A 56,873-nucleotide genomic window follows, 5' to 3' on the forward strand; every position below is an offset into this window, starting at 1 on the left:
CGCCGAACCGGGGAGCCCAAAGCGCGCCCAGACGGTCGTTTCCACTCCCGACTTCCACAAGGGTTCCGAACCGGGGAGCCCAAAGCGCGCCCAGACGGTCGTTTCCACTCCCGACTTCGGTTGGGTGGGTGGGTGGGTGGGTGCGTGCGTGCGTGCGTGTGCGGCCCGGCTCAGGTGGTCTTGCGGATCAGCTCGACGACCGCCTCGGAGTCATTGGCGTCGTCGCCCCGTTCGCCCAGGTTGCGGGCCCGGTCCTCGGCCGCTGCCTTCTTGGCCTCCGACTTGGTGCTGCGGGCCCGATCGAGGGCCGCTTCGGTGCCGTGCTCGACGATGTAATCGGCCCACTCGACCAGGGTGTCGACCATCTCGTCCTCGGGCACGACCGCCACGTTCTCGCCTTTGACGAACAGGTGGCCCCGCTTGTTGCCGGCGGCGATGCCCAAGTCGGCGTCGCGGGCTTCGCCCGGCCCGTTGACCACGCAGCCCATCACAGCTACCTGCAACGGGATCTGGCGTTCGCCGAATGCCTTCTGGGCCCGCTCGGCCACGCCGATCACATCCACCTCGGCCCGACCACACGACGGACACGCGATCAGGTCAACGCCTTTGCGCTCGCGTAGGCCCATCGCCTCGAGCAGCTGACGGCCGGCGCGCACCTCCTCCACCGGATCGGCGGTGAGCGAATAGCGGATCGTGTCGCCGATGCCCTCGGCGAGCAGCGTGGCGATGCCGGCGGTGGCCTTGATGTAGCCACCGGGCAGCGGACCGGCCTCGGTGACCCCCAGGTGCAGCGGGTGGTCGGTGACGTCGGCCAGCTGGCGGTAGGCCTCGATCATCAGGGGCACGTTGGAGGCCTTGACCGAGATCTTGATGTCCTCGAAGCCCACCTCGTCGAAGTAGGCCATCTCCATCTGTGCCGATTCGACCATCGCCTCGGGGGTGACCTTGCCGCCATAACGCTCGTACAGCTTGGGATCGAGCGAGCCGCCGTTGACGCCGATACGGATCGGCACCCCCCGGTCCTTGGCTTCCATGGCGACGGTCTTGATGTGCTCGGGGCGGCGGATGTTGCCCGGGTTGAGCCGCAGGCATGCCACCCCCGCCTCTAAGGCGGCGAGCGCCATCTTGTACTGATGGTGGATGTCGGCGACGATCGGCACCGGGCTGCGGGGCACAATTCTCGCCAGACCCTCGGCGGCCTCGGCGTCGTTGCAGGTACAGCGCACGATGTCGGCCCCGGCAGCGGCCAGGGCGTAGATCTGGGCCAGGGTCCCATCGACGTCGGCGGTCTTGGTGATCGTCATCGACTGGACGCTGACGGGGGCGCCGTCGCCGACGGGCACGTCGCCCACCATGATCCTGCGGGTCGGCCGACGTTTGATGGTGCTGGAAGCTCCTGGGTCCATGCCGTCCTTTGTCTGGGACCGCCCGATAGCTGGACCGTCCTCGTGCTTGGTCGTTCCGGGTCTGCCGGGATCAGAGTTTGATCGGGCTCACCACGTCCATATACACCGTACTGAGGAAGAGCAGCCCCAACACGCCGACCACGATCACCGCCACCGGGTACATCTTGGCGGGGTCGATGAAGTAGCGACGGCCGTCGCCCTTCAACTTCTCGCGAATGCGCTCGTAGAAGGCGATGGCGATGTGCCCCCCGTCGAACGGCAACAGGGGCACCAAGTTGAACAACCCGATGAAGATGTTGAGCACGGCGAGCAGCAGCAGCAGTTGCCCCCAGTCCACCTCGGCAAGCCCGGTGGCGATCGAGGTGGCGCCGATCAGGCTCATCGGACGGGTTGCGTCCTGCTCCATGCTCGCCTGGCGGGCGGTCGCAGCCGGGGTCGGCTCGTCCGACACGTTGCCGCCGGAGGGCCCGGTGGTGGCCGCCCGACCGAAGAAGTCGACCAGGTTGGCCGGGTTCAACACGGTCACCAGGCCGGTGACCGAGTCCCGCGACAGCTGCCAGAAGGTGGTCACCGAGGCGCCGGCCGCCTCGACCGGGTTTTTGCCAACCTCGGCGTATCCCGATGTCGTGCCGATCATGCCTTCGGGCTCGGTGGCGGCGACCGCCTTGCCGAGCTTCAGGTAGGTGCTCTGGGTGCGTGTTTCGCCATCGGCCACGTAGTCGATCTCCAGCACCCCGCCTGCCGCTGCCTTGGTGGCGGCCTTCAGGTCGACCGCCGAGTTGATCGGCACGTCGTTGATCTCGGTGATGACGGCGTCCTCGCTGAGGCCCGCCTTGTCGCCGCGCTCGCCGTAGCCCTTGACGACCGCCTGGTCGCCGATGAAGAACAGGCTGAGGTCCTCCCCCACCGTGCCGATGACCGACGCCCGGGTACCGAGGGTGGCCGTCAGGTCCAGGGTCTTGCCGTCCCGTTCGACGACGATCGGTACCGTCTCGCCCGGACGGGCGCGTACCTCGTCGCTGAGGTCCTCCTGGCCACCGACCTTGGCGCCGTCGACCGAGAGCACCCGGTCGCCCGATGCCATGCCGGCCTCGGCGGCGGCCGAACCCGGCACGACCGACTCGACCGACCACACGTCCGGATCGGCCTGGTCGAAGAAGGCGAAGTGGGCGAACAACAAGATGAAGGCCATCAAAAAGTGCATGGCCGAACCGGCCGATGCCATCGCCACCCGATCCTTGAAGGAGGCCTGGCGGTAGGAGCGGGCCTCGTCCGAGGCCGACACCTCCTCGTCGCGCAGCATGCCTGGCACCTTGACGAAAGCACCGGCGGGGATGGCTCGGATGCCGTACTCGGTCTCGCCTCGTTGGGTCGACCAGATCCGGGGCCCGAAGCCGATGAAGAACTGCGTGACCTTCATGCCGGCCCGCTTGGCCATGAGGTAGTGGCCCAGCTCGTGCATGGTGATCATGAACAGCAGGGCCAGGATCACGACGACGAGGGCCCATCCCTGCCACCACCACAGGGCGACCAGCGCAGCGACGACCAGCGCCAGGCGCCAGACCCCGGCCCGTTCCATGTCCGGCTCGTCCAGCGTTCCGTCCGGCACCGTGTTGGTGCTCGTCACGGTCGTTCCGGCCTTGGACTTCCGCTCGTTCGTCGGTTGATCAGCGCCCTCGGCCGGAGGCTCGTCGGGCAGCGTGCTGCGGGTATCGCTCACGTCGGTCATCAGGCGGAAGTCTCCTCAACGGCGGCGGGCGATGATGCGGTCGGTCACCTGGCGTGCCTGCCGGTCGGCATGCAGCACGGCATCAACGCTGTCGGCCAGTGTGCCATCCCACTGGCCCAGTGCCTCGTCGGTCAGCTCGGCGATCTGTGTCCACCGGAGCCCCCCGCTGAGAAAGGCCTCAACAACCACCTCGTTGGCCGCCGACAACCAGGCCGGGGCCGTCTCGCCCAAACGCCCGGCGGCGTAGGCCAGGTCGAGGCAGCGGAACGTGTGCCGGTCGGGCGGCTCGAAGTCGAGCGTGACCGCCTGCGTCCAGTCCATGCCGCCGAAGGCGGTGCCGAGGCGGTCGGGGTAGGCCAGCGCATACCCGATCGGCAAGCGCATGTCGGGCATCGACACCTGGGCCATCGTCGTGCCGTCGGAGAACGCTGCCATCGAGTGCACGATGGACTGCGGGTGCACGACCACGTCGATGTGGTCGTATCCAACACCGAACAGCTCGTGGGCCTCGATCACCTCCAGCCCCTTGTTCATCAGGGTGGACGAGTCGATCGTGATCTTGGGCCCCATCGACCACGTCGGGTGGGCGAGGGCCTCCTCGACGGTCACGTCGGCCAGGTCCTCAATGCTGCGACCGCGGAACGGCCCGCCCGACGCAGTCAACACCACCCGGGCCAGCCGCTCCGGGATGTCGTTGGCCCGCAGGCACTGATGAATGGCGCAGTGTTCGGAGTCGACCGGCACCAGCTCGGCGCCCGGGGTGGCCCGAGCCCGCTGCACGACCGGGCCGCCGGCGATCAGGCTTTCCTTGTTGGCCAGTCCCAGGCGCTTGCCGGCGTTGAGAGTGGCCAGCGTGACCCCCAAGCCGGCGAAGCCGACCACTCCGTTGATCACCACGTCGGCGACGGCGGCGGCGGCCTCCAACGCTTCGGGGCCCACTTCGAGGTCGACGCCGACGGGAAGCAGCCCTGCCAGCTCGCCAGCGCGGCTGGCGTCGGTCAGCACCACGACGTCGGGCCGGACCGCCGCCGCCTGGGCGGCCACCGCCTCGACCGATCCATGGGCGCTCAGCGAAGCGACACGAAACCGCTCGGGCTCGGTGGCGATGACGTCGAGGGTCTGGGTGCCGATCGAGCCGGTCGAACCCAGCACCGCAACGTTGATCATGCGGGCTCTGCCCGAGCTCGATCGATCATGTGGGCTCTGCCCTTACCAGCCGGTGACGGTGACGAAGTACGCAACCGGCAGCACGAACAGCAGTGCGTCGAAGCGATCGAGCACGCCGCCGTGGGACGGCAGCACCGTGCCCATGTCCTTGACCTGAAGATCGCGCTTGAGCATCGACTCGGCCAGGTCGCCCAACGGGGCAGCCAGGGGACACAACACCGCGAACAGGGCCGTGCGGGTGGAGAAGCTCTCGCTGCCGAGCAGCCCCGGCGAGGTGACCGTCAGGTAGATGAACGTGACGAGGATCGACACGACCACTCCACCGAGCAGGCCTTCCTGGGTTTTGTTGGGGCTAACGGCGCGCAGGGCACCGCCGAGCGGTGACGCCCCCAGCGTCTTACCGATGAAGTAGCCGGCGGTGTCGTAGGTGACCGCTGCGACGACCGCACCGAAGAGCAACCAGGCGCCGCCCTTGCCATCGGGGGAGGCGCGACCGAGGCCGATCAGCAGGGCAGCGAAGCTGCCGAGGCCACCGACGTAGAGCATGCCGAGCATCGTTGCGCCGAGGTTTTGAACCGGTTGGTCCCCCGGGGAGACGAACAGGTACCACATCATGCCGGACATGGCCGCCAGGCCCAGCACGATCGGATAGGCCGCGGAACCCACCTGGTAGGCACCGATGACCAGGCCGACGATGCCGGCGAGGCCGACCAGTCCGGCCGGGGTATAGCCACCGCGGTGCAGCGCACCCATCATCTCGGTGCCCGACACCCCGAGTACGACGACGATGAGGATCATCGCCGGAATTTGGCCGAGCCAGAACGCCAAGATGCCGACGGCCACCAGACCGACGCCGACCATGATCGCCTGGGGAAGGTTCCGATCCCCGCTGCTCTCGTCCTCGGGCCGACGGGCTCGAGGGGTCGGCGAGGGACGGCCGCCGTCGTCAGGGGCGGGCGCCGGACGACGCTGCCGTCCGGAGGGCGGACCGTTGCCCTGGTCGGGGGATGGACGGCGGGATGGGCGTGGACCCCCGGGTGCCTGGGGTGGAGCGGAGGACGAGGAGGTGCGCGGCCCTGCGGGGCCTGCCGGGGCGCGCCGGGGCCCATCGGGAACGGGAGCGGGACGGCGGGGAGCCGGCTCCTCTCGTGCGCGGGGAGCGCTCCGTCCGGGCGGCGGTGGCACCAGCGAGGCGGACACCTCGGTCGAGGGGCCGTCGCCCTCCGGGTCGCTCACCCGAGGCTGCTGACCGGGGTCGATCGAGTAGTTGTCCGACAGATACGGGTTGTCCTCGGGATCCTGCCCCTCGTCGTCGAGGGCGCCCACGCGAAGGTGGGTATCGGCAAGATCATCGAAGGCCATCGGCACATCATCGCCCCGGGTTTGGCTCTCGCCCCGATACACCGGTCCGGTCGCCGGCTCGTTCTGGCCGGTGCTCACCACAGAGGGCACCTGCCCGGTCGGGGGCGCCGACCAGTCGGGCAACTCGAAGCCGTCGTCCGGCCCGGCTGCATCCTCCGGTCGCACGAGCGAACCGGTGTCGCTCTCATCGAACCACGATGCAAACGGATCGTCGTCGTCTGGTCCTGCCATGGCGCTACTCCCCTGCCTCGTCTGGCCGTGCCGCACGAAGCGGCCGGAGGGTCCAGCGTGGTTGCCCACCCACCATCGTCATCAGACCTCCATCAAATCGGTGGTCTTGGCGTCGATCGCCTGGTCCACCTGGATCTCGAACGCCTTCGCCACCTTGTCGATGCGCTCGATGGCGCGGTGCAGTTCGTCCTCGGAGATGTCGCCGGCCTTCTCAAGCGATTCGACCTCCTTGCGGGCGTCTCGCCTGGTGCCGCGCAGCGAGTTCTTGCCGTCCTCTGCCTTCTGACGAGCGAGACGCACGAACTCCTTGCGCCGCTCCTCGGTGAGCTGCGGAAAGGCGAGGCGGATGTTGACGCCGTCGTTGCTCGGGTTCAACCCCAGGTTGGATTCCTGGATCGCCCGCTCGACCGCCCCCATCGAACCCTTGTCGAAGGGGGTGACGACCAGCATGCGAGCGTCGGGGACCGAGAAGGACGCCAGCTGTTGCAGCGGCACTATCGAGCCGTAGTAGTCGACCGGCAGCTTCTCGACCAGCGCCGGGCTGGCCCGACCGGTTCGAATCGACGCCAGGTCGGACCGGGTGTGGGCCACGGCGCGCTCCATGCGCTCCGAGGCATCATCGCAAATGAGGGTCACCAGTTCTTCGCTCATGTCTCAGCCCACACTACCGAGGCCGAACGCACAGAGCGGGGACGGGTGCCACATCGGCACGGACGCCCGCCGCCAAGCGGCAGCCCAGCTAGCTGACGAGCGTGCCGATATCCTCGCCGGCCAGCAGCCCGGTCAGGTTGCCGGCGCCCATCAGGTCGAACACGACGATCGGCAGTTCGTTGTCCATGCACAGGCTGGTGGCGGTGGAGTCCATCACGTTGAGGCCCTTCGACAGCACGTCGAGGTAGCTGACCTCCCGCAGCAGCTCTGCGTCCGGATCCAGCTTGGGGTCCGCCGTATAGACGCCCTCGGTGCCGGAGTGGGTGCCCTTCAGCATCACCTCGGCGTCGATCTCGACCGCCCGCAGCGCAGCGGCGGTGTCGGTGGTGAAGAACGGGTTGCCGGTGCCGGCGGCGAAGATGACCACGCGGTCCTTCTCCAGGTGCCGCATGGCCCGCCGCCGGATGTAGGGCTCGGCCACCTGCTGCATGTGGATCGCCGACTGGACCCGGGTCTCCTGGCCCAGGCGCTCCAGCGTCTCCTGGAGCGCCAGCGCGTTGATCGCGGTCGCCAGCATGCCCATGTAGTCGGCCTGGGCCCGATCCATGCCGGCGCCTGCGCCGGTCAGGCCCCGCCAGATGTTGCCGCCACCGACGACGACGGCCAGGGCCACGTCGAAGCGCGCCTTGACGTTGACGATGTCGGTGGCCAGGCGGGTGACCACGTCGCCGTCGATGCCGTTGCCGGCCTCGCCGGCGAATGCCTCACCCGAAAGCTTCAGCAGTACCCGGGACCAGCGTGGCTTCTCCATCACGTCTCCATCCTTGCGCGGTTGGGCCCGGACGACCAGTGCGCCGGACCCGACATCGTCAACCGGCGTTAGGACTCGCCGATGATCGCCTGAGCGAAGCGAACGACGCTGGCCTCACCGAGGCGCTCGTCGACGGTCTGCTTCTCGCCGAACATTCCTTGTTCCGGAAGCACCCGCTCGGCGTACCAGGAGGACATACGGCCTTGAACGATCTTGGGCACGGCCTGTTCGGGCTTGCCCTCCTTGCGCGTCAGCTCCTCGAAGCTCTGCAAGGCCTTGGCGGCCAGATCGGAGGAGACCTCATCGCGGGTCATCGCCGTCGGCTTGGCAAAGGCGACGTGCAGGGCCACTTCGTGGGCCAGTTCGGCGTCGTCGGTGCCGGTGACCTCCAACAGCACGCCGTTGACGCCGCGGCCGTCCTGGACGTGCAGGTAGGCGTCCAGCAGGTTGCCGTCGGCGGCCTCGAAACGCACCGCCGAGCCGATCTCGATGTTCTCGCGCTTGGCCAGCTTCAGGCTGTCGAGCTCGTCGTTGAGCTCGGAGACGGCCTCGGGCCCGCGTGCCAGGACGGCATCCGCCATCTTCTGAGCCAGTTCGATGAAGTCATCGGCCTTCGCCGAGAAGTCGGTCTCGGATTTCAGCTGCACCATCGCAGCGGAGTTGCCTTCGGTCGCCATGGCGACGGCGCCCTCATTGTTCTCTCGGTCCTCGAGCGCCGCGACCTTGGTCAGGCCCTTTTCCCGCAGGATCCGGGCGGCCTTGTCACGGTCGCCGTCGGCGGCCACCAGGGCGCGCTTGGCATCCATCATCCCGGCGCCGGTGGCATCGCGCAGCGACTTGACGTCCTTGGCGGTGACCTCGCTCATGCTTCCTCCGCCTGCTTGGCTTCCTCGGTGTTCTTTTCGTCTTCGGCAGCCACTGCGGCGACGTCGGCCGGTGAGGCCTCGGGCGCAACCTTGACCTCGGCCTCCTCCACCGGCGCAGGCTCGGCCACGGTCTCGGAGCTCTGATCCTCGGAGGCCTTCGCAGCCCCTGCATCCTTCGCCGGCGACTCGAGGGGCTCGTTGAGACGGCGCTCGCGCTCGGCGGCCTGGGCAGCAGCCTCGTTCCGGGCCTGATCCTGGGCGGCCTGGTGCGCGGCCTGCTCTTCGGGCGTGCGCTCGACGGGCTTGGGGGCCTCGGGGGCGCCACCTGCATCCTTGGGTTCGCCGTGGCCGCGCTTGTTGCGGATCTGGCGACCCTCGTTGACCGCGTCGGAGATCACGCGGCTCATCAGGGCGCCCGAGCGGATGGCGTCGTCGTTGCCCGGAATCACGTAGCTGATGATGTCCGGGTCGCAGTTGGTATCGACCACCGCAACGATCGGCAGGCCCAGCTTGTTGGCCTCGGTCACCGCGATGTCTTCCTTCTTGGTGTCCAGGATGAACACCGCGTCCGGCAGCGACTCCAGGTCGCGGATGCCATACAGGTAACGCTCCAGCTTGGCCAGCTCGCGGGTGAGCAGCAGCGCTTCCTTCTTAGGCATGGCCTCAAACTCACCGGAGTCGCGCATGCGCTGGTACTCCTTCATCTTTGAGATCCGCTTGGAGATGGTCTCAAAGTTGGTCAGCATGCCGCCCAGCCAGCGCTGGTTGACATAGGGCATGCCGCACCGCTCGGCGTAGCTCTGCACCGAGTCCTGGGCCTGCTTCTTGGTACCGATGAACATCACCGAACCACCGTCGGCCACCAGGTCCCGCACGAAGATGTACGAGTCACGGACCCGCTCGAGGGTCTGGCGAAGGTCGATGAGGTAGATGCCGTTGCGCTCCCCGTAAATGAAGCGCTGCATCTTCGGGTTCCAACGGCGGGTCTGGTGTCCGAAGTGGACGCCCGCATCGAGGAGTTCCTTCATGGTGACTACTGGGGCCATGGTGGTGGTTCCTTCCTTCGGTTCGACGAATCCCGGGGGCGATGCGCGCAAGGCGACCGAAGGTGCGCCCGGGTGGTGATGGGTTGGGTGATCGACCCGTTTGGGCCGACCGGAGATGCTAACCCTTGGGCACAGGGGCCACCCACTCGACGGCGAGGCCCCGTCTATTCGACCAGGACCGCCCGGGCGCCGCCGAAGAAGGCGGCCGGGTCGAGGTAGCGCCGCCCGTCGCGCAACCCGAGGTGCAGGTGCGTCGCGGTGCGCCCCACCAAGTCGCGCTGGGCAACCGGAGCCCCGACGACAACGGTGATCTGGGCGAGGCCGGAGTAGGTGCTGCGCAACCCGGACGGGTGATCGATCGAGACCACACCGCGTCCAGCCACCGATCCGGCGAAGGCGACGACGCCCGACCCGATCGCCCGCACCGCAGTTCCCGGTGCCGTTGCGTACTCGATGCCGCGGTTGCCGGGCCCATAGGGCCCCTCCGGCGCCCGAAACGGGTCGGCCACCGGCGCGTCCACCGGCGGGACGAAACGGGGTCGAGATCCATCCCAGCGGGGACCGCTGTCCACCTGGCGATCTTGGGGCTGCGACGGCTGGTCGAATGACCTGGGGGCGTCAGCGGCAATGCTGGCGTTGCGCATCGGCCGGACGTCGCTCTCCGACCGGAACGACACGGCCGACGGCAACGGCGTCGTCGACAGCGCCAGCACCACCAAGGCTGCGCGCAGCACGGCGCCTCACCCGCTCAGCGTCGCGGGTGAGGGCACCGCAACGCTTCGATCAGGCTCTGGGGTGTGCGGAGTGCACGGCGGCCCGCATGCGTTCCCGGCTGACGTGCGTATAGATCTGGGTCGTCTCCAGGTCGGCATGGCCCAGCAGCTCTTGTACCGAACGCAGATCGGCCCCACCGTCGAGCAGGTGGGTGGCGAAACTGTGACGGAGCGCATGGGGATGGGTGAGAACGGGCGAGCGGCGATCGACGATGCGCCGAACGTCGCGGGGGGCCAACCGCTTGCCACGGGCGTTGCGGAACAGCTCCGGCCCGCAGCCGGCGGCCAGGTGGGCCGGACCGTCGCCGACGAGCTGGGCCTCGGCGCTTGCGACGTGTGCCCTGAGTGCCGCCACCGCAGCGTCCCCGACCGGCACCAGGCGCTCCTTGGAGCCCTTGCCCAGGACGCGGACCAGGCCGCGCTCAAGGTCGAGATCGCCCAGGTCGATGCCGCACAGCTCAGACACCCGCAGCCCGGAGCCGTACAACAGCTCGAGGATGGCGTCGTCGCGGGCCGCGGTCGGGCGTTCGGGGTTGGCGTCCTCGTCGAGCAATTGGCCAAGCTCGTCGGCGCGCAGCACGCGGGGTAGGCGCTGGGCGCCCCGAGGAGCGCTGAGCCCGGCGGTGGGGTCGCCCTCGAGCGTTCCCTCCCGGCGGTGCCATCGAACCAGATGCCGCACCGAGGCCAGCGATCGAGCCAGGGTGGCCGGGGCCAGCCCATCGTCGGCGCGTCTTCGCAGCCAGGCCCGCACGTCGTCGCGCCCCAGCTGGTCGGGCCGGGTGATGCCCGATGCGCCGCAGTGGTCGATGAACCCCTCGAGGTCACGTCGGTATGCCGCCCGGGTGGACGGAGCGAGCGAGGCGCCGCCGACCACCTCGTCGAGGCGCCACGATGCGTCGGGACTGACGTGAGCGGCGATGGGGCACAGGGTACCGACCTCGGGGGTGGCTTCGGTGGTCTCTCGGCGCGCCGGCCAGGTTCGTGGCCGGGCTTCTCGATTGGGGCACCATCGGCGTTCACGAACCCCGCCCCGTCGCCTCGAACCAACCCTCTCGCTCGACCAGCGCGCCCCGGTGGCACAAGCGACCAACCGCTGCGGCGACGTCGACCAGGCTGACGTCGACCTGCACCGAATCCAGGGCATCGGCGATGCGCTCCAGGCTGACGCGCTGCCACCCCGCAGCATCCAACACCGCCGTTTCGATCGGGTCGAACCCCTCGCCGGTGGGGTGCGAGCCATCGTCGGCGGGCACGGACCCGTGGCCAGCGACGCTGCCGGGGTCATTATCCGGCTCGCCGTCCGTCCGAGGGCCGGGTTTGTCGCCGATCTCGGCCGTCAGGTCGAACAACGGGGTTTGAGACGGCGGGCGCTGGCGGCGAGGAACGGGTGGGCAACTGCTCGCCTGACGGGACAACGCCGTCAGCACGTCGAGCACGTCGACGCACGGGTCGCAGCCTTCGGAGATCAACATGTTGGTGCCCTCCGAGGCTCGGGAGCGCACCGATCCGGGCACCGCCAGCACGGGCCGGGAACGATCGATCGCCTCCCGTACCGTGTGCATCGATCCGCCCGAGCGGGCCGACTCGACGACGACGACCACGTCGGCGAGGGCGGCCAGTAGCCGGTTACGGGCAGGAAAGCGCCACGCGTTGGGGGGAATGCCAGGCGGCCACTCCCCCAGCAGCCCACCTCCCGCCGCCACCTCCTCCCACAGGCGTCGATGTTCGGGCGGATAGATCACGTCGGGGCCGCAGCCGATGACGCCGATCGCCGCGGTGGCCTCGACAGCAAGGGCGCCCCGATGGGCGGCTGCGTCGATCCCGCGCGCCAAGCCGGACAGCACGGTGATCGAGCGACCGGCAAGCTCGGCCCCAAGCTCGGCCGCCACCTCCCGGCCCACCTGCGATGCGCGCCTGGTACCGATGATTGCGACGGTTGCGTCGTGTTCGTCCGGACCGGCGCCGCGCCCCCGCCGGAGGAGAACGGCGGGGGCGCGGGGATCGTCGGACAGTCGGGTCGGGTAGCCCTCCTCCCCGGGCATCACAGCCCGGGCATCGGCTGCGGCCAAACGCTCAGCCGTGCGGGCCACCGCGTCGCATGAGGCCACCTGTCCCTGCCAGGTTCGCCAGCGTTCGGGCTCGACCTCATCACACACCGGCGAGCGCAGACGGCGAAGGCGGTCGATGGCTTCGTGTGGTCCCGGGTCGGCACACCAGCGGGCCAACAGGCCCATGCCCATCCCCTCAAGGCCGGCCAGAGTGGCCGCCGCCAGCGCCGTCTCGCTTCCAACTGCCGGGTCGGTTGTCGACGGCTCGTTCGGGACGGCACCTGCATCGCCCATCACGCCACCGCCATCAGCTGGATGCCCACCTCGGCCCGCAACCCCAAGGCCACCTGCATCGTGGCCTCGTCGAGCGTGCCATCGGCGCCGCCGAGGTCGCGCAAGGTCAGGGCCACGGCCCGCAGTCGTGCCATGCCCCGCCCGCTCAACCGTCCGCTTCGCAAGGCCTGATCGAGCACCTCGCGCGCGCCGGGGGTCAGCCGGGTGTGGTGTTCGAGGGCCTCCAGGTCGAGCTCTCGGTTGGCCGCAACGCCGCGACCCCGGGCGGCTGCACGCGCCCGCGCCACCCGTTCGGCCACCTGCGCCGACGGTTCGCCCGCCGGGGCGTCGACCAGCTCCTCCGGGGCGAGCGCCTCGACCCGCACCCGCAGGTCGAACCGGTCGAGCAGGGGGCCCGAGATGCGCCGGGCGTACCGTCGCAGCGCCGGTTCGCTGCAACGGCACCGTTCGGGCGTGCCCGAGCCGCACGGGCACGGGTTCATCGCTGCCACCAACAGGCAGCGAGCGGGAAACGACACGGTGGCATGGGCCCGGCTCACCCGGATTGCGCCGTCCTCCAACGGCTGTCGCAGGGCATCCAGGGCATGGGCGGGAAACTCGGCCAACTCGTCCAGAAACAGCACACCACCGTGGGCCAGGCTGACCTCGCCCGGACGCATCTGGCCGCTGCCCCCACCGACCAGCGACACGACGGTGGCGGTGTGATGGGGGGCCCGAAACGGGGCCACGACGACCAGTTCACCTTCGGCACCGCGGCGCAACGGACCGGCGGCTGCCCCGTTGCCGGCGGACGAGGCCCGACCGAACAACAACCCGGCCGCCGAGTGCACCCGGATCACCTCGGCGCCACGGTCGGAGTCGAGGTTGGGCAAAAGCCCGATGCTGCGCTGGGCCAGCATCGTCTTGCCCGACCCCGGAGGGCCGAGCATCAGCAGGTGGTGGCCGCCGCCCGCAGCCACCTCGATCGCCAGCTTGGCCACGCGATGACCGCGCACCTCGGACAGGTCGGGCCCTGGGGTGACCTGTGGCACCGTCAGCTTGGGGGGATCGGGCCAACGCTCCTCGCCGGCCAGGGCTGCGACCACCTCAGCCAGCGTGGTGCCCACCAGGATCTGCCGGTCGGACAGCTGCGCTTCGGCGGCATTCTCCGACGGCACGACCACCCGGGGTGCAGCGGTGGCCTCGACCAACGGCAACACACCCCGCACGCCGCGCACCGTGCCGTCGAGACCCAGTTCGCCGAGCAGGCCGGTGTTCTCGACTGCGGCGGCATCGAGCTGACCGGAGGCGACCAGGTAGGCGATGGCGATCGGCAGGTCCAGCGCCGAACCGCTCTTGCGCAGGCCGGAGGGTGCCAGGTTGACCGTGACGACCTCGCTGCCGCTGAACGTGAGACCGGCGTTGAGGATCGCCGCCCTGATCCGATCGCGCGACTCCCGGCACGCCGCATCGGGCAGGCCGACCATGACGAACCGGGGAAGTCCCATCTTGGAGACGTGTACCTCGACCCATACGCCGCGTCCATCGACACCGAGCAGGGTTGCGGACGCGACGGTGGCCAGCATGATGCCTCGAGTTTCGTCAGGGAAGGTTTCGTCATGGAGTGGCGAGGTGTGGGCCACCTGCGAGCCGTGCACTGACCCTACGAACGATGGGTGACGCTGGGAACCCCCGGCGGCCGGGCCGCGCGACCCGCGTTGCGCCGCAGCGCCCGCCGAGCGGGGCGCACTGCCGGCTGGACCGCCCTTCGGGCACACTGGTGCAATGGGATTCAATCCTCATCTCAAGTCCGACAAGACGCCCGCCGACTATCTACTGGTGGCGGTGGCGCTGATCGTCTGTGCCGGCCTGGTGATCTGGGGCATCCTCGGGTGAGTGCTCGACGGCGGCGACCGGCGCCACCCGATCCGTTCGATCCCGGCGCCGTCGAGGTTCGTCGCGTCCAGCCGTATCAGGCCAACAAGGCCTACACCTGCCCATGGTGTCATCGTGAGCTGCCCCGGGGCCTGGGCCATGTGGTGGTCGTCCCCTACGGCGCTGCCGACCTGCGCCGCCACTGGCACCACGGTTGTTGGCAGAAGCGAGTGCGGGTCGGCTGATCCGCCCGGCGCTCAGCCGATGCGGTCCACCTGCACACTGTCGCCGTCCGGCTGCAGCACCATCGTGCCGTCCAGGCTGATCGAGGCCGGGCCGGTCGGGGCCTGCGGGCCCACATCGACCACCTCACCGACGGTGGTGATCACGACCAGCTTGGAAGGCGGTTGGTCCTCGTTCGGCCCTTCGACATCGGCTTCGGCATCCGTCCGGTCCAGCTCGGCGACGCTGAGCAGCGCGCGATCGTCGCCTCCGCCGTAGAGGTCGACCAACGGCGTGTCGTAGGTGACCACCGACCGCTCCTCCGCTTCGCCGGTCACGGTATCGAGTTCGGCCAGCGTCACCTCGCTGCCTCCATCCTCGCTCGGCCCGACGGCCACATTGGTCAGTCGCCCATCACCGCACATCACTGCGCCGACCAGTCGGGCGTCGAAGCTGTCGATGTCCAGCTCAAAGAGTCGGGCCACGTCGCCCGCCTTGGCCCCAGCGGGGCTGGGCATCACCTCGACCGTGCGCGACGCGGGCTCGGCCGACCCGCGATGTTCCGGCGAGGACATCACGTAGACGGCATCGTCACCGGCGCAGAACCGAAATCGAGGGGTGTCGTACTCGGCCTCCCCACCGGCGGCCTCGGCGGCGTCTCGGATGGCCGCTGCGTCATAGGGTGCCGAACGAAAGGCCTGATCGACCTCCTCGACCGTCGTGGCATCAACCCAGTAGGCGGTGACCGCCGCGTCGGTGCGCACCGAGACCAGCACCAGCGACCCACTCGAACCCACCACCTCGTAGGTGCCCGGCTCGTCCCACAGCTCCCCCGTCGCCTCCACCCGACCTTCCGGGCTCAGGACGATGCCACCGACGTCGCCGCAGACCCCTGACGTTCCCTGGCACGAGGAGTTGAGGACGAACCAGCTGCCGTCGTCCAGCTGGGTGCCACCGATCATGGCGCCGTCCTCGGGCCAGTCGAGCTGACCGTCGACACCGACTTTGACCAGGTGCGTGGGCCGCCCGGGCTTCCCGGTCGAGACCAGAAATTCGGAGCCGCGGGCCACGGTCGGCCCGTCGTTGGGCTCGACCGAGTTCGGTTTCGGCTGGGGTGTCGAGTCCTCACCGCCCCCGCCGCAACCCGCAGCCAGAAGCGTGAGCCCAACGAGCACGGCGAGCGCACGAATGCCGAGCCTCCAACGCCGTTCCATCGCAGCGACGGTAGTTCGGTGCATCCTCAGACCGCCTCGACATAGACGTCATCTGCCCGCTCGGCCAGCGCGCAGATGTCGCTGCTGTCCCCGGTGACGACGACTCCGCCCGGTTCCGCCAGAGCCACGATCAGCGCGTCGACGGCGGAGCCTCGACCAGCCGAGGTTCGGAGCCGAGCCGCCCGTCGGGCCAGTCTCTCGGAGACGACCGGCTCGATTCGACACGACTTCAAAAACTGGTTGGTCGGCGCATCGGGCCCGGGTCGTCCTTGGAGCGCCTCGACCATCGTCATCGTCGAGACGACCGGTGGCCAGTGACCACGACGCTCGAGCAGAACAGCCACAGCCAAGCTCCTCACCGACCGCGTTGCGAGCAGCGTGAGGCCACCACTGTCCAGCACTGCGATGCGGCTAGCCATCGGATTTGCTGAGGTGCAGGTCGATCCGATCGACGATCTCCTCGGCCCAGGCCCAGTCCTCGGTGGACGGCTCCCCCACCTCCGCCCGGAGTTCATCGAGGTAGACCTCGAGCGCAGCCACCTTGTCCCTCCGGTCGAGTTCCTCCCGCACCGCGTTCTGGAACAGCTTCGATGCCGGCAGGTCATACTCCTTCACTTGCTGATACAGATCGTCAGGCAGGTACAGCTGAATCCGGGGCATGCGCCTAAGTATGCGCCTACCACCAAACAAATCAACCGCCATCAGAAGGCGCTCTCGATGACCGAGACCTCGCCCGCCAGCACCGAGGCCACGTCGAAGCGCACCCGACCGAGCCCTCCGCCGTGTTCGACCAGCCAGGCCGCACCGAGACGACGTAGCCGCGCCTGCTTGGCGTAGCCCACCGCCAACGCCGGCACACCGAAGCGATCGCTGGTGCGGGTCTTCACCTCGACGATCGCCACCTCGCCCGGGCGACCGACCACCAGGTCGATCTCGCCTCGGGCGCAGCGCCAGTTGCGATCGAGCACCTCGTAGCCGCGGGCCTCGTACCAACGAGCCACCCTGGCCTCGCCCCAGGCGCCGAGCGCTTGACGCGAGCGGTCGACGGGGTCGCGGGAGGGCCGCCCTGAGGAGGGACCGCCAGGCGTTGGCTCGGCGCTTATGGTCATTCCCCCAGCATGGGCGACTCTGACCACCGGCCGACATGGTGCACGCACCCCGGGGAGTGCAGCCCGCAAACTGAAGAAGCGAGCCTCAGCGGATCGCCGAGGCCGGGTTGCCGACGTCAGGTACGAGGTATCAGTTGCGCAGTTCGCGGATCTTGGCCCGCTTACCCACCCGATCGCGCAGGTAGTACAGCTTGGCCCTGCGCACGTCGCCGCGGCTGACCACCTCGAGGTGATCGATCGTCGGGCAGTGCACCGGCCAGATGCGCTCGACGCCGACGCCGTAGGACACCTTGCGGACGGTGAAGGTCTCGTGCACCCCGCCGTGCTCACGACGAATGACCGAGCCATGGAACACCTGGATGCGCTCCTTCTGACCCTCCACCACCTTCACGTGAACCTTCACGTTGTCGCCAACGGCAAAGTCCGGCAGGTCGTCTCGGACGGTACCGGCGTCGATGAAATCGGTGGCCTTCATATTGAGCTCCGGAGGATTGCGGCGTGGCGACGGGCGAGCCACGGAGTGGCTCGGGGGTTCGCAACGAGCGCCGCGGTCAGGCGAACGGGGAACCGGGAAATGGTAGCGGTCGTCGGGCCTCCTGACCAAGCGCAGACCGGCCCGGGCTGCGTCACGGTCGGGTGGGCGGCCGGGTGGGCGGCCGGCGACCCGAGCGGTCAGGCTCGCTCGATCACCGTGGCGGCACCCATGCCACCCGCTGCGCACATCGTGGCAACCCCCCACTGCTTGTCGGTGCGGGCCAACTGGTGCGCCATCGTGACGAGCATGCGGGCACCGGTGCAGGCGACCGGGTGGCCAAGCGAACAGCCCGAGCCCACCTGGTTGGTGATCTCGTCGTCGAGGCCCAGCTCCCGGGCCGAGGCGACCGCCATCGACGAGAACGCCTCGTTGATCTCGATGGCGTCGATGTCCCCGATGCCGATGCCGGCCAGCTTGAGCGCCTTGGGTACCGCCAGCGTGGGCGCGAGACCGTTGCGCTCCACGGTGTCGGCCACCGAGGCCCACGAGCGGACGATCGCCAACGGCGTCAGGCCGTGGTTTTCGGCGAACTCCCGGCTGCACAGCACCATCGCTGCGGCGGCGTCGTTAAGGCCGGAGCTGTTGCCGGGGGTGACGATCGCCCCTTCGAGCATCGGGTTGATCACGGGAAGCGAGGCCAGCTTCTCCAGCGAGGAAGTGCGCCGGGGATGCTCGTCGACGCTGAACTCGGCGCCGTCGCCCAATGGCACCGACACCAGTTCGGCATCGAAGTAGCCGCTGTCGATGGCGGCGATCGCCCGCTGGTGGGAGTGGAACGCCCACTCGTCTGCCTGCTCGCGGGTGACGCCGGCGATGCGGGCGGTGTTCTCCCCCACGGTCATCGCCATGTTGAACGCCGGGGTGATGTCGGTCTCGGGGTGGGCGGCGGGCAGCCAGCTCTGTGGGGATCCGTCGGGACCGGGCTTCATCGTGGCGGGGGCGGGCGACATGGACTCGACGCCGCCCGCGATGCCGCACTCGACCATGCCGGCAGCGATGTTGGCCGCCAGGTAGTTCACCGCCGACATCCCCGAGGCACACCAGCGCTGGATCGCTGCACCCGGCACGTTGTCGAGCCCCAGCTCGATGGCGGTGTAGCGGGCGATGTTGCCGCCGCCCTGCATCGACTCCCCCATCACCAGGTCCTCGATCGCCTCACCGGGAACGCCCGAGCGTTCCAGGGCGGCGCCCACGGCCACCTCGGACAGCTGCTGGGCGGTTGTCGCCGCCAGAGTGCCTTTGTAGGCGGTGCCGATAGGGGTACGAACAGCGCTTGCGATTACAACATCAGCCATCGGGGCAGCCTACCCGTGGAACGAAAACGAGAACACGTTCTCGTTTTCGTTTTCTTATCCCCCATGCTCTTCGCCACGTTGTCACCGATCGGCGCAATGCAATCATCGAAGCCACCGAGCTTCGCAGAACCTTGTCGACACCCACGCCATGGACGGCATCGACCTGGCCGCCGAGAGAATGGCTGCCTGACGGCGCTGCTCGGCCCCAACGGTGCCGGCAAGACCACCCTCATCTCGGCGGTGGCCACCCTGGTGAAGCCCGACTCGGGCACGCTGATGGTCGGCGACATCGACGCCATGGCACAGCCTCAGCGCGTGAGGCCCATCCTGGCCTTGTCGGCAATCCGCGTTGGCTAGCCGAGACGCCTGCCACCGAAGGAGCAGCGGCATGACCATCGGCAGCGTTCGCCTGGGTGTTCATCGTGTTCGGCCTCGTCTCCGGCAACGCCCCGGCCGCCCAGGGCATGTCGATGCTCATCATCCCCTTCTCGTTCATCTCCAGCGCCAACGTGCCGGTGTCGTCGATGCCCGGCTGGATGCAACCCATGGCCACCCTGCGCTTCGGCCGCCGCTGAGCCCGTTGGTCAGAGGTCGGTCGGGCCGTCGGTGATGATCGGCTCGTAGGCGGCGGCGAACAGTTCGTCGACCATCGTTCCGGCGGCGTCGATGCCGAGCTCGCCAAGGCGGGCCAACACCCGGTGGGGAGGGTCGGGCGCGGGCGACACGCGAACGTGGAGCGGCCGAGCGCCGGCGTCCAATCTTCCGGGGGTGAGGGGCCACCACGACGGCAGGCCCGCGCTGCCGCTCGCACCTTCTGCGCCGGCGGCTTGGAGGAAGGCCAGCACCTCGTCACGGCCACGGCCGTGCCACTCCAACAGCTTCCACGGGTCGTCGTCGAGCTGGTCGGCGAAGACGTACAGCACCGCGGCAATGTGCTTGCACGGGTTCTCCCAGTCCGGACACGAGCAGGTGGCCCGCAGGTCGGACCAGGTGGCGGGAAACAAGGCGAACCCGGCATCGGCGCAGGCGGCTTCCAGCTCGGGCGGCACCTCACCGGCCAGCAGGCCGGCTGCGAAGCGCACCTGGGATCGCAGCGTCTGCTCCAACGCCAGCCACTGCGCGTCGGTCGGCTCGTCGCAGCGGACCGTGACCGCGTACGGGGTGCGGCGCGAACCCTGCACCTGGGCGACGATCATGCCGGGGTTCACCTCCACCGACAGCACCTGGCCGCTGCGGGCGTAGCGGCGACCCCGCTGCATGCGCCCGCCCAGCCCGTAGCTGTCCAACATGGTGACGAAGCGCCCCGACCACCACTGCTCGGCCATGGCGCCGCGCTGCTTGGACGTGGCGATGCCATCGGCGGGCAGCGGCTTGGATGCCGGATAGTTCTGCCAGCGATCGTCCCAACCCCGGCGTGCCATCAGCCGACCTCCCGGTCCCGCAGCGAGATCACGCTGCGCAACTCGGCGGTGCTCAGCTCGGTTACCCAGCCCTCGCCGGTGCCAACCACCGCTTCGGCCAGCGCCCGCTTCTCGTTGATCATGGCGTCGATGCGCTCCTCGATCGTGCCCACCGACACCAGCTTGTGCACGTCGACCGCGCTGGTTTGCCCGATGCGATAAGCGCGGTCGGTCGCCTGATCCTCCACCGCCGGATTCCACCAGCGGTCGAGGTGGATCACGTGGCTGGCGGCGGTGAGGTTCAGCCCGGTTCCACCCGCCTTGAGCGACAGGAGGAAGATCGGCGGGCCGTCGGGATCGTCGAAGGCGGTCACCATCTCGTCCCGGCGTTTGCGGGGAACGCCGCCGTGCAGCCACAGCGGTTCGATGCCGTACCGGCGGGCGAAGTGGGCCGCCAACAGGTCGCCCCACGCCGTGTACTGGGTGAAGCACAGCACCTTGTCGCCGACGTCGATGATCTCGTCGAGCAGTTCCTCGGTGCGGGCGAGCTTGCCCGACCGCCCCCGCAGCGCCGACCCATCGCCCAGGAAGTGGGCCGGATGGTTGCAGACCTGCTTCAGCTTGGCGATCGCGGCCAGCACCATCCCGCGGCGGGTGATGTCGGAGTCGTCGGGCGGTTCCTCCGGCGGCGCCGCGGCGCCGCCGGCCTTCGAGGGGCGACGCTTTTTGGGTTGTTCGGGCCGCTCCAACCGCTCGTCCATCTCGTCCATCGATTTCAGCAGGTCATCGACCACCGCCTGGTACAGCGTCGCCTGCTCGTCGGTCAGCGTGCACAGCTGGGTCCGCTCGATCTTGTCGGGCAGGTCGTCGATGATGCTGCGGTCGGACTTCAGGCGGCGCAGCACGAACGGGCCGGTGATGCGTCGCAGCAGCGCCGTGGTCTCTTCGTCGCCGTCGCGTTCGATCGGCCCAGCAAAGCGCTTGGCGAACGATGTGATCGTGCCGAGCAGGCCGGGGTTCAGCACGTTCATCAACGACCACAGCTCGGCCAGGCGGTTCTCCACCGGTGTGCCGGTGAGGGCGATGCGCCGGGAGGCGGTCAGCGCTGCGGTGGCCTTGGCAACGTGGGTTCGGGGGTTCTTGATGTGCTGGGCCTCGTCCAGCGCCAGCCGACCCCAACTCACGGCGCCGAGATGGTCGGCGTCTCGGGCGACCAGCGAATAGGTGGTGAGCACCACGTCGGTGGCCGCCGCCCGCTCGACAAAGTGGGACTCGTGGTCGTGCCGGTCGCCGCCGTGGTGCACCAGCACCGACAGCCCGGGGGCGAACCGTTCGATCTCCCGCTGCCAGTTGCCCAGCACCGACACCGGTGCGATCACCAGGGTGGGCCCGGGCGCCGGGTCGGCCAGCACGGTGGCGATGAGCTGCGCTGTCTTGCCCAGGCCCATGTCGTCGGCCAGGCATGCACCCAACCCCAGCCGTCCGAGGAAGGCCAGCCAGCCCACGCCCCGCTGCTGGTACGGGCGGAGGACGCCCTCGAACCCGGGCGGGTCAACCACCGGGGTGACCGTTCCCGACAGCGCGTCGTCGAGCAGTTGACCCAGCCACCCGGTGGCGGCCACGCCCTCGATCTCGAGCTCGTCGGGTGCGTCCAGGTCGCCGAGTCCCAAGTGGGCTCGCAACAACTCGGACACCTCGGCCTCGCCGACCGTACCCGCTGCCGCCACGAGTGCGGCCACCCGGTTGGGGTCGATCTGCACCCACTGGCCCCGAATTCGCACCAGCTGCGACTTGGCGGCTGCGGCGGCCTCAAGCCGCCTCAGATCGGCCTTGTTCAGCTTGGTGTCGCCAAGCGCGGCCTGCCAGGTGAAGGACACCAGGGTCTCCAACCCGAGGCCCGACCCGGTGACCACGCCCGGCGGGCTCACCGCCTTGGCCCGCAGCCCGAGGCGCGCCCGGTTGGTCCACCACGAGGGCAACAGCACCGATACCCCCACCTCGGCCAACGGCTCCACCCGCTCGGCGAACGTCAGCAGCCGGGGCGTGTCCAGCGTGAGCGAGTTCGGGACGGCCTCGTCAAGCACGGGTGCCAGCTCGGGCGCCAACCTCACAGCCCGGCCAAGCTGGCCGAGCAACTCGGCCACCCCGTCGGCGCCGAACAGCGCCCGGTCCTCCCACAGCTCAGCCAGGGTGATCAGCAGGGAGGTCTCGTCGGTGTCCTGGGCCAGCAACTGCAGCCGCCACTGGCTCGCCGCCGTTCCGCGGGCGCATGGGGGCGGCTCGTGTACCCGGATCGCCAGGCGAACCCGGGTGGCGTGATCGGCGCCCGCAGCGATCCACCCGTCGACCCGCTGGGCCAGCGCGCCCACCCGTTCCGGGTCGATGCCGTCGGCCAGTCGGCCGTCGTCTCGACCCAGGGCTTCCACCCACGCATGGGGCACGGTCCGCCGGCCGGGCCGACTTGGCACCAGCGCGTGCCCGCTGTTGGCAAGCCGCCCCCTCACCTGCCTGTCGAGCGTCCCGGCCAGTGCCAAAGCCGCCGCACGGTGCCCCTCGGGGGTGTCCTCCACCACGAGCGCGGCGATCATGTCACGGTCGCCGACGGCGGGCAGCGGCCACCACTCCGCCCTACCTCGGCCGTCAGCACTGCGGGTGAGGGCCGGGACGAACCTTCCGGCGTCCACCAGCGAACGCGCGACCGCTGCCGTCCGCTCCTCGTCAGGCAACAGCCCGCGAGCGCCCAGGTCAGGGCTCAGCGTCGCCGATGACTGTTCAATATCGGCGTCGCCGCGCTTTGGGCTGGACGCGCTCCGCCGCTTGTTCGAGGTCACTCGAGTCGCCATCGCCCCTCGCGGTTGTCGTTGGGTGGTCGCCAGATTCGCGCTCAAAGTCTGGCAGGGAACAATCCTCGCGGGCGCATTGGGTGCTGGGTGACCTGGCGGCCTGGAATCGCGCACTGCCTGGCCACGGCACGCCAACTCTCAGCCTTGTCTCAGCCAATGCTCAGGCGGCGGTGGAAAGCTGTGGCGATGAGCGCCGAACGGTTGTTGCTGGTGGACGATGACGACAACCTGCGATCGATGCTCGACGCTGCGCTCAACCATCACGGCTTTGCGGTGACGGCGCTGGCGAGCGGACGCGACGCTCTGGCGGCGCTGCCCACGGTCGCCCCCGACCTGGTCGTGCTCGACGTGATGATGCCCGACCTCGACGGCTTCGAGGTGTGTCGCCGGCTGCGGGCCGACGGCTCCAAGGTGCCGGTGTTGTTCCTCACCGCCAAGGACGCCACCGAGGACAAGGTGCGGGGCCTCACGCTGGGTGGCGACGACTACCTGGTGAAGCCCTTCAGCCTGGAAGAATTGGTGGCCCGGGTCCAGGCGCTGCTGCGCCGCTCGGGCATGACCCGAAGCGACGGCTCGCTTCTGGAATGCGCTGACCTCGTGCTCGACGAGGACGCCCACCGCGTCACCCGGGCCGGCGCAGAGGTATCGCTGTCGCCCACCGAGTTCAACCTGCTGCGTTACCTGCTCGTGAACCAGGGCCGGGTCCTGTCCAAGGCACAGATCCTCGACCACGTGTGGCACTACGACTTCGGCGGCGACGGCGGCATCGTCGAGACCTACATCGGCTACCTACGCAAGAAGCTGGACAGCGCAGACCCTCGCCTCATCCACACGATCCGCGGGGTGGGCTACACCTTGCGGACCGGCTGAGGGCCCGATGTCGCTCCGCTCCCGGGTGATGGCGGGCATCGCCCTGATCGCCGTCGTGCTGGGCATCGTCACGGTGGCGATCACCAGGATCACCGAGAACAACCTGCTCGGCCAGGTGGATCGCCAGCTGGCCGAGGCGGTCGGACCGATCCGGAACCTCGACGACTTCGGTCCCCCCGGGCGCGACCGGAGCGGACCCGGCACCCCAGCCCGCGACGCCCCCGATGCGCCCGGGAGGCCATCCCGATCCCTCAGCTCGCTCTACATCGGCGTGGTCCGCAACGACCGGGTGGAGACAGTGCTCACCCCCGGGCTGCGGGGTGAGCAGGCATCCCCGCCCTCCATCGACGCAGGCACGGCGACGGCTGCAGCCGACTCGAGTCAGGCGTTCACCGTTATGGGCTCGGGGGCCTCCCCCGACTACCGGGTGCTCAGCTACACCGACGACCGGTCGAACACCGTGGTCACCCTGGCGATGCCGCTCGACTCGGTCGATGCCGCCGTCGCCGACCTGATCAAGGTCGAGGCGGCCGGGGCCCTGGTGATCCTCGCGGCGCTCGGCGCCCTTGGCTGGTGGGTCATCCACCTGGGGGTCCGTCCGGTGAAGACGATGACCGGGGTGGCAACGTCGATCGCCGCCGGGGACCTGTCCCAACGCGTGCCCGAAGCCGACGAGCGAACCGAGGCCGGCGAGCTGGCGGCCGCGCTCAACACGATGCTCGGCCACATCGAGACGGCGTTCGAGGAGCGGATCCGCAGCGAGGCCCGCCTGCGGGCCTTTGTGGCCGACGCCTCCCACGAGCTGCGCACGCCGGTAGCGACGATCCGGGGATACGCCGAGCTGTATCGGACGCGGGGCCTGGAATCGCCGGGCGCCTTGGACGATGCGATGGCCCGCACCGAGGCGGAGGCGATTCGCATGGGGTCCCTGGTCGAGGACCTGCTGACGCTCGCCCGCGCCGATCAGGATCGTCCGCTCGACGTGGCGCCCGTCGATCTGAGCGAGCTGGCCGCCGACGCCGCCGCAGACGCACGGGCGGTGGACCCGGACCGCCCGATCGACACCGCCCTGGCCGGGCCGCTTCAAGTGGCGGGCGACCAGGCACGCTTGCGTCAGGTGGCGGCCAACCTGCTCACCAACGCGCTGGTGCACACGCCCCCGGGCACGCCGGTTCGGGTGGCGACCAGCCGTGACGGCGACACTGCTGTGCTGACCATCAGCGACGACGGCCCCGGCATGACGCCGGAGACCGCCGCTCGGGCCTTCCAACGCTTCTATCGGGCCGACCCTTCCCGGTCGAGGCACAGCGGCGGCAGCGGCCTTGGACTGTCAATCGTCGAGTCGATGGCGAAGGCACACCACGGCACCGTCGCGCTCGACAGCGGACCGGGCCAGGGCACCACTGTGACCGTGCGTTTGCCGCTCAGCGGCCCGTTTAGCCCGGAGTAGACCGCGTCATGGCTGATTCTGAGGTGTGGCCTGGGGCGAGATCCCGGCCGGGGTCGCCGCCGTGCGCTCGTGGATCTCTGCAGCGAGGACGAGGATGGCCTTGATGTCGGCCCGAGATGACGCCGCCAGGTCGGAGTATGGATCCTGCCGCTGAATCGTCCAGTCATGAACCCAGTCTCAACCAGGCGCTATGAGGACGGAAGGGACACGACCAGACGTGCGCCTCCCAGCGGGCTGTCGTCCACGCGCACCCGACCGCCCAAGTCGCCCACGATTTCGGCAACGATGGCCAGGCCCAACCCGGTGCCCTGATCGGCGGTTCGGGCCGCGTCGAGGCGCGTGAACGGTTCGAACACCCGTTGGCGGTCAGCCTCGGCGATGCCCGGCCCGTCATCGTCCACCGTGATTTCGACGGTCGGCCTGGCGGCGGTCACCGCCACCGCCGTCCGCGATCGACGGTGGCGGGCTGCATTGTCGAGCAGGTTGGTCAGCACCCGATCCAGCTGGGGCCCGTCGGCCAGGACGATCGCAGGACCGACGCCGGCGAACTCAACGGCGGGCTCGATCCGACGCTCGATCACCGTCCGCGTCAGCGCCTCCACGTCGGTCGCCACCCGCCGGATGGCGGTCTGGGATCCGTCCAGACGGGCAAGCATCAGCAGGTCGGATACCAGGGTCTCGAGCCGTTGGTGATCGATCAGCGAGTCGCCGATGGCGGCCACCAGGTCGTCGACGGATCCCGGGTGCAGGGCGGCCACCTCCAGTACTGCCCGGGAAGATGCCAGGGGGCTTCGCATCTCGTGGGAGGCGTCGGCGACGAAGCGCTGCTGGCGGGTCGACGACGACTCCAGCCGTGCCAGCATGTCGTTCATGGTGGAGGCAAGTTGCGCAATCTCGTCGGTGCTGGCCGGTTGGGGCACCCGGCGGTGCAGGTCGGCCTGGGTGATGTCGGCCACCTCGTCGGTGATCGCACCCACCGGGCGCAGCGCCCGCGCCACCAACAACCTGGTCGTGCCGGCAACCAGCAGGGTCAGCAGCGGAATCCCCCACAGGAAGGTGCTCCACAGCGTCTCCACCGTGTCGTCGGCCGACTCGAGCGATGCAGCGGCCAGAACGGTGAGGTTGTCGCCCGACACCTCGGCGGTGGTCGCCACGATCACGTACCGATCGTCGTCCTCCAGCGGGACGTCGGTCAGAATCTCGGACTCGTGGTCGCCAACGTCGGGACGAAGCTCACTGAGGGCGGGTTCGTCCTCGAGGTTGCCGGTGGCGTCGATCACCGTCCCCTTCGAATCGAGGACCTGGGTGGCGCCCGATTCCTCGCCCGGATAGGCCAGCGGGTTGGGGAGCCTGCCGGTTCGGGCGAGGGCGACCACGTCGTCGGCCCGCACCCGGGCGGCCACCCGCTCGGCATCGACGAGGCGATGGCGAACCAGGCCGGTGAGACCAACCGCCGAGATGACGAGCACCAAGGCGACCACCCCGGCGGCCACCAGCGTGGTCTGGGTGCGCACCGAGCCCCGCCCCGGCGCCCGCCTCACGGCGCAACCATCTGGTATCCGGCGCCTCGTACGGTGCGGATCGTGTCGGTGCCGAAGGGCGCATCGATCTTGCGACGCAGCGCACTGACGTGCACCTCGACCACGTTGAGGTCGCCGTCATAGGCCGCATCCCAGACGTGCTCGACGATCTGAGACTTGGTCACGACGTCGCCCTTGGACCTCATGAGAAACTCGAGCACCGAGAACTCCTTGGCGGTCAGGTCGATCGCCATATCGCCACGGATACACGAGCGGGTCGCCGGGTCGAGCACCAGGTCGCCGAGGCTGAGCTTGGCAGGGCGCTCGGTGGCGCCTCGCCTCAGCAACGCCCGGATGTGGGCGACGAGGACGACAAACGAAAATGGCTTCGACAGGTAGCCGTCCGCACCGGTGTCGAGCGCTTCGGCCTCGTCGTACTCACCGTTCTTGGCCGTCAGCATCAGGATCGGAGTCCACACACCGGCCTCGCGAAGACGGGCGCACACCGTGTAACCGCTGATACCCGGCAACATGATGTCCAGCACGATGGCGTCGTAGGCCACTTCGGTTGCCATCCAGAGCCCCTCGTCGCCGGTGGCCGCGACGTCCACGGCAAAGCCTTCGGCCTCCAAGCCGCGTTTGACCGCGACGGCCAGCCGAGGTTCGTCGTCCACCACCAGAATTCTCATGGCCTGCCCGGGTTCGTCGTCGTCAATTGAAGCATGTGACCCTGGAGTGTGACCGGTCTATCTGAGGTTGAGCTGAAGAACAGCAGCCGGTCCTGGCGGCACTGTCAGTCGTCGACCCTCCGGTGGTGGAGCAGGCCGTCCAGATGCTGACGAAGGGTGCGTGAGTGATCGCCCAACGGGCCTTCCAGGCCGGCGGCTTTCGGCAGCGCCTTGAAGGTTGCTGCATCCATGTCCAAGGCCACGTGGTCCATGGACACCCGGGCCACGCTGCCCATGGGAACCAACGTGTGGTGCGCAAGACCCGGATGCCCTCGCTCGACCACGACGCCGGTCAGGTGATCGCCGTCGGCGACGAACCCGGCCACGTGGCCAATGCACTGGCCGCCGTCCACCAGCACTGCGCTGCTTCGACGAACCTCGCACTCACCCTTCGGTACCCGGTCCCACTGGATCATGGCCGCCGAGTCGTCGTAGCTGGTCATCGCCGTGGACCCCCACGAATACGGCATCGCCAGCACGTCCTCGGTGCCGATGTCCCAGTTGCCGTCCACGGTGATGGGGTCGGTCATCCTCAGGTAGTCGATGTCAACGACCCGTTCCAGGAGCCGCAACCGGTCACTGTCGAGGTCGACCTGAATGCGGTCACCGTCGGCGGACACCAAGCCGATCGGTACCAATCGTGCCTGGTGATGATGGTGCCGAGGTTCGATCACGACGTGGGTCACGACCCGTGAGTGCGGGTCGATCACGATGTCGGCAAGCTCGCCGAAGGGACCGTCGAGCGCGCTGACCGGCTCGCCGAGTCGCAGTTGAACCGTATGGGCCTCCGGCACTGGCTGCTGTGTCTCGATGGGTTTCAACACTCCTCCAACGCTTTGGCGTACAAATCGTTCAGCTTGCGGTTTCCGGCGTCGGTTGGGTGCACCGAGTCCTCGGTCAGGGTGCTGTACGGCGGCACCTTGTCGTTGAGCGACGCCGCCGCCACCGAGTTCCAGTCGATCACCGAAATCCGAGGGTCGGAGGCCGCCAGTTCATCGAACGCGGCGTTGAAACGCTTGGCATCGTCGGTGGTGGCCTGGTTGGTCTGGTGATCGATCATGTGCTCGTTGATGTTGACGAGAAAGATGCAGCGGGCGGAGGGGTAATAACCGATCTCCCGCTTGAGGTCGGCCATTGAGCTCTCGACCTTGTAGTCCTGAAGCACATCGTTGGTGCCGATGTTGAAGATCACCTGGTCGTGGGGTTTCGACCCGACGAACTTGGCTTCCGGGTCGACCTCTGCGGTCGTGAACCCGAAATTGCCGGAGATCACCAGGTGGTAGTCCGAGCCGAGTTGCTCATGCAGATCGGTCTGGTCGAAGTCGGTGATGGAGTCGCCGATGATCGCAACCGAGTCACCCTGGTTCGGATTACCACAGGCGGCCAGACCGGCGCCCATCAATGCGACTGCCGCACACCGCCGAAATCCGCCTCTTCGCCCCATTCCGGCCACAGTACGTCCGCGTGGCCGGTTGTGGGAGCGATCCACCCCTCCGGTGTGCGCGCCAACCCGCCGTCGACACTAGGTGCTTCCGAGGGTTCCGCCGTGACTGAACCGAGCGGCACGACGGTGCACACGATGGGCCCGTCCGCGCCGGAGAGGCCGATCGGCCCTGGTTTCGTGCGCCCGGTAGAAGAAGTACTTCGCAACCTCGATGCTCGCCAGGTAAGCGATGACGAACCCGACCAGCACGGCGAAGAAGCCGAGCGGCAGCGACGAAAAGCCGAGAGGTGAGCCGAGCGGACTCTCAGGGATGGCGATCCCGATGGCGACGACGGCCAATACCGAGATCAACAACGGACGTGAGGGTCGGGAACGAAAGAAGGGTATGCGGCGGGTGCGGATCACGAACACGATGAGGCACTGCGTGGCGAGCGACTCGACGAACCACCCGGCGCGGAACAGCGGCGCCGCTGCGTGGAAGACCCACAGCATCACCGCGAACGTTGCGAAGTCGTACAGGGAGCTGATCGGGCCGAACCGAAACATGAACCGACGGATGAACGCGATGTCCCAGTGTGATGGGCGGGTGAGTTGTTCGGCGTCCACGTGATCGGTCGGGATGGCCAGCTGGCTCGTGTCGTACAAGAGGTTGTTCAACAGGATCTGGAACGGGAGCATCGGCAGGAACGGTAGGAACGCAGCTGCGACGGTGACGCTGAACATGTTGCCGAAGTTCGAAGAGGTTCCCATCAGCACGTACTTGATGGTGTTGGCAAAGATGCGCCGCCCCTCCTCGACCCCGTCGGCCACGACACCGAGGTCGCGTTCCAACAAGATGATGTCCGCAGCATCCTTCGCCACGTCGGTGGCCGAGTCCACCGAGATGCCAACGTCGGCGTGATGAATCGCCAGGGCGTCGTTGACCCCGTCACCGAGGAACGCAACGGCCGACCCAGCGCTGCGTTGTGCCTCCACCACCCGGGCCTTCTGAGCGGGGCTGACCCGAGCGAACACCGTCGTGTCGCCAACGGCGGCCTGCAACTGGTCGTCGTCGAGGGCGTCGAGTTCGGGGCCGGTCAGGGTGTTGTGCACCTCGATGCCGATCGAGGTGCACATCGTGGCGGCAACCCGTGGGTTGTCGCCCGTGACGACCTTCAGCCCGATCCCCAGTTCGGCGAGCCGGGCGATCGACGCAGCGGCCGATTCCTTCGGGAGATCGAGGAAGACGAGGAATCCAAGAAGCTCCAGGTCGTGTTCATCCGATGCGTGCACCTCGCTCGCTCCGGCTGCTGGTCGGGTGGCCACGGCGACGACTCGCAACCCGGCGGAGAACTGGATATCGAGCACGTCGCGGGCGGTGTCGTCGACCGAGGCGCACCGTTGAAGTACCGCTTCGGGCGCGCCCTTGGTGATGATCAACCGCTTTTCGCCGTGGTCCACCAGCACCGACACGCAGCGACGATCGTGATCGAACGGAGCCACAGCTCTCCGCCGGAAGTCGCCGATCGACGCCGACTCCGCCGCCGGTGTCTCCCACAATGCGACGTCGAGCGAGTTCCCACCGACCGCCACTCCCTCGGTCACCGTGGCCTCGTTGCACACAAGTCCCAGGGCGAGCACGTCGTCGTTTGGCTCGCCCGTTGCGTCCATTGCTCGGTCGAAGCTGATGTGACCGTCGGTCAGCGTGCCGGTCTTGTCGGTGAACAACACGTCCATGTCACCCAGGTCTTCGATGCACACGAGGCGCTTCACCAGAACTTTGCGCTCTGCCAGGCGTCGCGAGCCGGTGGCGAGGCTCATCGAGACCACCGCTGGGAGCAGCTGCGGGGTGATGCCGACTGCGATGGCGAGCGAGAAGAGCACGGCATCGATCAAGGGGCGACCGAGAGCGACGTTGCCGGCCAGGATCGCGACGCTGAGGACGCCGCCGACCTTGGCCAACAGGACGGAGAACCTCCCGAGTCCACGCTGGAAGTCCGTGCGGGGCTGCTGCTCACCCAACCCGGCGGCAATCTCCCCGAACCGGGTGGACCGACCGGTTGAAACGACGACCGCCTCGGCCGACCCGCTGCGCACAACGGTCCCCATGAACGCACACGAGGCCAGCTCCGCAAGCGGCGCGCCGGTGACCGCCGGTTCGACCGACTTGACCGCTGGTTCGGGTTCGCCGGTCAGGATCGACTCGTCGCACTCCAACTCGACCGTCGACAACAACCGCACGTCCGCCGGAACGACCGACCCCATCTCCAGATGGATCACGTCGCCGGGAACCAGGTGGGTCACTTCGACGCTGACGGGAACACCATCGCGAACAGCGGTCACCACGTGCCGGATACCGGAATGCAGCGCCTGCGCAGCTCGCTCAGCGCGGAACTCGTTGACAAATCCCAGAGCCACCGACGCTGCCAGGATCACCGCAATGATCATCGCATCGAGGCCCTCGCCGACGAACGCAGAGATCGCAGCGGCTGCAAACAACAGCCACAGCAACGGACTGTTGAGCTGCCGGCCAAGCACCGACAGCGCGCTCGCGTGGTGGGAACGGATCGCATTCGGGCCAAACACCGCGACACGTCGATCCACCTCGGAGCGGTCGAGCCCCCCGCGACACGAGTCAACGGCCAAAAGCACTTCGTCTGCCGTCATCGTCGCGGCGGTATCGATCGTGGGCGCCGTCATATCCACAAAAATCATCATCGCACGCCGTTTCACCCGAGAACGTCACTTCGTGACGGGACTGGCGACTCCCGATTTCATGCCCTGGTTACGATGACTCTGGCGCTTCCGTTGTTGAGCGTGGGCAGGCGGAGATTCTCCGGACCTCGGTGTCGCCCCGCTGGGGTCATGGTCGAAACAACATCTGCGGCCCGAGGGCCACACCGAGGAAATGGAGCATCTCATGGCAGATCTCATCATGTTGAACTTCGATTCGGTCCACGGGGCCCAGTCCGCCTTGGGTGCGGTCCGAGCGTTGGAGGAACTCGACTACGCGTGGATCGACGACGTCGCCGTCGTCGAGAAGCACCAGCACGGCCACATCTCGTTGCACACCCCCCACGGGTCGCTCAGCGGCGGAGCGTGGGCGGGGGCGCTCGTCGGCATGCTGGCGCTGTGGTGGTTCCCGCCAGCCTGGTTTCTCCTCGGAGCCGTCGGTGGCGCAGCGGTCGGTGCGGGCGTCGGCGAGCTGATGAAGCAAGCCGGCCTGGACGACACCCTCGTCGACCGTGTGAAGGGCCAACTCACCAACGGCTCCTCTGCGCTCCTCCTCATCGGCGTCACAGGCGACGTCGACCAGATGTCTCGGGCATTCGAGAGTCACCACCCCACCAACGTGATCCGCGAGCCCATTCCCGAGGCCACCGTCGACCACCTGAAGGAGAAGCTGGCCGGGTAAGGGCCGGCGAACCGGCGGTGAGTGACGAACCAAAGGGGCACCGGCGTGCAGTGCTGGTCGCCCTCGCAGCAAACGTGGCCGTCGGTGTCTCCAAGCTGCTCGGGTTTCTACTGACCGGGTCGGTAGCCCTGTTGGCCGAGTGCCTGCATTCCCTGGCCGACTCCGGAAACCAGGGCCTGTTGTTGCTGGGCGCGCGTCGGGCTCGGGCTGCGCCGACGCAGGAGCGCCCGTTCGGCCGCGGCCGGGAGCGCTACTTCTGGGCGTTCGTCGTCGGGCTGATCCTGTTCGGTTTGGGCGGCGTCGTGTCGATCATCGAGGGTGTCCGCAAGTTGGGCGACCCGTCACATGGCGTCGACCATGCAGCGGTTGCGCTGACGCTCATCGGTGTAGCGGCACTCTTCGAAGCCTCGTCGCTACGTGTCGGGGTGCGAGCCGCTCGGCGCTCGATTCGCCCGGGCGCGGGTTTGTGGCAAGGGCTGCGGGAGTCTCGGGATCCAGAGGTGGCGGTGGTGGTGTACGAGGACACGGGTGCCCTGATCGGCCTGGCCCTGGCCGCATCCGGCATCGGTGCCAGCGCCCTCACGGACAACGGCGTGTTCGACGCAGCGGCGACCATTGCAATCGGCATGTTGCTGTGCGGCATCGCAACCCGGCTGACGATCGAGATGCACAGCCTCCTCATCGGCGAACCCGCCACCGCCCTGGACCTGGAACGCATCCGTTCGGCGGTCAGCTCCGTGGACGGAGTGGCGAGCATTCTCAACCTCCGGACCGAGCACATCGGCCCAGACGACCTGCTGGTGTGCGTCAAGGTTGCCTTCAGCGAACCGGTCGACTTCGACGGCCTGATTCGGGTGATCGACGAGATCGAAGCAGGTGTTGTCGCCGCGGTTCCCGCCACGTTGACGTGTTACGTCGAACCGGATCGCCGCGACTCACGGCGGATCGGCAAGGTCTGGACCTAGACAACCTGAAGGTGGGCTGAAGACCTGGTGGCATTCCGCCATCGCTTCAGCGTGGCCACAGGAGGCCCTGTGCAGAGTGGCGTCCTCGGAACCCTCCAACACCCACAAAGGAGCCGCAATGGCAACCACCAGCAAGGTCAAGAAAGTGATCTACTCGTCCCTCTTCGGGCTGGGCCTCACCGCCGGAGGCGTCACCCTGGCGTCGGCGGCCACCACTCAGGAGAAGCCCCCGACCACCATCGAAGCGCCGGGCAACAAGACCGACACCGAGTCAACGGATTCGAAGGCAACGGAGCACGACGAGGCCGATGAGAAGCCCGACTACACCAGCTCGGTGACCGTCCCGGTCACCAAGGAAGGCCCAGAAGGCAGCGATGCCGATGAAGCCAAGGCTGACAGGGCCGAGCAGGCCAAGCTGGAGAAGGTTGCCAAGATCGACGCCAAGGCAGCATCGAAGGCCGCCACCGACAAAGTGCCCGGCACCGTCGATGAGATCGACCTTGACGAGGAAGGCGGCAACGTGGTCTACGAGGTTGAAGTGACCGCCAAGGACGGCACCGAAACCGACGTGATCGTCGACGCCGGCAACGGCAAGATCCTTGCCCAGGAGACCGACGACAAGTCCGACGACAAGGGCGACGACGCCGATGACAAGGCCGAGCAGGCCAAGCTTGAGAAGGCCGCCAAAATCGACGCCAAGGCAGCGTCGAAGGCCGCCACCGACAAAGTGCCCGGCACCGTCGATGAAGCCGACCTGGACGAGGTCGACGGCAAGGTGGTCTACGAGGTTGAGGTGACCGCCAAGGACGGCACCGAAACCGACGTGATCGTCGACGCCACCAACGGAAAGGTGCTCAGCCAGCAGGCCGACTGAGCCTCCCGGCGCAGGAGCGACCGGCCGGGCCTCGCCCGGTCGGTCGTTGCTTTGGCCGCAAAGCGCACGACGACGGCGCCGGAATCCCGGTAGCATTTCTGATCGAGGTCGGCCGACGACGGCGTGTCTGGTGATCAGGAGCGCCCTCGATGTCCACTACAACGCCGTAGTGCTCAAACTCGGGACCGCCGAACTTTGGCGCTGCTCAAACTCGGGGACGCCGCTTCCAAGAACGAGGACCAACACGACATGAACCTGTCCCCCAGCCACCTGGTTGACGCCTTCGGGCTGATCGGCATCGCTGCGATCATCTTCGCCGAGACCGGGCTGCTCATCGGGTTCTTTCTCCCCGGCGATTCGCTGCTGTTCACCGCCGGAGCAGCGGCGGCGGGTGCACTGCCGCAGCTGACGTTCCGCCCCAACATCTGGGTGCTGATCGTCGTGGTGGTGGCCGCCGCCATCGCCGGTGACCAGACCGGCTACCTGCTGGGTCGACGGAGCGGACCGGCCCTGTTCAACGGGACCGACCGACGACTCGTCAAGGCCGAACATCGGGACCGCACGATCGCGTTCTTCGACCGACACGGACCCAAGGCAATCGTCCTCGCCCGATTCGTGCCGATCGTTCGAACCTTGTGTCCGATGGTCGCCGGCGTCGGTGACATGAGATACCGGTCGTTCGTTCGCTACAACGTGGCCGGCGCGGTGATGTGGGGTGCGGGCGTCACCCTTCTGGGCTACCGGTTTGGCAACCTTGCCATCGTCCGGGACCACCTCGAGCTCGTTCTTCTGGGCATGGTTGCCGTCTCGGTGCTGCCGGCTGTCATCGCTGTCGCCCGCCAGCGCTTTCGCCCCGACGACCCACTGGACGCGAGGACGAGGCCGCAACGGTGAAACCTCCGATCAGCGGTTGATCAGACCGGCACAGCGAGCGCCGCCGTGAAACCATCTGCCACCGAACCGCTCACCTTGGCCAGCTGCAGCGAGTAGCCATCGCTGAACACGTTGTCGGAATCCAGCGACGTCTGTGCCAGGTTGGTGATGCTCTGCTCGTACCCCTCGGTGGCATACACCATGTCGCAGGCGTCCTGGGGCAGGGCTAGCTGGCTGGTGCGCATCTTGTTGGCGGAGTCCGTCGCCGCGGCCAGGCTCGGGTACACCTCGAAGTGGATGTGGGGCCAGCGCCCGGAATAGGCGGCGGGGAATATCGAGCTGAAGGTCACGCGTCCGGCAGCGTCGGCCTCCTGCACACCGCGCAGGTAGTTCTCCTCGGTGACCCCGTCGGAGTACAGCGAGTACTTGCCGTCCCGGTCGCAGTGCCACAGGTAGACCGCCGCCCCAGCCAAGGGTGTTGAGCCCTCAGACAGATCGACCAGCGTCAGGTCGACGGTGAGGGGGACGCCCTCAGCGACGCCCGACGACGCTCCGAAGCTGGAGGTGATGTCGCTGCGGACGACGCCGCTCTCGCCGAGCACGTCGACCCCGTTGGAACCGTCGCCCGGGTAGGGACCTGCGGTTTCCTCGGGTATCTCACCCGCCGCCACCTCCACCGCCACCGCTGCCGAGCCGCCGCCGTCCGGCGGAGGACCTCCTGGACCACCCGAACCGCCGGGGCCGGACGGAGGAGCGGCGGCTGCCCCGCTGACAGTGGTGCTGGTGGTGGTGCTGGATCCGTCCGCCTGCCCATTTGCGGTCGGCCCGGAGCTACCGCAGGCCGACCCGGCGGCCGCCAGGCCTCCCAGCCCCAGTACCCGCAGCATCCGCCGACGGTCAACCATCGTGTGCAGGTCCACCGACAGGCCGCCGTGGTGATCGGCTTCGGCCGGCTCGCTGCTGGAAGTGGCGTACGTCAGTTGGTCCTCTGGCCTTTTCGACATGTCGTTGCGCTCCTCAATGGCCACCCGTCGTTCGAGCGGGCCGATCCGGATCATTTCAAGTCAACCTGGGAATCGGCTGGGTGCCCTCGTTGAGTCTGCCGAGAGATCGGTTCTGCGGAAACTCCCAGCCGGCGGTGGGGCTGGCGCTCAACTCGGACCCCGAGGATGTGTTCAGTCCCGCACCGAGCGGGGCCTCACGAGAGGACAACCTGATGAACAAGCTGCAGAAACGACTGGCCAACGTGGCCGCCGGCGGGGCACTGGTGCTCTCCGGCGCCGCCGGCGCCTGGACGATGACCGGCATCGCCGGCGCCCAGGACACCACCGCAGCGACGGCGACGACGGCGACGACGGCTGCCGCACAGCCTGGTGAGACGTCGACGAAGGCCTCCGACGGCACTCAGACCGCCGACGACAAGGCATCCGAGGACAAGACGACCGACGACAAGACGACCGACGACAAGACGACCGACGGCAAGCCGGAGGGGTGTCCTGGCCCCGGCGAGGAGGGTGGCCGACCCAGGCCACCGCACCCGGACAACGGGATGACCGAGGAGGAGCTGAGCGGTGACCAGGCCGAGAAGGTAACCGCGGCCGTCGAGGCCAAGCTGCCCGGTGCGACGATCGAGCGGATGGAGACCGACGCCGAAGCCGGCGCTTTCGAGGCCCACGTCACCGACGCCGACGGCAAGCACCTGACCGTCACGCTGGACAAGGACTACAAGGTGACCGGCACCGAGGAAGGCCCAGGCCCTCGGCCGCAACGCGGCTCGTAGACCGACGTAGGCCGACCCGGCCGAGTGCCCCCTACTCGGCCGGGTCGCCGAGCTCGAACCCGAACTCGGCGAGCAGCGACCGATCGGCGCCGGAGAGACCACCTCTGGCGTCGATCAGGTCGGGGCGGGCGGCCAGGGTGCGAGCCAATGCCTGGGCTCGCCGCCAACGGGCGACGCGGGCGTGGTCGCCCGAGCGCAACACGTCGGGCACCTCCCAGCCGCGAAATTCCGCCGGCCGGGTGTAATGCGGGTACTCCAGCAGTCCGTCGGAGTGGGACTCCTCCACCGCCGAGGTGGCGTTGCCCATCACGCCGGGCACCAGCCGGGCGGTCGCCTCGATGATCGCCAGCGCCGCCACCTCGCCGCCGGCGAGCACGAAGTCGCCCAGCGACACCTCGCCGTCGACCAGGTGATCGCGCACCCGGGCGTCGATCGCCTCGTAGCGCCCGCACAGCAGCGAGAAGCCGCCGCCCTCGGCCAGCTCGGCGGCCATCGCCTGGTCGAAGGGCCTACCGGCCGGGCCGAGCATCAGCAGCGGCCGGGGCGGGGCGGTCGCCTCGACGGCGGCGAAGATCGGCTCCGGCGTCATCACCATGCCCGCTCCCCCACCAAAGGGAGCGTCGTCGACGCTGCGGTGAACGTCATCGGTGAAGTCGCGCAGGTCGTGGGTGGCCACCCGGATCAGCCCCCGCCGCTGGGCGCGCCCGAGCAGCGACTCGGCGGCGAAGGCGTCGACGAGCTGGGGAAAGATCGTGAACACGGCCACGTCGAGGCCTGCCGCAGCGAGCGTCGGGTCGTCGTCAAGGGTCGCCGGCTGCGGACCGGCGCCGGTGTTAGGCGTAGAGCTCGAAGAGCCCATCGGGCACCTCAACGGTGACGCGGCCGTCGGTGGGACCGTCGACGATAAACGTCACCGGCACCAGGGCGCCGCCGTCGAGCACCAGCAGGTCGTTGGCCGGGTTGGCCTGCACCGATTCGACCACACCTCGCTCGACGCCGTCAGCGGTCACGACCGTCGCCCCGACCAGCTCGTGCACCCAGTAGCCGTCGGCGTCGTCGAGGGGCGGCGCAGTCAGCGTCCGTCCGCGCAGGGCATCGCACTGCTCGCGGCTGGACACCTCATCGAAGCGCACCAGATAACGGTCCTGGTGCGGGCGTGACGACCGCACGGTCAGCGCGCCACCCTCGTGGTACAGCACCGAGCCCTTGGCCACGCGCTCGGTGCGGTCGCTCAATAACTGGACGACCATCTCGCCGGCCAAGCCGTGCGGCTTGAGCAGGCGGCCCACCTCCAGACGGTCCCCACTTGGGGCGGGGGCTGCGGCGTCGGTCAGGAGTCGAACTCCACGTCCACCTGGGAATCATCCAGGTGAGCGGCGGCGCGAACGACGGTGCGGAAGGCGTTGGCCACGCGACCGCGCTTGCCGATCACCCGGCCGAGGTCGCCTTGGGCGACCGTGACGTCGATCTGTGGGGTGTCCCCATCGGTGTTGATCGCAACCGACACTGCGTCGGGCTCGTCGGCCAGCGACTTGGCGAGGTATTCGGCCACCTCGGAGGCGCGGGTGAGGTCGCTCACGCGTCGCTCCCGTCGGCCACGGCGCTGACCGGCTCGGAGGTCGGCTCCGGCGCTGCGGTCGGTTCGGGCACCTCAAACATCTCGGGCGCGTCGGCCCCGGTGGTGTGGGCGGCCCAGGCGCCGCTCAACTCGAGCAGCTTCTTCACTCGCTCGGAGGGCTGGGCACCGTTCTTGAGCCACTTGAGAGCGGCGGTGTTGTCGACCTTGATCGCCGAAGGCTCCGCCCGCGGGTTGTAGGTGCCGATGATCTCGATGAATCGGCCATCGCGGGGGGAGCGTCGATCAGCAGCGACGATGCGGTAGGTCGGCTGCTTCTTCTTGCCCACCCGGGTGAGGCGGAGGCGTACGGCCACGGTTGAACTTCCTGACGTTGACGTTGTTGAGAAGGGTGTAACAGTTCTTGCGGTGTCACGGTTCTTGCGGGGGCACCGTTGTTGACGCGGAGCGACCGTCCATTCTTGCCGCTGGTCGATGCCGGAACAACTCAGCCTCCCGACCGGGGCCAATTCAGCGGCGATCGACGGGCGGTGGACGCCCGAGGTGATCTCAGCCGAGCCCGGGGAAACCCTCCGGCAGTCCGCCGCCAACCGGATTGCCGCGCTCGTCGAGCTGGGGCAGCTGAAACGCGCCTGCGGGGATCTTGGGAGCGTTGGAACCCTTGGGCGTCGTGCGGCCACCACTCTTCTTGCGCACCTTCTTCTTGTTCTTCTTCATCTTGCGGGCCTTCTGTTTGGAGAACCCGTCACCCATCGACTGCATCATCTTGCGCATCTCGCCGAACTGGCTGAGCAGCTGGCTGACCTCGCCGGGCGAGGTTCCCGACCCCTTGGCGATGCGGGCCCGGCGCGACCCGTCGACGATGTCGGGTTCGTTGCGCTCCGCCCGGTTCATCGAGTGGATGATCGCCTCGACGCGGGCCAGGTGCGAGTCCTCCAGCTCGACATCGCGGATCTCCTTGGGCATGCCGGGCATCATCCCGACCAGGTTTTGCAGCGGGCCCATCTTCTTGATCGCCGCCAGCTGGTCGAGGAAGTCGTCCAGCGTGAAGGTGCCGGCCATCATCCGCTCGGCGGCGACCTCGGCCTCTTCGGTCTCGTAGACCGCCTCGGCCTTCTCGATCAGGGTGAGCATGTCGCCCATGCCGAGGATGCGTCCGGCCAGGCGGTCGGGGTGGAACAGCTCGAAGTCGTCGAGCTTTTCGCCGGTCGACGCAAAGGCGATCGGCCGGCCGACCACCTCCTTCACCGACAGGGCGGCGCCGCCGCGCGCGTCGCCGTCCAGCTTGGTGAGGATGACGCCGTCCAGCTCGAGGGTCTGGTGGAACGACTCGGCGACGCCGACGGCATCCTGACCGGTCATGGCGTCGACGACGAGGAACGTGTAGTCCGGGCTGACCTCGTCGGAAATCCGGCGAACCTGGCCCATCAGCTCGGCGTCGATGGCCAGCCGACCGGCGGTGTCGACGATCATCACGTCGCGGCCGGTGCGGCGGGCCTCGGCCAGCGCGCCGGCGGCGACTGCGACCGGGTCGCCGACGCCCGAGGCGACCACATCGTCGGGGGCGGAGTACACCGGCACGTCCACCTGGGCGGCCAGCGTCCGCAGCTGGGCGACGGCGGCGGGCCGCTGCAGGTCGGCACCGACCAGCATCGGGTTGCGACCCTGGGCCTTGAACCAGCGGGCCAACTTGGCCGAGTTGGTCGTCTTGCCCGAGCCCTGAAGGCCGGCCATCAGCACGACGGTCGGCGGCTTGGAGGCGAAGCTGATGCGGATCGCTTCACCGCCGAGCGTGGCGGTCAGCTCCTCGTTGACGATCTTGACGACCTGCTGAGCGGGGTTGAGCGCCCCGGACAGCTCCTCGCCCACCGCCCGCTCGCGGATGCGGCCCTGCAACGTCTTGACGACGGACAGGTTGACGTCGGCTTCCAGCAGCGCCAGGCGGATTTCTCGCAGCACCTCGTCGACGTCGGCCTCGGAGAGCTTCCCCTTGCCGCGCAGCTTGGTGAAGATGCCTTCAAAACGGTCGGTCAGTGATTCGAACATGGGGGGACGATCCTAATGGGGGTGCGACGGTGACGAGCCACGGCGGCATGACGGTTGTGGGAATGCAGGTGGTGCCGCAGCGTCCGAAATCGGGGCGTGGGGTGGGCGAAGTGACGCTCCGAACACAAGACCTGGAAGCTTCAACTCGAGAGAGAGGATCACGTCGTCCGACTCGACTGGACGTACTGGACAGGTCGTCGGGAGGTGTTCGTCGATGGGGTCGACCACGTAACCGAGCGTCGGTCCAACCAGCGGGGCACCGACCTGCAGTAGCGCTCGAACTCATCCCCGAACTCCGCAGCCAAGGCATCCTCCTCGACGCGGATCTGGGAGCGGTCGATCGCCAAGACAAACGCAGCCGCAGGCAGCACCGCGACGGCAGATCGCCGCAGGATCGCATTCGCAATCAGCAGGCCGGCCATTCCGACGTACATCGGATTCCTCGTCAACCTGTTCGGGCCCCGGATCACGAGCGACCTGGCCCCAGCAACATCAACAGGATTGACGCTCGTGCGCTGTCGACGGAACTCCTGAACGCTCCCTGCGAGAAGCCATCCGGAAGCCAACGAGACAACCGCTGCTACCACAGCGGAAGCCGGCCTCACCGCACGGTGGCGAGCGATGAGATGCTGGCCGGTCGCCAGACCCGCAACCAGCAGTGCCGGGGGAACACGGAGTTGGCTCACTTCTTCCCTCCAAACGACAACCCACTTCGGAACCCCACGATAGAAGTCGGTCGCAACCTTGGCTACGTCCCTTCCAAGGAGACGTTCGAGGATGCTGATCACTGCGGTCGGTAGACGACGGAGCGGTGATCGATGCGGTGGACCGGCTGGCTTGAGCCGCTGCGAGCCGTCCCAGCCCATCTCCGACCCGAAGCGGCGCCTACCAGCCCGAGCGGGCGGTCGGCAGCGCGTCGAGCACCGACCTGGGGCCCCGACGCCGGTACCACTCCAGCCCGTACACATCGCCGAACTGTGCCCTTGCCAGACGCATGGCCGAGGAGTGCGCCGGCACCTGACTGGAGTGCGCAGCCATCGCCGCCCGCTTCAGCGCCAGGTGGGCCGACACGTCGACGGTGAGGTCGATCTCGACGCTCGGCGTGCCCAACGCTGCGGTCACCAGGCCTAAGTCAGAGCTGCGGTGGGCCTCCTCGACCAAGTGACTCTCGACGAAGTGGAGGTACTCCCGGTCGACCGTCGCCTCGTACACGGTGGAGCAGCCGACCAGCGTGGCCGCCGCGTGGGCCACCCGGCACACCGCCACGTGGTCGGGGTGACCGTAGATACCGGTTTCGTCGTAGCCGACGACGCAGGTCGCCTCGACTTCGACGAGCACCTCGCCCAGCCGCTGGGCCGCAGCGGCCACGTTCTGGTGGGCGAACCCCTCGGGGCCGGAGCCGACCGCCGAGGATTCATGAGACGGCCGGTCACTGCCCCCGGACGCCATGCCGCTGTCGGCAAAGCCCAACCAGCGGACGTCGGTGACGCCGAGCGCCCCGGCGGCCCATTCGGCCTCCGTCCGCCGGATCGATGCCAGTTGGGGGTCGTCGCCACCCAGCTCGCCGGCGGTGGCGAACACCAGCGTGACCCCGATACCGGCCTGGGCGAGGGCCACCATGGTGCCGCCGGTGAAGATCGCCTCGTCATCGGGATGGGCGTGCAGGAAGACCGCCTGGCCCGCGCCTTGGGCGTCAGGCCTCGAAAAGGGCATCGACGAAGGCGTCGGCGTCGAAATCGATCAAATCGTCGGCGCCCTCGCCCAACCCGACCAGCTTCACCGGGATGCCCAGGTCGGAGGCGATGGCGAACACGATGCCACCCTTGGCCGAGCCGTCGAGCTTGGTCAGCACCACGCCGGTCACCTCGACGGCCTCGGTGAACATGCGGGCCTGGTTAAGCCCGTTCTGTCCGGTGGTGGCGTCGAGCACCAACAGCACCTCGACCACCGAGCCCTCGCCCTTGTCGGCCACCCGCCGCACCTTGGACAGCTCGTCCATCAGGTTGGACTTGGTGTGCAGGCGACCCGCGGTGTCGGCCAACACCACGTCGATGTTCTGGGCGGCGGCCTTGGCCACGCCGTCGAAGATCACCGACGACGGGTCGGCGCCCTCGGCTCCCCGCACCAGTTCGGCGCCGCAGCGGTCGGCCCACATGCCCAACTGCTCGGCGGCCGCAGCGCGGAACGTGTCGCCGGCGGCCATCAGGACCGAGGTGTCATCGTCGATCAGGCGGCGTCCCACCTTGCCGATCGTCGTCGTCTTGCCGACGCCGTTCACCCCGACGAACAGCCAGATGCTGGGCGGCTCGTCCGCTCGTGCGAGCCCGACCGGTGCGGCGAGCCGCGCCTTCATCTCGTCCTTGATCGCCTCGATCAGTTGGATGGGCTCGGTGATCTCCCGCTCCTTGACCGTTGCGCGCACCGAGTCCAACAGCTCCTGGGTGGGACCAACACCCACATCGGCGCGGATCAACGCCTCCTCGAGCTCGTCCCAGGTCTCGTCGTCGATGGTGGACCGGGACAGGATCGAGCCCACATAGCCGGTGAACGCCGACCGTGCCCGACCCAAACGGTCGCGAAACGACGGCCGGACGGGTTCCGGAGGGGCCGTGACCTCGGGTGGAGCCTCCGCCTCGGGTGGAGCCTCCGCCTCGGGCGGAGCCAGATCCTCCGGAGGCGCCCTGTCTTCTGGAGGAGCTGCAACCAGCGTGTCGCCAGGCGGCCGTTCCTCCTCGGGGGTGCCGATCTCGGGTGTCGCGTCCCTCGCTTTGGGCCCGACGAAGGCAAACGCCACCGCAGCGGCGACGGCCACGAGGAAGACGACGAGCAGTATCCATTCGAGGAGATCCACGGCCCGACACTACCGCCGCCGCCTTGACAGCTTCCCGCCGGTTGCGCCGGTCGCTCGCGCCGCAGCGGAGGCCCGTCTGAGAACCGGCCCAGCACGGCTACGACCTGCACGTCGAAGCGCTGCGGGCCCCGTACGCTTGAGCTGCGCCACACCCTCGTCAGAACCGCCAAGCGATCAGGAGCACCGGTGGACCAACACACCCCCAACGACTGGACGGCCCCCTCGGGTCCACCGCTGGTCGGTTCGATCTCCCCCGAGCCGCCCAGTTTCACCGAGCCTCCCAGCTTCACCGAGCCGCCACGCTTCGACGCGCCGGAGCGGTCGACCCCCACCGGCACCCCGGCCGCTGCACCGAAGGGGACCGGCCAGGCCACCGCCCAGGCGGAGACCCTCGAACGTGTGCTGTTCGAGATCAAAAAGGTCATCGTCGGCCAGGACCGGGCGATCGAGCGCCTGCTGGTGTGTTTGATCTCCGGTGGCCACTGCCTGCTCGAGTCGGTGCCGGGCCTGGCGAAGACCATGTCGGCCGAGACGCTTGCCAAAGCGGTCGGGGGCACGTTCTCGCGCATTCAGTTCACACCCGACCTGTTGCCCTCCGACATCACCGGCACGCGGATCTACCGGGCGAGCTCGGAGACCTTCGACGTCGAGCTCGGGCCGGTGTTCGCCAACTTCCTGCTCGCCGACGAGATCAACCGGGCGCCGGCCAAGGTGCAGTCGGCCCTGCTCGAAGTGATGGCCGAGCACCAGGTGAGCCTCGGCGGCAAGACGCACACGCTGCCCGACCCGTTCCTCGTGCTCGCCACCCAGAACCCGATCGAGTCCGAGGGCGTGTACCCCCTGCCCGAGGCCCAGCGGGACCGGTTCATGATGAAGGTGGTCCTGGGCTACCCCTCCCCCGGCGAGGAGGTGGCGATCGTCGAGCGCATGGGTCGCACGCCTCCCAAGGCCAGCCAGGTGATCTCGCCCGACGCGGTGCTGGAGCTGCAGGCGGCCGCCCGCGACCTCTACATCGACCGCAGCGTGGTCGAGTACGCCGTCAACCTGGTGCTCGCCACGCGGGCACCGGAGAACTTCGGCCTGGGCGACCTGCGCCCGCTGGTCGAGTTCGGGGCCAGCCCCCGGGCCAGCCTGGCCCTGGTCAAGGCCAGCCGTTCATTGGCGCTGCTGCGAGGCCGGTCCTACGTGCTTCCCCAGGACGTGTTCGACGTGGCGCCGGAGATCCTGCGTCACCGGTTGGTGCTGACCTACGAGGCGCTGGCCCAGGACATCGACACCGAGGCGGTCGTCACCCGCATTCTCACCACGGTGCCCGCCCCCCGGGTGGCGCCATCGCAGTCCAACGGCCACGGCGACGCCTACCACGGCACGACCACCGACGCCGTCGCCTGGCCGGCCTGAGCGGCGCCATGGCCCGGAGTTCCCAACGTCCGTCAGCGACCGGCCCCGACCGGGCAGCGCCTGGCCACTCGCCGGCCGCCGGCACCCAGGAGGTGCTGCGGCGACTGGAGCTCAACGTCAACCGACGTCTCGATGGCATCCTCCACGGTGAGTACCGCGGATTGGTTCCCGGGCACGGCTCCGAGCCGGGCGAGACCCGCATCTATGCGCCCGGGGACGACACCCGACGCATCGACTGGAACGTCACCGCCCGCATGCAGACGCCCCACATCCGCGAGGCGGTCGCCGACCGCGAGCTGGAAGCGTGGCTGTGCGTCGACCTCTCCCCCAGCCTCGACTTTGGCACCCACACCTGGGAAAAGCGGGACCTGGCGCTGGCCACCGCCGCCGGGATCGGCTGCCTCACCGCACGCTCGGGCAACCGGATCGGTGCGGTGTTGAACCTGGGATCCGAGCTGTCGGTCATCCCGGCCAAGCAGGGCCGTCGCCACCTCCAGGCCATCCTGGGGCGCATCCAGTCGGCGCCTCGCGCCGCCCGCGGGCAGATCGGGCTGGGCGAAACCCTCGACCGGCTCGGCCGGGTGGCACGTCGCCGAGGTCTGGCCGCCGTGATCTCCGACTTTCTCGATCCGTCCGAGCAGTGGCGCCAACCGCTGGCCGCCCTCGGGCTGCGCCACCAAGTGGTCGCCGCCGAGGTGATCGACCCGCGTGAGCTCGACCTCCCGCCGCTCGGCTACGTCGAGCTGGTCGACCCGGAAAGTGGACGCACCCGCGAGGTGCACGTCACCAAGGCGGTGCGTGCCCGCTTCGCCGAGGCAGCCCAGGAACAACGCCGGGAGATCGGCCTGACCATCCGCAACGCCGGAGCCGACCACCTGATCGTGCGCACCGACGGCGACTGGCTATTGGAGCTGGTCCGTTTCGTGGCCAAACGACGGCATCGGGCCGCCAACCTGGGTGCAGCCCGGGTCGCCCCGTGAGTTGTGATGATGCAACCACTTGAACTTGTGAGGAGTTCCCAAACGTGAGCAACTTCGTGAGCCCCTTGTGGCTCTTGGCCGAGCTGGTCGTGGTGGCGCTCGCCGTCGCCTACGTCGCCTGGTCGCTGTTTGGGCGCCAACGCTTTGCGGTGCGCTTCTCCAACGTCGAGCTGCTCGACAAGGTGGCGCCCAGCCGGGCCGGTTGGCGACGCCACGTCGTGTCCGGCCTGTTCCTCCTCGCCTTGGCGGTGATGGTCGTCGCCGTGGCCCGGCCTCAGACCGAGGTGACCGTGCCCACCGAAAAGGCGACGCTGATGCTGGCGATCGACACGTCGCTGTCGATGGAAGCGACCGACGTCGATCCCAACCGGCTCAAGGCCGCCCAGGACGCAGCGGTCAACTTCATCGACAACCTGCCCGAGAAGTTCAACGTCGGGCTGGTCGAGTTTGCCGGGTCGGCCCAGACGCTCGTGCCGCCGACCACCGATCACACCCGGGTGCAACGCTCGATCAACAAGCTCGAGCTGAGGGAGGGCACGGCGATCGGCGACGCGGTCGACGTCAGCCTGAAAACCATCGCCGATTTCACCGCGGACGCCGAGCTCTCGGGCGACAGTGCCCCGGCGGCGATCATCGTGCTCTCCGACGGCGAAACCACCGTCGGTCGCCCGACTGCGGACGCCATCCCGCTGGCCAAGGAAGCGGGAGTGCCCGTGTGGACCATCTCCTTTGGCACCCCCGACGGCGTCATCACCATGCCGGGAGAATTCGGCGGCGAGCAGGCGATCCCGGTGCCGGTGGCTCCCGAGCCGCTCGAGCAGCTGGCGAAGGACACCGGTGGACAGGCCTATACCGCCGAGTCGGCCAATCAGCTCAACGACGTCTACAAGGAACTCGGCTCCGCGATCGGCGACGAGACCGAGCTGAGCGAGATTGGCTGGCGCTGGACGCTGGCCGGCTTCGCCCTGCTGGTCGTTGCCGGTGGCCTGTCCACCTGGTGGTTCCGACGCATGATCTGAGCCTCGGTCAACTCACCAGCCAGGCGGACAGCAACAGCTCACCCGCCAACTCGTCCAGGTCGTCGCCGTCACAGCCGTCGACCTGAATCGGCTCGATGTAGCCCCGGCCGACCGCCTCCGAGCTCAGGCCGGTCAGGAACAACACCTTCGGGTCAGCAAGCGCTGCGGCGAGCAGCCGGTTCTCCGGCTCGTCGCCAACCAGTTCCGGATCTACGACCGCTCGACGCCCCTCGGCGGTGAGCATCACCGCAGCGCCGGCGTCGTCGGCACGCTCGAGGCAGGCCCGAATCCGGTCGGCGCGCGCAGACCCGTCCCCGGCGGTCGGCCGGGCGACGACGAAGCCGATCGGCTCGCCGACCTTCGGGGTGACGGTGGCGCCATCCTGCAACAGGACGTAGGGGGGATCGCCGTTGGCGGCCAGCCGGTGATCGCCGTAACCGGCCCGAAGCGCCTTGACCCCGCCGACGGTGAGGGTGCCGGCGCCGTGCTCCTCCATGTCCAGCATCAGCGCCGGTTGGAGGCCGCCGGCCGAGATGGGACCGACCGAACGAAAGCGCACCGGGCCCCGATCACCCCAGGCTCCGCGCACGGCGGGGGCCAGGGCTCGGGATCCGCCCAGCCACGGGTCGGCCACCGTCGGCTCGAGGGGCCGCGTGCCCACGAGCGCAGCGCTGCCGGCCAGCACGATCACCGCAACCAGCGCCCCGACCCGTCGACGGTTCCGGGCCTGCCCTGTTTGGCCTTCGGCCTGGCGCCTCACCCGATTGGCCATCATCCGCGACGAGCCCAGCGTCAACAACGCCCCCAGCCAAACGACCGCCCCCGCGATCACGATCCAGCGATTGTTGTTCGGTTTCAGGACGGCAAGCCCCCGCAACCGGCTGGCGAACAGGACGCCGATCAACGCCAACACCACGCCGCACAACAGCACCGTCGCCCCGCTGGTCAGCCGGCGCGCCGCCACCATCGCGTCGGCTCGATCCTCTCCGTCCGGGAGCTTCGTGGCCCGGCGGCCCCGGCGAAGACCGATCACGAACGAGGACAGACCCGCGATCACTGCTCCGGCGCCGACCGCCAAGCCGACGTTGGTCTGGGCATCGCTCCGATCGAAGTACCACACCCCCAGCGGCCGATCCGGCGGGGCCAGCAGAGCGGGGATGGGGCCGAAGACCGACGCCAGCCCGCTCGTCAGCTCGTCGGTTGGACGCTCCACGCCGGCCGCTGCGGTCCCGCCGCTAGCGGCGCTGAACACCTTGGCCATGTTGCCCGTGTCGGAGAACTGATCGATCAGCGGCGGCGCCCACATGGCGACGCCGATGACGACACCCGCGACCGCCCACGGGGCGAACCAGGAAGCACCGTCGCGGCGCGTCCGCCAGATGCCGACCGCGAGCGCTGCGACGAGCAGCGGAATGACCAGCAGCCCGTATCCAACCAGGCTGAGGTGTACCTGGAGCACGTAGGACGACACCGCCACCGCCAACGGAAACAACCGGAGATCGCCGGTGACGACCATGGCGCAGATCAGCACTGCGAAGAGGGCGGGGAGCTGGCCGTGGCTCGAGCTGATCACGGCGACGAGGGCACCGGCCCCCAGCTGCGCCTCGACGACGATGACGATCAGCGCAGCTGCTGCTGCGCCCAACACCCCGAAGCGACGCAGGATCACCCAGACCACGCCGACGGCGGCCGACGCCGATGCGACGGCCGCGAACAACAGCGACCCCAGGTCGCCCCCAAGCCACCCGACCCACGGCGCCTGGGCAAAGAACCGGGCAGGGCCGGGTTGCATGATCATGACGGCGGTCGCGACCGAGCTCTGGCTGCCGACCAGGGGAGTCGGCCCGGCAAACACGTCGCGGCTGCGAAGTGCCAGGTAGGCGGAATCGCCGAACGCGGTGAAGCGGGGCGCCGCTCCGACGAGCCCCTGAATGCGAAGAAACGCAAGAACCACCGGCGCTGTCACGCAGGCGACGAGGAACACAGCGGTCAACCGGGCCACGGGTGAAAGCGACCGGATGAGCACGACCTGGTCATCGGGCCGTGGACCCCTTCGGCGGGAAGCTGGAGCGATCCTCACGTCGTCGATCGCAATGCCCTCGATCGGTACGTGCTCGATCGGTACGTGCTCGATCGGTACGTGCTCGATCGGCATGTGCCCGATCGCTACGTCCTGAAAAGCAGTACCCCCCTCAGCCCTCCCGACATTTCCGGTTTCGAGGTCATCGTCCAGCCGTGCGACCAGGCGTCGGTCGCCGCCCGGCGGCACCTCGCGGCCCGGAGCCGGGCGTCCGCGGCGGGCGTTGCCGTGCGCGATCAGCTCTCCCAACAGCCCGAACGACAACAGCTGCACCGACATGATCGTGAAGAGCACCCCGGCGATGAGCGCCGGACGGGTGCCGATCGTCGCCCCGCTCAACCGATCGATCAGCATCCAGACGAGCAGCCCGCTGCCGACGAGGCCGCTGATCAATCCGATGCCACCGAAGAGGTGAAACGGGCGGCCGGTGTACCGGGTGAGAAACCGCACGGTCAGGAGGTCCAACAGGCCCCGCCAGAACCGGTTGACACCAAACTTGGTCTCGCCGGCGAGACGCTGGCGGTGGGTCACCGGCACCTCCCCCACCGAGAAACCCGACCACGCCGCCAGCACGGGGAGGTAGCGGTGCAGTTCCCCGTGGATGGTCAGGGCGTTGGCGGTCTCGCTTCGCATCACCTTGAACCCGCTGTTCATGTCAGCGGCGTCGATGCCGGTGACCGCGCGGGTCACCCGGTTGTACACCCTGGAGGTCGAACGCTTCACCAGCCGGTCTGCCCGATTGGCCGACCGGCTGCCGGTCACCATGTCCAGGCCGTCGTCGATCGCCGACAGCAGCTTGGGCAGTTCGGCCGGATCGTCCTGGCCGTCGGCGTCCATCAGCACGATTACCTCACCACCCGCCCGTCCCAGCCCGGCGTCGAGAGCCGCCGACTTTCCCAGGTTGGAGCCCAAGCGCACCTGGCGCAGCCCCGGCACTTCGGTTTCCAGGCGGTCGAGCACGGTCCGAGTGGCGTCGGTGGAACCGTCATCGACCACCACTATTTCCCAGGGCAGCCGGAGGCCGTCGAGCACGTCGCGCAGTTCGCTGAGCACGACGGGGAGGTTCACCGCTTCGTTGTAGGCCGGCATCACGACGGAGACGGCCAGCGGGTCCATGCGGGGCAACACTAACGACCGCTGATCGACCTTCGAACCCTCAAGCCGCCGACCAAGGTGTCGGCGGCAGCCGAGGGAATCAACCCGGGAGCAGGTGTTCTGGCACGTCGAGGTCCAGTTCCTCAGCCAGCGCCAGGCCCTTGCGATCCACCTTGACGCCGAGGGTGTCCAGCAGGCGGTTCATCATCTGGAAGGTGCCGACGCAGCCAGCGGCCCGAACGACGGCGTCCCGGCCGCCCAGCGCTGCCAGCGCCGCCCTCGTCGAAGCCATCGTCTCGGGATCCCGACCAATCGCTGCATCGGTGAAGGCCAGAAGCTCCCGTCCCCACCTCAGGTGCGAGTCGGTGTCCGGGTCAACGATCGCTTCCAGCGAGAAGCTGCGGTTGGTTTGGATGGCGCTCGCACGGAGCATGCCGGCATGTGCGAGCAGTCAAAAGAAGCACTCGTTCAGCAACGAGGTGCGTGCGGCCACCAGCTCCATCTGGGTGCGGTGCAACCCTCGCTGCACGTCAAGCTCGCCCATCTCACCTGTTGCCAGATAGAAGGCGGCCTGAAGCTGATGCATGGCCCGGTTCTCGCTGGGCACGGCCGAGAGCGCATTGGTTGGCCAGGCCGGTCCAACGGTCGGCAGCCAACCGCCGTTGCAGGCCGCAGAAGCGTCGACCTCTCCGTGAGGACCGGCCTCCACGTGAGCCCCACTGGGCGGGTCCGGGAGCGGCCATGCATCAACGCCGAGGGCAAAGCAGAACGTATCGATCGCCATGGTTCTCGCGACAACACCCAGCAGTTCGACCAGGTCGAGGGGCCCCACTCCCCGCTCTGACAACGACGCGATCCACTCGGGCCGCACGCCCTGCGCGTTCAGCGCCAGCTGGGCGATGATGTTGGATGTGACCCCGTCGGTGGAGACCGTGGCGCCCATGGCGACCTGGCGGGTCCCGGTTGCGACCGCCTGACGCCGAGACCCGGCGAACAGCGCGCCTGGGCCGCAGATCTGGTTCACCGTTTCGTCGAGGATCAAGGCCTCGGCGGGCGGAACGGAAGGACGGACCATGCTCAACCCTAGGAGAGGTGACACGACCGACCACTCAGGTCGATACCGTCGTCGTCGTGGACGAGCACACCTTCCGCCCGTGGATTGCGGCCGATGTGCCGTTCCTGTGGGACATGTTGCACCTGGCACTGTTCGTTCCCGTCGGGGCCGAACCGCTGCCGCGGTCGGTCCTGGACGAGCCGAAGGTCGCTCACTACCTCCGCAGCTTCGGCGAACGCACCGGGGACGACGCCCAGGTCTGTGAGGGATCGGATGGTCCGGTTGGAGCGGCCTGGTGTCGCAAGCTCGACTCGACCGACCCCGGGTACGGATACGTCGCCGACGAGGTGCCGGAACTGGGCATGGCGATCGTTGGCTCACGGCGAGGTCGGGGCATCGGCCGCCGCCTTCTGGGCGACCTGCTCCAACGCCACCCGGCGATGAGCCTGAGCGTCGACGATGCCAACACCGCCGCAGTCGAGTTGTACCGGTCGTTGGGCTTTCGGCCGGTTGCGAGCGCCGCCGGCTCCACCACCATGGCGCGCACCCAACGGGAGGTTCCATCGGCACTCCTGCTGGAACAGCCTCGGCCGCCCCAGACCAATCCCGACGAACAGGACTCATCATGACCAGCTACGGATTCCTGTTGTTCGATGACGCCGAAGAACTGGACTTTGTCGGACCGTGGGAGGTGATCACCGCGTCGTCGATGCTCCGCGTCCGCGATGGCGCCGACCCGGACACGACGGTGATGATCGCCGAGACCGACAGCCCGGTGAGGTGCGCCAAGGGCATGGTGGTCCTCCCCCATCACTCGATCGACGATCATCCGCCGCTGGACGTGATCGTGGTACCCGGTGGCCAGGGCACGCGGGCCGAGATCGACAACGAGACGCTTCTCGCCTGGCTTGGCAACACCGGCCCATTGGCGACGTGGGTCACCAGCGTGTGCACGGGCTCGCTTTTGTTGGTCGGTGCCGGGCTGGCCACCAACAAGCGGGTGGCCACCCACTGGTCGTTCGAGGGCACCCTGGCCGAGCGGGGCGACTGCACGGTCGTCCGTGACGCCCGCTGGGTGCGCGACGGCAACGTCGTCACCAGCCAAGGCGTCTCGGCGGGCATCGACATGGCGCTGTGGCTGATCGGCCAGATCCACAACCCGGCCCACGCCCGGGCCGTTCAGCGCTACATCGCCTACGAGCCGGCGCCGCCGTACCAGGCCGACGTGTGAACGGATCGGCTTTGAGGGCCACCGCGGTCACCGACCTGCCGGTGGACGCCGGGTGGTCCAATCAGGCTCGTCGGAGGGCGGGGGCGATCGTTGCCTGCCTCCTGTTTCTTATCGCCGCTTCAGGTTCCCTGGTCACAGCCAACCGCACCAACTACAACGATGAAGTCTTGTGGCAAGAGCGGTCTCAACAGTTCGCCACCGGTTTGATCACCGGCGACGCCCGCCTCTTGACCGCTTACAACGTCAACTTCGACACCACATCCGCGAGCATCACGATGCCGGGTATTCCAACGCTGTGGGTTGGCTCCGGGGTCATCATTGCGGAGTGCGCCACATCGGACACGCCAGTGTCACTGGGCGAGTGCGTCAAGCAATCCAGCGGACCGAGCCTGCCGAACGCCCATCGGGCGATGGCATTGTTTGGGGCGGCATCGGTTGCGCTCCTGTGGCTGGTGAGTCGTCGGCTCCTGGGCTCGATGACCGCGTTCCTTGCCTGCCTTCTGGTTGCAACAGAACCGTTCCTGGCAACCCTCCGCACCATGTTCCATACCGACTCGCTGGTGATGTCGTTCTCATTGATCGGTTTCGTGGCCCTCTGCCGAGCGCTCGAGTTGGCAGGCAAGGAACACAACCGGGTCGCGCTGGGTGCTCTGGCCGGTGTCACACTCGCTGGTGCTGCGCTGACCAAACTGTCGGCTGCAGCCGTGGTTCCTGCGCTCGTCGTCTGCGTGACCTGGGCAGCTGTGCGAGTGTGGCTCAAGCAATCCGGCTCCATGAGAACCCGGATCCGGGGACTGCTGAACAGCCATCTCACTGCGGTGCTCGGGGCCTGCCTGGTCGCCGGGCTGATCACGGTTGTGGTGGCCTGGCCTGCCCTTGCCGTGGACCCCACTCGACAGCTCGGAGCCCTCAGGTCCTCAGCGCTCCTGGCGGACGAAGGGCATATCCAGTTCTTCCGAGGGGCCGTGACCAGGTCGCCGCCCTGGTACTACTACCTCTGGGTGCTCGCATACCGCCTGACCCCGTGGTCGTTCCTCGGCCTGCTCGCGATTCCTGGAACGCTCGTCGCTCGGCGAGTCGACTCGAGGTGGCTGCTCTTCGGTGTCTTCAGCGCATCGCAGTTGCTCATCATCGGAGCGTCTGCGAAGAAGTTCGACCGCTACGGCGCAGCCTTGGTTGCAGGGTGCCTGGTTCTGATCGCCATCTCGATCGATCTACTCGTTGGCGACCGGGTCCGCCGCTGGGCTCGGAATCGACCAGCGGCGATCACCGGGGCCGTCTGCACGACGGTCGTGATTGCCCTCTGGGGTCACGTTCTGCTGGTCGCTCCTCGCGACATCACCTACTTCAATCCGTTGGTAGGCGGGCTGAGGTCGGCCTCTGGCCAACTGATGGTGAGTTGGGGCGAGGAACGATTCGTCGCAGACGACTGGCTTGACGACCACTTCGGAGACGGCGGCTACACCCTCTGCAAGGTACGCGTGCTCGGGGTGATCTGCCCGCCTGGGAAGGGCCCTCGCGTTGCGGTCACCTACATCTCCAATACCCAGCGCGGACTGCTGGTGATACCCCCTGAGGAGAAGGACCGCTGGACTCAGATCGGCTCACACCAGATTGACGGCGTTGAGATGGTTCAGTTCTGGCAGGAGCAATAGCGGCGACAGATGTCCGCTCGATGGCTGATGGCTACGGGCTCGCCGTTGGCTCTGGTGCGAACCGCCCGGTGAGCTCCGCTCGGATCTCGTAGTGGCGTGTCAGGAAGGTGGCCTCGTCGAGGCGTTTGCGCCGAAGCCAACCGGTCACCTCGTCGTTACACTTGCTGGCATTGCACGAGCGGCAGGCCGGAACGATGTTGTCCAGCGTGTAGCGCCCGCCCCGCGACAGGGCCAGCAGGCAGTCTTTCTGCATGGGCACGCCGGTGGCCCCGCAATAGGCACATCCGCCCCAGGCCGCCTGAACCGCGTCCCAGTGTTCGTCGGTGAGGTCATGTTCGACCCGATCCATGCGCCGTTTGCGCTTGCGGGACGCCCTGGCCCGGCGGCTGCGGTTCACTGCCATGGCCGACGACGGTAGGCGACCTGCGGGCCTACCTGGGCGATCCTCCTCGTCCGCACCGAAAGACGGGGTGAACGGCCGACCGGCGAGCTTTGGGATGATGACGGGTCACCCCCCGGCCCTTAATCGTCCCAAAGCGACCGAGCGACGGCTCAAAGACGTGGATGAGTGCCAGGAAGCCGAGGGAGCGGTGGGGTCGGTCCGTCGGGAGGGCCACAATAGGTGCTGTGAGTGAGACGGAGCGCACCAAACCGAAGGCAGCACCGAACCGCGTTGCCCAGGCTCAAGCACAACTGCGCCCGACGGTGGTGCTGGTCGCGCTGTTCCTGGTCGCCGCTGCGGTCGCCGGCGCCGTGCCCCACTCGACCGGATCGTGGTTGCCGTTGCACCTGGCCCTGGCCGGAGCGCTCCTTGTGGCGATCTCGGGCGTGACGCAGTTCCTCGGGGTCACCTGGGGAGCCGCTCCTGCACCCCGGTCGATCCTGGTGAGCTTTCAACGGGTCCTGATCGCAGCCGGGGTCGTCCTGGTGGCGATCGGACGCGAGGTGCCAATCGATGCTCTCACCGGGTTGGGCGGGACGCTGGTGCTCGCCGGGCTTGTGCTGCTCATCGTCATCCTGGTCGGCATCGGCCGGAGCGCCATCCAACGGAGGCTTCGTCCGGCGATCGTCGCCTATGTCACCGGCGCCGGGCTGGGAGCGGTCGGCGTGACCCTTGGGGCGGTGCTGGGCTCGGGCGGTGGCGGTGGGTACTACGGCCAACTGCGCGACGTGCATGCGACGATCAACCTGCTCGGCCTGTCCGGGCTGGTGATCGCCGGCACCCTGCCGTTCTTCGTCGCTACCCAGGCCAAGACGAAGCCGTCGCCCCGGGCCACCCAGCAGGCTCAGTTCGGCGTGCAGGCAACGATGGCAACGGGGCTGACGCTGGCGGTGATCGGTTCGTTGGGCGAATGGCCTGTGGTGACGACGGTCGGCCTGGCCACCTATGCGCTGACGCTGCTCGTCCTCGCATCGCTGCTGCCGGACTTGGGCGCCAAGCAGTTCCGGTGGGCCGGACCCCGGCTGATCCAAGCAGGAGCGTCGATCGCGTGGTGGGTCGGTGCCGTCGCACTGGCAGCGGTTCACGCCGCCAACGGCCATCCACCCTTCTCGGGGGCGGTGATCCCCGCGCTTGCCCTCGGCGCCTACGTGCAGCTGCTGGTGGCGTCGTTGTCCTATCTCGGACCGGTGTTGGTGGGCGGGGGTCACCGGCGCCTGACGGCGAACTTTGCCCTCACCCGCTCCTGGGTGGGGTTGATCGCCGGCAACGTCGCCGCTATCGCCGCCGTCGCCGGGTTGGGAAGTCCGCTCTATGTCGGCGCAATCGCCGCCTGGACGCTCGACGGCGCGGTGCGGGCCGGGCTGCTGATCGCCTCCCGGGTGCGCCCGGCTCCAACCCCCGCTGCCTGAGCCAAGCGCTGCACCGGGCGTTGCCCGGAGGTGATCAGCCGGGCTGATTCTCCAGCTCCACCGTGTGCAGCAGGATCCGGGTGGATGTCTCGGCCAGAAACGAGTGACCCCAGTTGCGCACGATGTCGTCCAGCCGAGGCACCCCCGCCACCGCCATCAGGATCAGGTAGTCGAACGGGCCGGTGACGTGGGCTGCGAGGTCGACCTCATCGAGGGTGGCCAGGCCGGCCTCAAAGCCCTCGTGATCGCCGTCGGCCGGCAAGCGAACGTCGATCGCAGCCCGCAGTGTGCGCCCGATCGTCTCCGGGTCGATCACCGCCGAGTAACCGGCGATCACCCCTGCGCGCTCCAGCCGCTTCACCCGATCGGCGGTGGCGCTGGCGCCCAGGGCCACCTCCATGCCCCGATCGCGGTATGACATCCCTCCCGCTCGGCGGGGAAGTCCAACAAGAGCACGGGCAATATCGTCTAACTCCACGTTTTCCACGGTCATACATTCGTTCTAGCCGCTGTTGACCCCGATCGCCACGGGGTCGTTGTGGTCAGACTGCGGTCATGAACGGATTGATCGTGGGATTCACCAGTTCCCTCCCCTTGTTGTTGATCGTCGGCCCTGTCTCGCTGATGGTGCTCGACACCGGCCTGACCACCGGCGTGCGAGGCGGCTGGCCGGCGCCGTTGGGCGTCGCCGGCGTCGACCTGGCCTACGCCTCGGCCACCGCCGCCGCCGGGCTGGGCCTGCAGCGGCTGCTCAACGAGCATCAGCAGGCCCTGGGATGGGGCGGAGGTCTGGCGCTGATGGTCCTGGCCGCTTACCTGCTCATCCACGCCCGCTCCCAGCGGGGCGGCGCCGACAGCGTCGGGCCAACCGATTCGGCACCGGCACCGGCGCCGGTGCCGGTGCCGGTGCCGGTGCCGGTGCCGGTGGGCTCATCCGGACCACTCCCGACACCTTCGGCGAGCGCCGCCGGACGAGCGGATGCGCCTCGCCCAGCCCCCGTCGGGCTGGCCGCCCGGTTCGCGGCGTTGTGCGCCATCAACCCGCTGACGTTGGTGGCGTTTGCCACGCTGGCGATGAGCGCCGGCGCCGCGCTGGGCCCCGGGTGGGTCCTCGGCATCGTGTCGGCATCCGTGCTGGTCCACGGCGGTTTCCTAGTGCTCGGCGACGCCCTCGGCCGGGTGCTCACCCCGCAGCTCATCCACCGTGGGCGGATGCTGGGCTGTCTCGGCGTGGCGGTACTCGGCATCCACACGTTGCTCGGGGTTGCCGTGTAGGAAGT

General features: G+C 68.4%; 54 protein-coding genes and 3 pseudogenes. 18 read left to right on the forward strand and 39 right to left on the reverse strand.

The features are described 5' to 3' along the window. Positions 1-170: 170 nt before the first annotated feature. The 12 genes and pseudogenes from ispG to PKD89_RS03630 all read right to left on the reverse strand — a co-directional run bounded on the left by ispG (position 171) and on the right by PKD89_RS03630 (position 13,949). Positions 171-1,406, reverse strand: a complete 1,236-nt coding sequence (gene ispG / locus PKD89_RS03575) for a flavodoxin-dependent (E)-4-hydroxy-3-methylbut-2-enyl-diphosphate synthase (protein ID WP_287374237.1) — start codon at positions 1,404-1,406, stop codon at positions 171-173. A gap of 70 nt (positions 1,407-1,476) precedes the next feature. Then, a complete protein-coding gene (locus tag PKD89_RS03580; RefSeq protein ID WP_287374238.1) occupies positions 1,477-3,135 on the reverse strand; it encodes a M50 family metallopeptidase in 1,659 nt (552 codons plus the stop codon). A gap of 15 nt (positions 3,136-3,150) precedes the next feature. Then, complete coding sequence (gene dxr, locus PKD89_RS03585; RefSeq protein WP_289011684.1) at positions 3,151-4,302, reverse strand: 1-deoxy-D-xylulose-5-phosphate reductoisomerase; 1,152 nt, start codon at positions 4,300-4,302, stop codon at positions 3,151-3,153. A gap of 42 nt (positions 4,303-4,344) precedes the next feature. Next, positions 4,345-5,895, reverse strand: a complete 1,551-nt coding sequence (locus PKD89_RS03590; RefSeq protein WP_289011683.1) for a phosphatidate cytidylyltransferase — start codon at positions 5,893-5,895, stop codon at positions 4,345-4,347. 81 nt (positions 5,896-5,976) lie between these two features. Beyond that, positions 5,977-6,546, reverse strand: coding sequence for a ribosome recycling factor (frr, locus tag PKD89_RS03595; RefSeq protein WP_287374241.1), 570 nt, complete (start codon positions 6,544-6,546; stop codon positions 5,977-5,979). A gap of 88 nt (positions 6,547-6,634) precedes the next feature. Beyond that, positions 6,635-7,357, reverse strand: coding sequence for a UMP kinase (pyrH, locus tag PKD89_RS03600; RefSeq protein WP_287392558.1), 723 nt, complete (start codon positions 7,355-7,357; stop codon positions 6,635-6,637). A 68-nt stretch (positions 7,358-7,425) separates the two neighbouring features. Next, positions 7,426-8,223, reverse strand: a complete 798-nt coding sequence (gene tsf / locus PKD89_RS03605; RefSeq protein ID WP_287392561.1) for a translation elongation factor Ts — start codon at positions 8,221-8,223, stop codon at positions 7,426-7,428. A gap of 224 nt (positions 8,224-8,447) precedes the next feature. Beyond that, positions 8,448-9,269 (reverse strand): annotated as a pseudogene (gene rpsB, locus PKD89_RS03610) (30S ribosomal protein S2); the annotation flags it as partial. 164 nt (positions 9,270-9,433) lie between these two features. Further along, positions 9,434-10,003 carry a murein hydrolase activator EnvC family protein gene (locus PKD89_RS03615; RefSeq protein ID WP_289011681.1) on the reverse strand — a complete coding sequence of 190 codons (570 nt, stop codon included), beginning with the start codon at positions 10,001-10,003 and terminating at the stop codon, positions 9,434-9,436. A gap of 49 nt (positions 10,004-10,052) precedes the next feature. Continuing rightward, the gene (locus PKD89_RS03620) at positions 10,053-10,916 is read right to left on the reverse strand and encodes a tyrosine recombinase XerC (RefSeq protein ID WP_289011680.1); all 864 of its coding nucleotides are present in this window, start codon (positions 10,914-10,916) and stop codon (positions 10,053-10,055) included. Between the two features lie 142 nt (positions 10,917-11,058). Continuing rightward, the gene (locus PKD89_RS03625) at positions 11,059-12,384 is read right to left on the reverse strand and encodes a DNA-processing protein DprA (protein WP_289011679.1); all 1,326 of its coding nucleotides are present in this window, start codon (positions 12,382-12,384) and stop codon (positions 11,059-11,061) included. Then, complete coding sequence (locus PKD89_RS03630) at positions 12,384-13,949, reverse strand: YifB family Mg chelatase-like AAA ATPase (RefSeq protein ID WP_289011678.1); 1,566 nt, start codon at positions 13,947-13,949, stop codon at positions 12,384-12,386. Before PKD89_RS03630 ends, PKD89_RS03625 begins: the two co-directional genes overlap by 1 nt. Before the next feature lie 306 nt (positions 13,950-14,255). On the opposite strand from PKD89_RS03630, the gene PKD89_RS03635 reads away from it, so the two are divergent. Continuing rightward, positions 14,256-14,483, forward strand: a complete 228-nt coding sequence (locus tag PKD89_RS03635) for a hypothetical protein (RefSeq protein ID WP_287374250.1) — start codon at positions 14,256-14,258, stop codon at positions 14,481-14,483. Between the two features lie 12 nt (positions 14,484-14,495). Here PKD89_RS03635 and PKD89_RS03640 read toward each other — a convergent pair whose 3' ends face one another. The 6 genes from PKD89_RS03640 to PKD89_RS03665 all read right to left on the reverse strand — a co-directional run bounded on the left by PKD89_RS03640 (position 14,496) and on the right by PKD89_RS03665 (position 18,613). Then, a complete protein-coding gene (locus PKD89_RS03640; RefSeq protein ID WP_289011677.1) occupies positions 14,496-15,674 on the reverse strand; it encodes a hypothetical protein in 1,179 nt (392 codons plus the stop codon). Between the two features lie 26 nt (positions 15,675-15,700). Next, a complete protein-coding gene (locus PKD89_RS03645; RefSeq protein ID WP_289011676.1) occupies positions 15,701-16,018 on the reverse strand; it encodes a PIN domain-containing protein in 318 nt (105 codons plus the stop codon). Positions 16,019-16,085: 67 nt separating this feature from the next. Further along, positions 16,086-16,334 carry a hypothetical protein gene (locus PKD89_RS03650; RefSeq protein ID WP_287374253.1) on the reverse strand — a complete coding sequence of 83 codons (249 nt, stop codon included), beginning with the start codon at positions 16,332-16,334 and terminating at the stop codon, positions 16,086-16,088. Between the two features lie 41 nt (positions 16,335-16,375). Beyond that, positions 16,376-16,783, reverse strand: coding sequence for a YraN family protein (locus tag PKD89_RS03655; protein WP_289011675.1), 408 nt, complete (start codon positions 16,781-16,783; stop codon positions 16,376-16,378). Between the two features lie 130 nt (positions 16,784-16,913). Next, positions 16,914-17,258, reverse strand: a complete 345-nt coding sequence (gene rplS, locus PKD89_RS03660; protein ID WP_287392583.1) for a 50S ribosomal protein L19 — start codon at positions 17,256-17,258, stop codon at positions 16,914-16,916. A gap of 197 nt (positions 17,259-17,455) precedes the next feature. Next, complete coding sequence (locus PKD89_RS03665) at positions 17,456-18,613, reverse strand: thiolase family protein (protein WP_324332278.1); 1,158 nt, start codon at positions 18,611-18,613, stop codon at positions 17,456-17,458. Between the two features lie 15 nt (positions 18,614-18,628). On the opposite strand from PKD89_RS03665, the gene PKD89_RS03670 reads away from it, so the two are divergent. Continuing rightward, the gene (locus tag PKD89_RS03670; protein ID WP_324332279.1) at positions 18,629-18,970 is read left to right on the forward strand and encodes an ATP-binding cassette domain-containing protein; all 342 of its coding nucleotides are present in this window, start codon (positions 18,629-18,631) and stop codon (positions 18,968-18,970) included. Between the two features lie 56 nt (positions 18,971-19,026). Next, positions 19,027-19,188, forward strand: a complete 162-nt coding sequence (locus PKD89_RS03675) for a hypothetical protein (protein ID WP_289011622.1) — start codon at positions 19,027-19,029, stop codon at positions 19,186-19,188. A gap of 9 nt (positions 19,189-19,197) precedes the next feature. On the opposite strand, the gene PKD89_RS03680 is transcribed toward PKD89_RS03675, so the two are convergent. Next, complete coding sequence (locus tag PKD89_RS03680) at positions 19,198-20,034, reverse strand: SWIM zinc finger family protein (RefSeq protein WP_289011621.1); 837 nt, start codon at positions 20,032-20,034, stop codon at positions 19,198-19,200. After that, positions 20,034-22,070: pseudogene (locus PKD89_RS03685) on the reverse strand (DEAD/DEAH box helicase); the annotation flags it as partial. The pseudogene PKD89_RS03685 and the gene PKD89_RS03680, both read right to left, overlap by 1 nt. Positions 22,071-23,042: 972 nt before the next feature. Between PKD89_RS03685 and PKD89_RS03690 the strand changes: the two are divergent. Beyond that, entirely contained in the window at positions 23,043-23,726 is a 684-nt protein-coding gene (locus PKD89_RS03690) for a response regulator transcription factor (RefSeq protein ID WP_287374261.1), read from the forward strand. A 7-nt stretch (positions 23,727-23,733) separates the two neighbouring features. Then, positions 23,734-25,176 carry a sensor histidine kinase gene (locus tag PKD89_RS03695; RefSeq protein WP_289011619.1) on the forward strand — a complete coding sequence of 481 codons (1,443 nt, stop codon included), beginning with the start codon at positions 23,734-23,736 and terminating at the stop codon, positions 25,174-25,176. Between the two features lie 188 nt (positions 25,177-25,364). Here the strand turns inward: PKD89_RS03695 and PKD89_RS03700 are convergent, their stop codons facing one another. From PKD89_RS03700 to mgtA, 5 genes are all read right to left on the reverse strand, one after another. Further along, positions 25,365-26,717, reverse strand: a complete 1,353-nt coding sequence (locus PKD89_RS03700) for a sensor histidine kinase (protein WP_289011618.1) — start codon at positions 26,715-26,717, stop codon at positions 25,365-25,367. Further along, positions 26,714-27,385: a response regulator transcription factor gene (locus PKD89_RS03705; protein WP_349257318.1), complete on the reverse strand. Its 672-nt coding sequence runs from the start codon at positions 27,383-27,385 to the stop codon at positions 26,714-26,716. Before PKD89_RS03705 ends, PKD89_RS03700 begins: the two co-directional genes overlap by 4 nt. Before the next feature lie 104 nt (positions 27,386-27,489). Then, positions 27,490-28,248 carry a hypothetical protein gene (locus PKD89_RS03710; RefSeq protein WP_289011616.1) on the reverse strand — a complete coding sequence of 253 codons (759 nt, stop codon included), beginning with the start codon at positions 28,246-28,248 and terminating at the stop codon, positions 27,490-27,492. Further along, positions 28,242-28,823 carry an SGNH/GDSL hydrolase family protein gene (locus PKD89_RS03715; protein WP_287374266.1) on the reverse strand — a complete coding sequence of 194 codons (582 nt, stop codon included), beginning with the start codon at positions 28,821-28,823 and terminating at the stop codon, positions 28,242-28,244. The genes PKD89_RS03710 and PKD89_RS03715 overlap by 7 nt, the downstream gene beginning before the upstream one ends. Positions 28,824-28,946: 123 nt before the next feature. Beyond that, entirely contained in the window at positions 28,947-31,514 is a 2,568-nt protein-coding gene (mgtA, locus tag PKD89_RS03720) for a magnesium-translocating P-type ATPase (protein WP_289011613.1), read from the reverse strand. Between the two features lie 253 nt (positions 31,515-31,767). On the opposite strand from mgtA, the gene PKD89_RS03725 reads away from it, so the two are divergent. The 4 genes from PKD89_RS03725 (at position 31,768) to PKD89_RS03740 (ending at position 34,995) form a co-directional block, all read left to right on the forward strand. Continuing rightward, positions 31,768-32,262, forward strand: coding sequence for a DUF1269 domain-containing protein (locus PKD89_RS03725; protein WP_289011611.1), 495 nt, complete (start codon positions 31,768-31,770; stop codon positions 32,260-32,262). 17 nt (positions 32,263-32,279) lie between these two features. Next, on the forward strand, positions 32,280-33,227 hold the full coding sequence (locus PKD89_RS03730; RefSeq protein WP_287374269.1) for a cation diffusion facilitator family transporter: 948 nt from the start codon (positions 32,280-32,282) through the stop codon (positions 33,225-33,227). A gap of 118 nt (positions 33,228-33,345) precedes the next feature. Continuing rightward, positions 33,346-34,101, forward strand: coding sequence for a PepSY domain-containing protein (locus PKD89_RS03735; RefSeq protein ID WP_289011609.1), 756 nt, complete (start codon positions 33,346-33,348; stop codon positions 34,099-34,101). Positions 34,102-34,350: 249 nt separating this feature from the next. Then, positions 34,351-34,995 (forward strand): VTT domain-containing protein, encoded by a 645-nt coding sequence (locus tag PKD89_RS03740; RefSeq protein ID WP_289011606.1) that lies wholly within the window; start codon positions 34,351-34,353, stop codon positions 34,993-34,995. A gap of 20 nt (positions 34,996-35,015) precedes the next feature. Here PKD89_RS03740 and PKD89_RS03745 read toward each other — a convergent pair whose 3' ends face one another. After that, the gene (locus PKD89_RS03745; protein ID WP_289011604.1) at positions 35,016-36,032 is read right to left on the reverse strand and encodes an intradiol ring-cleavage dioxygenase; all 1,017 of its coding nucleotides are present in this window, start codon (positions 36,030-36,032) and stop codon (positions 35,016-35,018) included. A 35-nt stretch (positions 36,033-36,067) separates the two neighbouring features. On the opposite strand from PKD89_RS03745, the gene PKD89_RS03750 reads away from it, so the two are divergent. After that, positions 36,068-36,754, forward strand: a complete 687-nt coding sequence (locus PKD89_RS03750; protein WP_289011602.1) for a hypothetical protein — start codon at positions 36,068-36,070, stop codon at positions 36,752-36,754. 31 nt (positions 36,755-36,785) lie between these two features. On the opposite strand, the gene trmD is transcribed toward PKD89_RS03750, so the two are convergent. The 8 genes and pseudogenes from trmD to ftsY all read right to left on the reverse strand — a co-directional run bounded on the left by trmD (position 36,786) and on the right by ftsY (position 43,227). After that, entirely contained in the window at positions 36,786-37,613 is an 828-nt protein-coding gene (gene trmD, locus PKD89_RS03755; RefSeq protein WP_289011600.1) for a tRNA (guanosine(37)-N1)-methyltransferase TrmD, read from the reverse strand. Further along, complete coding sequence (gene rimM / locus PKD89_RS03760; RefSeq protein WP_289011598.1) at positions 37,588-38,043, reverse strand: ribosome maturation factor RimM; 456 nt, start codon at positions 38,041-38,043, stop codon at positions 37,588-37,590. Before rimM ends, trmD begins: the two co-directional genes overlap by 26 nt. A gap of 41 nt (positions 38,044-38,084) precedes the next feature. Next, entirely contained in the window at positions 38,085-38,333 is a 249-nt protein-coding gene (locus PKD89_RS03765) for a KH domain-containing protein (RefSeq protein WP_289011596.1), read from the reverse strand. Positions 38,334-38,452: 119 nt separating this feature from the next. Further along, positions 38,453-38,686: pseudogene (gene rpsP, locus PKD89_RS03770) on the reverse strand (30S ribosomal protein S16); the annotation flags it as partial. Between the two features lie 193 nt (positions 38,687-38,879). Continuing rightward, a complete protein-coding gene (gene ffh, locus PKD89_RS03775; RefSeq protein ID WP_289011593.1) occupies positions 38,880-40,376 on the reverse strand; it encodes a signal recognition particle protein in 1,497 nt (498 codons plus the stop codon). A 158-nt stretch (positions 40,377-40,534) separates the two neighbouring features. Then, positions 40,535-41,164 carry a methyltransferase family protein gene (locus tag PKD89_RS03780; protein WP_289011591.1) on the reverse strand — a complete coding sequence of 210 codons (630 nt, stop codon included), beginning with the start codon at positions 41,162-41,164 and terminating at the stop codon, positions 40,535-40,537. Between the two features lie 97 nt (positions 41,165-41,261). Further along, positions 41,262-42,089 (reverse strand): PIG-L deacetylase family protein, encoded by an 828-nt coding sequence (locus tag PKD89_RS03785; RefSeq protein WP_289011589.1) that lies wholly within the window; start codon positions 42,087-42,089, stop codon positions 41,262-41,264. Beyond that, positions 42,070-43,227: a signal recognition particle-docking protein FtsY gene (gene ftsY, locus PKD89_RS03790; RefSeq protein ID WP_289011587.1), complete on the reverse strand. Its 1,158-nt coding sequence runs from the start codon at positions 43,225-43,227 to the stop codon at positions 42,070-42,072. The genes PKD89_RS03785 and ftsY overlap by 20 nt, the downstream gene beginning before the upstream one ends. 186 nt (positions 43,228-43,413) lie before the next feature. Here ftsY and PKD89_RS03795 point away from each other — a divergent pair, with 186 nt between their 5' ends. From PKD89_RS03795 to PKD89_RS03805, 3 genes are read left to right on the forward strand one after another with little or no spacing between them, the layout of a single operon-like run. Continuing rightward, the gene (locus PKD89_RS03795; protein WP_289011585.1) at positions 43,414-44,628 is read left to right on the forward strand and encodes an AAA family ATPase; all 1,215 of its coding nucleotides are present in this window, start codon (positions 43,414-43,416) and stop codon (positions 44,626-44,628) included. Between the two features lie 8 nt (positions 44,629-44,636). Further along, positions 44,637-45,608, forward strand: a complete 972-nt coding sequence (locus PKD89_RS03800; protein WP_289011583.1) for a DUF58 domain-containing protein — start codon at positions 44,637-44,639, stop codon at positions 45,606-45,608. A gap of 44 nt (positions 45,609-45,652) precedes the next feature. Further along, the gene (locus PKD89_RS03805; RefSeq protein ID WP_289011581.1) at positions 45,653-46,627 is read left to right on the forward strand and encodes a VWA domain-containing protein; all 975 of its coding nucleotides are present in this window, start codon (positions 45,653-45,655) and stop codon (positions 46,625-46,627) included. Between the two features lie 7 nt (positions 46,628-46,634). Here the strand turns inward: PKD89_RS03805 and PKD89_RS03810 are convergent, their stop codons facing one another. The 3 genes from PKD89_RS03810 to PKD89_RS03820 all read right to left on the reverse strand — a co-directional run bounded on the left by PKD89_RS03810 (position 46,635) and on the right by PKD89_RS03820 (position 50,877). Then, positions 46,635-49,823, reverse strand: coding sequence for a glycosyltransferase family 2 protein (locus tag PKD89_RS03810; protein WP_289011579.1), 3,189 nt, complete (start codon positions 49,821-49,823; stop codon positions 46,635-46,637). 79 nt (positions 49,824-49,902) lie between these two features. Further along, positions 49,903-50,235, reverse strand: coding sequence for a hypothetical protein (locus PKD89_RS03815; protein WP_287374287.1), 333 nt, complete (start codon positions 50,233-50,235; stop codon positions 49,903-49,905). A gap of 18 nt (positions 50,236-50,253) precedes the next feature. Then, on the reverse strand, positions 50,254-50,877 hold the full coding sequence (locus PKD89_RS03820) for a hypothetical protein (protein WP_289011577.1): 624 nt from the start codon (positions 50,875-50,877) through the stop codon (positions 50,254-50,256). Positions 50,878-50,894: 17 nt separating this feature from the next. Here PKD89_RS03820 and PKD89_RS03825 point away from each other — a divergent pair, with 17 nt between their 5' ends. The 3 genes from PKD89_RS03825 to PKD89_RS03835 are packed head-to-tail and all read left to right on the forward strand — an operon-like array spanning position 50,895 to position 53,742. Further along, positions 50,895-51,485 carry a GNAT family N-acetyltransferase gene (locus tag PKD89_RS03825; protein WP_289011575.1) on the forward strand — a complete coding sequence of 197 codons (591 nt, stop codon included), beginning with the start codon at positions 50,895-50,897 and terminating at the stop codon, positions 51,483-51,485. Then, positions 51,482-52,087: a DJ-1/PfpI family protein gene (locus tag PKD89_RS03830; protein WP_289011573.1), complete on the forward strand. Its 606-nt coding sequence runs from the start codon at positions 51,482-51,484 to the stop codon at positions 52,085-52,087. The genes PKD89_RS03825 and PKD89_RS03830 overlap by 4 nt, the downstream gene beginning before the upstream one ends. An 11-nt stretch (positions 52,088-52,098) precedes the next feature. Beyond that, a complete protein-coding gene (locus tag PKD89_RS03835) occupies positions 52,099-53,742 on the forward strand; it encodes a glycosyltransferase family 39 protein (RefSeq protein WP_287374291.1) in 1,644 nt (547 codons plus the stop codon). A gap of 31 nt (positions 53,743-53,773) precedes the next feature. On the opposite strand, the gene PKD89_RS03840 is transcribed toward PKD89_RS03835, so the two are convergent. Further along, positions 53,774-54,145, reverse strand: coding sequence for an HNH endonuclease (locus PKD89_RS03840; protein ID WP_289011566.1), 372 nt, complete (start codon positions 54,143-54,145; stop codon positions 53,774-53,776). A gap of 224 nt (positions 54,146-54,369) precedes the next feature. On the opposite strand from PKD89_RS03840, the gene PKD89_RS03845 reads away from it, so the two are divergent. Continuing rightward, positions 54,370-55,593 carry a hypothetical protein gene (locus PKD89_RS03845; RefSeq protein WP_289011565.1) on the forward strand — a complete coding sequence of 408 codons (1,224 nt, stop codon included), beginning with the start codon at positions 54,370-54,372 and terminating at the stop codon, positions 55,591-55,593. A 34-nt stretch (positions 55,594-55,627) separates the two neighbouring features. Here the strand turns inward: PKD89_RS03845 and PKD89_RS03850 are convergent, their stop codons facing one another. After that, a complete protein-coding gene (locus tag PKD89_RS03850; protein ID WP_289011564.1) occupies positions 55,628-56,014 on the reverse strand; it encodes an Lrp/AsnC family transcriptional regulator in 387 nt (128 codons plus the stop codon). Between the two features lie 134 nt (positions 56,015-56,148). On the opposite strand from PKD89_RS03850, the gene PKD89_RS03855 reads away from it, so the two are divergent. Then, positions 56,149-56,868, forward strand: coding sequence for a hypothetical protein (locus PKD89_RS03855; RefSeq protein ID WP_289011563.1), 720 nt, complete (start codon positions 56,149-56,151; stop codon positions 56,866-56,868). Positions 56,869-56,873: the final 5 nt, after the last annotated feature.

Origin of the sequence: Candidatus Neomicrothrix sp. (genome assembly GCF_035329545.1) — a bacterium.
Lineage (GTDB): Bacteria > Actinomycetota > Acidimicrobiia > Acidimicrobiales > Microtrichaceae > Microthrix > Microthrix subdominans.

Coding starts and splice junctions, on each gene's coding strand:
- PKD89_RS03745 (WP_289011604.1), bottom strand. CDS start 36,032: ATGATCCGGATCGGCCCGCTCGAACGACGGGTGGCCATTGAGGAGCGC.
- mgtA (WP_289011613.1), bottom strand. CDS start 31,514: ATGACGGCAGACGAAGTGCTTTTGGCCGTTGACTCGTGTCGCGGGGGG.
- PKD89_RS03665 (WP_324332278.1), bottom strand. CDS start 18,613: ATGGCTGATGTTGTAATCGCAAGCGCTGTTCGTACCCCTATCGGCACC.
- frr (WP_287374241.1), bottom strand. CDS start 6,546: ATGAGCGAAGAACTGGTGACCCTCATTTGCGATGATGCCTCGGAGCGC.
- PKD89_RS03830 (WP_289011573.1), top strand. CDS start 51,482: ATGACCAGCTACGGATTCCTGTTGTTCGATGACGCCGAAGAACTGGAC.
- dxr (WP_289011684.1), bottom strand. CDS start 4,302: ATGATCAACGTTGCGGTGCTGGGTTCGACCGGCTCGATCGGCACCCAG.
- PKD89_RS03680 (WP_289011621.1), bottom strand. CDS start 20,034: ATGGCACGCCGGGGTTGGGACGATCGCTGGCAGAACTATCCGGCATCC.
- PKD89_RS03695 (WP_289011619.1), top strand. CDS start 23,734: ATGTCGCTCCGCTCCCGGGTGATGGCGGGCATCGCCCTGATCGCCGTC.
- PKD89_RS03580 (WP_287374238.1), bottom strand. CDS start 3,135: ATGACCGACGTGAGCGATACCCGCAGCACGCTGCCCGACGAGCCTCCG.
- PKD89_RS03840 (WP_289011566.1), bottom strand. CDS start 54,145: ATGGCAGTGAACCGCAGCCGCCGGGCCAGGGCGTCCCGCAAGCGCAAA.
- PKD89_RS03725 (WP_289011611.1), top strand. CDS start 31,768: ATGGCAGATCTCATCATGTTGAACTTCGATTCGGTCCACGGGGCCCAG.
- PKD89_RS03785 (WP_289011589.1), bottom strand. CDS start 42,089: ATGCCCTTTTCGAGGCCTGACGCCCAAGGCGCGGGCCAGGCGGTCTTC.
- PKD89_RS03655 (WP_289011675.1), bottom strand. CDS start 16,783: ATGACCATAAGCGCCGAGCCAACGCCTGGCGGTCCCTCCTCAGGGCGG.
- ffh (WP_289011593.1), bottom strand. CDS start 40,376: ATGTTCGAATCACTGACCGACCGTTTTGAAGGCATCTTCACCAAGCTG.
- rplS (WP_287392583.1), bottom strand. CDS start 17,258: ATGAAGGCCACCGATTTCATCGACGCCGGTACCGTCCGAGACGACCTG.
- tsf (WP_287392561.1), bottom strand. CDS start 8,223: ATGAGCGAGGTCACCGCCAAGGACGTCAAGTCGCTGCGCGATGCCACC.
- PKD89_RS03740 (WP_289011606.1), top strand. CDS start 34,351: ATGAACCTGTCCCCCAGCCACCTGGTTGACGCCTTCGGGCTGATCGGC.
- pyrH (WP_287392558.1), bottom strand. CDS start 7,357: ATGGAGAAGCCACGCTGGTCCCGGGTACTGCTGAAGCTTTCGGGTGAG.
- ispG (WP_287374237.1), bottom strand. CDS start 1,406: ATGGACCCAGGAGCTTCCAGCACCATCAAACGTCGGCCGACCCGCAGG.
- PKD89_RS03630 (WP_289011678.1), bottom strand. CDS start 13,949: ATGCTGGCCACCGTCGCGTCCGCAACCCTGCTCGGTGTCGATGGACGC.
- PKD89_RS03650 (WP_287374253.1), bottom strand. CDS start 16,334: ATGCCCCGGATTCAGCTGTACCTGCCTGACGATCTGTATCAGCAAGTG.
- PKD89_RS03815 (WP_287374287.1), bottom strand. CDS start 50,235: ATGCTCCGTGCGAGCGCCATCCAAACCAACCGCAGCTTCTCGCTGGAA.
- PKD89_RS03625 (WP_289011679.1), bottom strand. CDS start 12,384: ATGGGCGATGCAGGTGCCGTCCCGAACGAGCCGTCGACAACCGACCCG.
- PKD89_RS03800 (WP_289011583.1), top strand. CDS start 44,637: ATGGCCCGGAGTTCCCAACGTCCGTCAGCGACCGGCCCCGACCGGGCA.
- trmD (WP_289011600.1), bottom strand. CDS start 37,613: ATGGGCTCTTCGAGCTCTACGCCTAACACCGGCGCCGGTCCGCAGCCG.
- PKD89_RS03850 (WP_289011564.1), bottom strand. CDS start 56,014: ATGTCATACCGCGATCGGGGCATGGAGGTGGCCCTGGGCGCCAGCGCC.
- PKD89_RS03590 (WP_289011683.1), bottom strand. CDS start 5,895: ATGGCAGGACCAGACGACGACGATCCGTTTGCATCGTGGTTCGATGAG.
- PKD89_RS03690 (WP_287374261.1), top strand. CDS start 23,043: ATGAGCGCCGAACGGTTGTTGCTGGTGGACGATGACGACAACCTGCGA.
- PKD89_RS03705 (WP_349257318.1), bottom strand. CDS start 27,385: ATGAGAATTCTGGTGGTGGACGACGAACCTCGGCTGGCCGTCGCGGTC.
- PKD89_RS03640 (WP_289011677.1), bottom strand. CDS start 15,674: ATGGAACGGCGTTGGAGGCTCGGCATTCGTGCGCTCGCCGTGCTCGTT.
- PKD89_RS03820 (WP_289011577.1), bottom strand. CDS start 50,877: ATGGTCCGTCCTTCCGTTCCGCCCGCCGAGGCCTTGATCCTCGACGAA.
- PKD89_RS03715 (WP_287374266.1), bottom strand. CDS start 28,823: ATGGGCGCCGGTCTGGCCGCCTGTGGTAATCCGAACCAGGGTGACTCG.
- PKD89_RS03855 (WP_289011563.1), top strand. CDS start 56,149: ATGAACGGATTGATCGTGGGATTCACCAGTTCCCTCCCCTTGTTGTTG.
- PKD89_RS03810 (WP_289011579.1), bottom strand. CDS start 49,823: ATGGACCCGCTGGCCGTCTCCGTCGTGATGCCGGCCTACAACGAAGCG.
- PKD89_RS03735 (WP_289011609.1), top strand. CDS start 33,346: ATGGCAACCACCAGCAAGGTCAAGAAAGTGATCTACTCGTCCCTCTTC.